Here is a 55476-nt window from a genome sequence, read left to right on the forward strand (position 1 = left end):
CCCCGGCGGGGCCGGCCGCGGCCGGCCCCGCCCCAGGATCAGCAGTCGCGGAGCTCCGGCGACTGGTTGAGCAACTGGCCGCGCGGCGAGACGAACGCCTGGTACCGGGCACCGTCCACGGCGGACGGCCGGAACGCGGCGACCCGGTGGCAGTTCTGGAACGCCAGCTTCACGCCGAAGTGCCGCTCCAGGCCGCCCCGGATCGCGTCGGAGGCCAGGGCGCGCAGCAGCTGGCCGCGCTCCGCCTCGCTCGGCGGCGGGATCTCGTGGTCGGCCATCTCGGCCTCGCTCAGCCCGAGGTCGGCGACGACGCCGCTGACGATCTCCCACGCGTAGGGCAGGGAGACCCGGACACAGTCGACGAACTCCGCGTCGGTGACCGCGCCGGCCTCGGCGCGCTCGAGCAGGGCGGTGGGGACATCAAGGGACATAACGTGCTCCTTATCGTTCGTTGACGGTGAAACCCAGGACGAAGTCCGGGTCGATCTGGTGTGCCAGGTCCTCGCCGGTCTTCGCGTTGGCCCAGGCCGAGGCGTTGCGCAGGTGGAACTCGGCGGCCTGGTCGCTGTAGCGCACCCAGTCCTTCTCCGTCGCGTCCACCGCGCCCTTGAGCCGGGCGAGGACGGCGCGGTTGACCTCCTCCAGGGACTCGATGGGCTGGGGGTGGCCGCGTTCGGCGGACTTGACGTACGGGGAGCGGCCGAGCCAGCCGAGCAGGTCCCCGCCGACGTTCTCGCGGAGGAACTCGACGTCCGAGGCGTCCTCGACCTTGTTGCCGACGACGTCGACGCGCACGCCGTACTCGCGGGCGTAGCCGGCGTACTGCCGGTACACCCCGACACTGCGCTGGGTCGGTTCGCAGACCAGGAAGGTCCGGTCGAACCGGGTGAACAGCCCCGACGCGAAGGAGTCCGCCCCGGCGGTCATGTCGACGACCACGTACTCCCCGGCCCCGTCGACGAGGTGGTTGAGCACGAGTTCGACGGCGCCGACCTTCGAGTGGTAGCAGGCCACCCCGAGGTCCTCCGTCGCGAACGGCCCCGTGACCATGAGCCGTACGCCCCCGACAGCGCGGGCGAGCTGGTCATAGACCGGGTTGTCCTCGGAGATCCGCAGGAGTCGCGAGCCACGCCCGGGCGGAGTGGTCTTGACCATGGCGGCGGCGGAGCTGATCCGGGGGTTGTCCCCCCGCAGGTACTCCTTGATGTCGGGTAGCGCGTCGCCCATCGCCGGGAGCATCACGGCCTCCTCCTCCGTGGACCCGAGGGCCGCGGCGAGGTGCTGGTTGATGTCGGCGTCGATGGCGAGGGTCGGTGCTCCGGTGTGGGCGAGGTAGCGGGAAAAGAGCGCGGCCAGGGTGGTCTTGCCGCTGCCGCCCTTCCCCACGAAGGCGATCTTCATTGTGTACTCCGGTAGTGATACCCATTTTCAATAAGGAACGTACCAGCCGGACAAAAGTTACGCAGCACTCCTCTCCGGGTCACGTCGACGGCACCTGTGTGCCACCACCCGCCGACGCTCTCCTGCCCCCGGTCCGGGTCAGGCAGTCATGCATGTAAATGTACAAGCATGCCCCCCGGGACGGAACGGTTAGACGTGCCGAGTTGTACAGATAATGGACTGCCGGTGGCGCGCGATAGGCTTCGTCCGTGACACAGACAGCGCCGATAACCGTGGTCCGCGCCGGGGTCGTGGACTACATGACCGCGTGGGACGAACAGCGCCGGATCCACGACGCCGTGGTCGCGGGCTCGACCCCCGACACGATCCTGCTGCTGGAGCACCCGAGCGTGTACACGGCGGGCAAGCGCACCGAGCCCTGGGACCGCCCCGTGGACGGCACCCCGGTGATCGACGTGGACCGGGGCGGCAAGATCACCTGGCACGGCCCCGGCCAGCTCGTGGGGTACCCGATCATGAAGCTCGACACCCGGCTCGACGTGATCGCGTACGTACACCGGGTCGAGGCCATGCTCGTCGCCGTGTTCGCCGAGTTCGGCGTCGCCACCGCGACCATCTCCGAGCGCAAGGAACGCCGGGGCGCCGTCTGGGTGCTCGAGGACGAGCGCGGCCCCGACCGCAAGCTCGCCGCGATCGGGATCCGGGTTGCCTCCGGGGTCACCCAGCACGGGTTCTCGATCAACTGCGACCCGGACATGACGGCCTTCGACAAGATCGTGCCGTGCGGTATCCGCGACGCGGGCGTCACCTCCCTCACCCAGGAACTGGGGCGGGACGTGACAGTTTCCGAAGTGTTGCCCGTCGTGGAACGCCATCTGGGCATGCTCCTGCCCTAGATTCTCAAAGAATGCGGCGCGCACGGATCCTGGCGGTCACCGAGACGGTCCTCATCGTCCTCGGTCTAGCAGGGTTCCTGTTCGTCCTGCCGCACAACATCGGCGGCGACGCCTCCAAGCGGTACGAGGCGCTGACCGCCCTGGTGCTGCGCGGCGACCTGATCGGCAACGAGTACTCGCTGGTCGGCCCCCTGTTCGCCGGCCAGCTGTTCCTCATCGGCCACCTGCTGGGGCACGCGGCGGCGTGGACCCAGGTGTACAACACGCTGCTGTTCGCCCTGGGGCTGCTCGCCGCGTGGCTGCTGCTCCGCGACCACCTGCCCGGGGCGCTGCTCCGCCGGTTCTTCCTGGTCCTGATCGCCGGCTCGATGTACTCGGCGCACGTCACCGGCTTCAACGCCGAGGTGTACACGTCGATGGGCGTCGGGATCGGCCTGGTCGCGGTGGCCGTGCGCGCCGGGATCGCCTTCGGCTGGACGGCGGCGGTGCTCGGCGTCGTCAACACCCCGGCGGCGGCCCTCGGGCTCGGCCTGGTCCTGGCCCGGCGCGGCCTGGAGACCAGACGGCTGCGCTACGCCCTGGTGCTGGTCGCCGCCGGCGCGCTGATGCTGGCCGAGAGCTGGGCGCGGCGCGGCTCCCCGTTCGCCAGCGGCTACGAGGGCAACGCCGGCTACCGGACGATCATGCCGTACTCCGGACTGCCCGGGTTCAGCTATCCGTTCTTCCTCGGCCTGCTCTCCCTGCTGCTCTCGTTCGGCAAGGGCCTCGTGTTCTTCGCCCCGGGCCTGCTGCTGCCGGTCCGCTCCGCCATGCGCCGCTTCACCCTGTCCCCCGACACGACCCTGTTCCGGTTGTACGGCTGGTGGCTGCTCTTCCTCGCCGGCCTGATCCTGGTGTACGCGCCCTGGTGGGCCTGGTACGGCGGCCTCACCTGGGGCCCGAGGTTCCTGCTGTTCGCCTCGCTGCCCGCGTCCCTGGCGCTGGCCGTGCGGCTCTGGGACCTCGGCGCCGCGTTGTGGGTGCGGCTCCTGACGCTGGGCGCGTGGGCGCTGTCGTGCTGGGTGGCGGTGTGCGGGGCGGCGTTCACCTCGGCGGCGTACCCGGAACAGTGCTCGCGGGACACGATGGCGTACGAGGCCTTCTGCCACTACACGCCCGAGTTCTCCGCGCTGTGGTACCCGCTCGTGTTCCACCAGGGGCCGGACTGGCGGGGCTGGGTGGCGATCGTCTACATCGCCGCGATCTTCGGTTACCTGGCCGTCCCCCTGGTCCGCTCGATCGCCACCGACCTGACCGGCCCGGTGCGCACCGGCCTGCGGTCGGTCACGCACGGCTGGCGGTTCTGACCCGGCCACCGGCGTGGTGGCGACCCGTGGAAGGTCGCCACCACCGTCCGGCTACGGGGTCACGCGGTGCAGGTCCCTCGGGAAGAGGGTGACCTCGCGGATGTTGGACGCGCCGATCAGCTGCATCACGAACCGTTCGAGCCCGATCGCGAACCCGCCGTGCGGGGGCATCCCGAGGCGGAACACCTCCAGGTAGCTCTCGTACGGGGCCGGGTCCTCGCCGCGGGCGGTCAGGGTGGCGACGTAGTCGGCGTACCTGTGCAGGCGCTGGGCGCCGCTGACCAGTTCGAGGCCGCGGAAGAGCAGGTCGAAGCCCCGGGAGTACGGGGCGCGGTCCGGGTCCGGGTGGGTGTAGAAGGCGCGCTTGAGGGTCGGGTAGCCCTCGACGAACACGAAGTCCGAACCGTGTTCGCGCAGGCCCCACTCCCCCACGGCGCGTTCGTCGGCCGGGGACAGGTCCTGCTCGGACGGGTCCGCGCCCGCGATGGCCAGGGCCTCCGAGAAGTGCAGGACCGGGATCTCGGCGGGCACCTTCGGCAGGTCGAAGCCCAGCCCGTCGGCCTCGGCGACCATGCCGGCGACGACGTCGCGGAGCACGGCCATCACCTCGCGATGGTCGGAGATGAAGCCCAGTTCGACGTCGAGCGAGACGTACTCGGCCAGGTGGCGGGACGTGTCGTGCGGTTCGGCGCGGAAGACCGGGCCGATCTCGTAGACGCGTTCGAACACGCCGACCATCGTCTGCTTGTAGAACTGGGGCGACTGGGCGAGGTAGGCCGTACCCCCGAAGTAGTCGATCTTGAAAACGCTCGCGCCGGACTCGGTCGCCGAGCCGACGATCTTGGGCGTGCAGACCTCGGTGTAGCCCTGGGCGTCCAGCACCCGCCGGAAACCCCGGATCGCGGCCGCCGACAGCTCGAAGATCCGTTGCCGGCTGGGATGACGGAGGGTGACGGCGGCATGGTCGAGAAGCGTCGGGAGGGTGACGCCCAACTCGGGCCGGAACAGCTCCACCGGCAGCTCGCGGACGGGCTCCGACAGCAGCTCGATCTCGGGCTCGGTGAGCTCCACCCCGCCCGGGGCGGACGGGTTCGCGGTGACCGTGCCGACGACCCCGACCACGGTCTCCTCGCCGAACCCGTCGAGCGCGCCCGGGGTGGTCACGACCACCTGGGCGAGGCCCTCACGGTCCCGAACAATGAGGAAAGCGACCGATTTGAGTACTCTGCGGCGATGGGTCCAGCCGGCGATCCTGACCCGCTGGCCCACGTGGGCGGCGAGTTGGGACGAGAGAACGCGTTGCATGACACCTCCTGTGGGAACTACTCCCCGGAGGTGTGGGCGATGGGGCGCTTCGCGGTACCACCACACCTTCGCCGCCTCGTGGCGGCCTCAGTCGGCCCGTGCGTGGGCCGGACGGCAGGGCCAGAGGCGGTTGTCAGTCGCTGGCACCCTGCGACACAGAGAGTAGCGAACGGACGCGGAGTGTTGTCAAGGACATAAGACACGCCGTGGTGAGCCCGGTAACACGCCCGTTCAGGTGGGGGTTGGCCGGGCGTAGGCTGACCGACGTGACTGTGGTGAGCCCAGAAGGACGACGCCTTTTGAGGGTCGAGGCCCGTAACGCCGAGACCCCGATCGAGCGCAAGCCTCCGTGGATCAAGATCAAGGCGAAGATGGGTCCCGAATACACCCAGATTCGCAATCTTGTCACGCGTGAGGGCCTGCACACAGTCTGCCAGGAGGCCGGCTGTCCCAACATCTACGAGTGCTGGGAGGACCGGGAGGCCACGTTCCTCATCGGTGGCGACCAGTGCACCCGGCGATGTGACTTCTGTCAGATCGACACCGGGAAGCCGGCCGACTTCGACGCCGACGAGCCCCGTCGGGTGGCCGAGTCGGTCGCCCAGATGGAGCTCAAGTACGCGACGATCACCGGCGTGGCCCGCGACGACCTGCCCGACGGCGGCGCCTGGCTGTACGCGGAGACCGTCCGCCAGATCCACCAGCTCCTGCCCGGCTGCGGCGTCGAGCTGCTCATCCCCGACTTCAACGCGAAGCCCGACCAGCTGGCCGAGGTCTTCGACAGCCGGCCCGAGGTGCTCGCGCACAACCTCGAGACCGTGCCCCGGATCTTCAAGCGGATCCGCCCCGCGTTCCGGTACGACCGCTCGCTGAGCGTCATCACCGAGGCGCGCAAGGCCGGCCTGGTCACCAAGTCCAACCTGATCCTGGGCATGGGCGAGGAGCGCGAGGAGATCACCCAGGCGCTCCGCGACCTCGTGGACGCCGGGTGCGAGCTGATCACGATCACGCAGTACCTGCGGCCCTCGCCGAAGCACCACCCGGTCAGCCGGTGGGTGAAGCCGGAGGAGTTCGTCGAGCTCCAGGAGGAGGCCCTGCAGATGGGCTTCGCCGGGGTCATGTCCGGGCCGCTGGTCCGGTCGAGCTACCGCGCGGGCCGGCTGTTCCAGCAGGCGCTGGACGCGCGCGTCGCGTCCTGATCCACCTAGCGACACGAGAGCCGGAGCGCATGCGCTCCGGCTCTCGTCTTTGATCTGACGCCTTGGCCCGCTGAGGGCGGGGAGGCGAAGGCGCGGAGGTTTCGGCATACCGGTGTTGTATGCCGGGACCTCCGCAACGCGCGCATCGTCGCCCTCAGCGGGCCCCACCCACTAGGCGTAGTAGTACTTCGGGCCGCTGAAGGCGCCGATCGCGCACAGGAGCCAGCCCAGGGCCGGCAGGAACGCCCACGGGTACGGGTCCGCCGAGCCGTCCGCGTACAGGTCCGTGATGGCCAGGGCGGCGAACAACGCGTACCCCAGCAGCATCAGGCCGCCGATGATCCGCAGCGCCAGCCCCCGGATGAACGCGAACCCGAGCAGCAGCAGGAACCACACGATCGTGACCCCGGCGATGATCCCGGTGACCGCGCCGTTGGTCGAGTACTCGCTGCCGCTGGAGGCCACCACCGCCTCGCCCACGCCCGAGACGAACATGGCCAGGCCGCCGAACCCGCAGACGATGACCGCGCCGATGCCGAAGTTCAGCCAGCGGAGCACCGCCGAGTCCAGGTTCGCGGCGAAGGCGAGCATCGCGCCGAAGAACAGCGACGGGATGGCGAACGCGACCGCGTACGACACGCCGACGCCGGGGCGGGTCTCCTTGCCGACCTCGCCGATGATGTCGTAGATCCAGACGCCCTCGCTCCACGGCAGGGCGAGCACGCCGAGGGCCGCCAGGCTGACGCCGAGGATGGGCAGCAGCACGCTACCGCTGGCCCGGGACCGGCGGCGCGGCGGCCGGCCCGGATAAACCGGGTACGGAGGCGGATATCCATAGGGCGGTGGCGGGTGATTCACGCCCGAGACTGTAGCGGCCCCGGGCCACCTCACCCGCTCCGTGATCGGGAACTAGACTCTCGGCATGGCCAAGGCCCCACAAACCCAAAAAGTTTCCCTCCGCGACCGGTTGAAGCAGATCGGGATGGTCTTCGCGTTCACCGCGAAGCGCGACAAGCTGTTCGTTCCGCTCGTCGCCGTCGCGGTGCTCGTCCCCGTACTCATCGCGGGTCTGCTCGTGTGGCTGTTGGACTCGTGGCTGTGGGCGCCGACGGGCGTCCTGCTCGCGCTGCTGGGCGTGATGCTCGTGCTGAACCTGCGGTCCAACACGGCGATGATGGCCGAGGCCGAGGGCCAGCCCGGGGCGGCCGCCCAGATCCTGGAGATGATGCGCGGCGACTGGCGGGTGACCCCGGCCGTGCAGCTCACCACGCAGAACGACTTCGTGCACCGGGTGATCGGCCGGCCCGGCGTGATCCTGGTCGCCGAGGGCGCCCCGGCGCGGCTGAAGAGCATGCTCGCCCAGGAGAAGAAGAAGCTGGGCCGGGTCGTCGGCGACACCCCCGTCTACGACTTCATCGTCGGCAACGAGGCGGACACCGTCCCGCTGCGCAAGCTGCGGATGTCGATGATGAAGCTGCCCCGCAACATCACGGGCAAGCAGGTCAACGCCCTGGAGACCCGACTGACGGCGCTCGGCGCGGGCCGGCCGGCGATGCCGAAGGGTCCGATCCCGAAGAACATGAAGCCGCCGCGCGGGGCCACCCGGGGCCGGTAGCAGGACACGGAGAAGGGGCCGCCCGGCGATCGGGCGGCCCCTTTTTCCAACCCTTTCGACGGGTACGCGGCGCGGGTACCCGGCTAGGCCTTGATCATGATGGAGCCGACCCAGCGGTCGTGCAGGCCGCGGCCGTAGTCGTCCATGATCACGGCGGGGATCAGCAGCGCGAGGAGCACGCCCCGGGCCAGCGCCCGCGGGATGCCGATCGGGCCGCCGTCGGGTACCAGCGCGCACTGGATCCGCAGCACCCGCATCCCGGGGGTCTGACCGAACAGACCCACGAAGAAGGTGTACTCCGCGACCAGCACCAACAGCGCCCACGTACCCATCCAGCCCGGCTGGCTGAACGGCCAGACGATGAGCAGACACAGCAGCCAGTCGATCAACAGGGCACCGAACCGCTGGTTCATCGAGGCGAGTTCGACGGGGGTATCTTCGGCCATGATTCCGCAGCGTACCCGCCGGGCGCGGGGCCGCCCCAGGCGCACGTCGCCCGTGTAACACGCCCGAAACATTTGGGACATGGCGGGGCAACGAGCAGGTCATACTGTCACAGGCAGTCAAGCCCCCTGGCTCGTAAACGGAGGACTGCTGTGTTCGCCAACCCGGAAGAACTGCTGAGTTACCTCAAGGACGAGGACGTAAAGTTTGTCGATGTCCGGTTCTGCGACCTTCCGGGCACGATGCAGCACTTCAACGTGCCCACCGCCTCCTTCGACGAGTCGGTGTTCACCGACGGCCTCGCGTTCGACGGTTCGTCCGTCCGCGGCTTCCAGTCGATCCACGAGTCGGACATGCTCCTGCTCCCGGACGTGACGACGGCGTTCATCGACACGTTCCGCTCGCAGAAGACCCTCGCGCTGAACTTCTTCGTGCACGACCCGTTCACCCGCGAGGCGTACAGCCGCGACCCGCGCAACGTCGCGAAGAAGGCCGAGGCGTACCTGGCCTCCTCCGGCATCGCCGACACCGCGTTCTTCGGGGCGGAGGCCGAGTTCTACATCTTCGACTCGATCCGCCACGACACGAACGCGCACTCCGGGTACTACCACATCGACGCCGAAGAGGGCGCGTGGAACTCGGGTCGCGAGGAGGAGGGTGGCAACCTCGGCTACAAGACCAAGTACAAGGGCGGCTACTTCCCGGTGCCCCCGGTCGACCACCAGGCCGACCTGCGCGACGCGATGTCGACGAACCTGATCGACGCCGGCTTCGTCATCGAGCGGGCGCACCACGAGGTCGGCACCGGCGGCCAGGCCGAGATCAACTACCGGTTCTCGACGCTGCTGAACGCGGGCGACCAGGTCCAGCTGTTCAAGTACATCATCAAGAACACCGCGTGGCAGGCCAACAAGACCGTCACGTTCATGCCGAAGCCGCTGTTCGGCGACAACGGCTCGGGCATGCACACCCACCAGAGCCTGTGGCTCGGCGGCGAGCCGCTGTTCTACGACGAGGCCGGCTACGGCGGCCTGTCCGACCTGGCCCGCTGGTACATCGGCGGCCTGCTGCACCACGCGCCCTCGCTGCTGGCGTTCACCAACCCGACCATCAACTCCTACCGGCGCCTCGTGCCCGGCTACGAGGCCCCGGTCAACCTGGTCTACTCGCAGCGCAACCGCTCCGCGTGCACCCGGATCCCGGTCACCGGCACGAACCCGAAGGCCAAGCGCGTCGAGTTCCGGGTGCCGGACCCGTCGGCGAACCCGTACCTGGCGTTCGCGGCCATGATGATGGCCGGCCTCGACGGCATCAAGAACAAGATCGAGCCCCCGGCCCCGATCGACAAGGACCTCTACGAGCTGCCGCCGGAGGAGCACGCGCAGGTCAAGCAGGTCCCCGGTTCGCTGGAGGAGGTGCTCGCGGCGCTGGAGGCGGACCACGAGTACCTGCTCGAGGGTGGCGTGTTCACGCCGGACCTGATCGAGACGTGGATCGAGTACAAGAAGGCCCACGAGATCGACCCGGTTCGCCTGCGGCCTACCCCGCACGAGTTCGCCATGTACTACGACTGCTGACGCAGTCGAACGTCGGAGTGGGGCTCCCCGGTGACCAGGGAGCCCCACTTTCGCGTCCCGGTCAGGTCGGGTTCAGGTTGCACCCGGCGTAGAGCTGCGCGCTGTTGACCTTCGCGCCGGTGACGTCGGTGACGGTCACCCGCCACGACGGCTGCACGGAGCGCGGCTGGCAGGTGTAGCTGAACTGGGTCAGCCCGTCCAGCCCCGGCTGGTACTGGGAGTTGCGGTCCCACCGGACGGCGTAGGGCCCGGTGCCGCCGGAGACGTACACGTAACAGGTGTTGTAGTAGTTGGCGCCGTCCTCGCAGTTGGCGTAGATGGACAGCGGGCCGGCCGCCTGGGCCGGAGCCGCGCCGAGGCCGACGGCGGCCACGAGCGCGGCACCGGCGACGCCGAGCCGGGCAAGGGTGGAACTCATGGATGTCCTCCTGAAGGGTCGAAGACGACCACCCCAGGATGCGGCGGACGGGGGCCGGTCGACCCCCGCCCGCGCCTTCACCTACTGGACTTGTCCACTACTTCCCACGCCGGCCCCGGTCCCCCCGGTGGTCGTGGCCGCCCGGTCCCACGGCCCGCGCGCGAGCCGTTCCTGCACGATCCGCCGGTCCTCGGGGTCGGCCAGTTCCGCGGCCAGCTTCTCCGCCTCGCCCCGCAGCGCCGCCGCGTCCCGGGCACCGGACCGGGCCGCCACCCGGGCCAGCCCCTCGGCCGCGAACGCCCGGTCCCAGTCCGCGAAGGCCGCCGGGTGCGCGGCGATCAGTTCGGCGTACCGGGCCGCGTGCCGGGCGGCGACGTCCACCAGCCCGACGGCGGCGGCGACACTGGCGATCATGTACTCGCCCCGGCCCTGGTTGGCGACCGTCCCGATCTGCATCCAGTGGTAGGTGGAGGCGTAGGCGGCGTAGAGGGCCTGTTCGCGGTCGCCGACGGGGCTGTGCTCGGACAGTCCGCTGTCGAGGACGTCCCAGGTGCCGTTGTTGAGTTCGACCCCGAACCAGCGGTGCAGGTCCTTGCCGCCGCTCTGCTGGGCGACCACGGCCGCGGCGAGCTCGCGCCACCCGGGCAGCCCGTACTCGCGGGCGACCGTGAACTGGGCGTCGCGCAGGGACAGGTCGGGGCCGGCCCCCGGCAGTACGGCGCGGATCCGGGCCAGCGCCGCCGGGTTGCCGTTGCCGGCCGCGCGGCGCAGCTCCTTGGCCTGGGCCCGGAGCTGCCCGAGGTCGGCGTTGTCGGGAATGGTCCTGGTCATGCGTCCTCCAGTCGTCACCCGGGCCCGCTGCGGCCGGGCGCGACATGGACAGGCGCGCGTAGCTACGCACAGTGAGAGGAATCCAGGTGCACTCGGTGCTTGCCGCGGGCGGGTGGCGTCCTGGTACGCGCTGGCCCCACGATAACCCATGGGGGCTGAACAGGGGAGATGACCGGGCGGGGGAAGTCAACTAGCATGGATCCCCACGACGGGCAGGGGAGGTTGGGCGGTGACAGAAGTGTCGACGCTGGCAGAGAAGATCGATCGGCTCTTCGACATCGTCCGGAGGCCGAACCGTGAGCAGTACAGCCACGAGGAGGTCGCGCGGGCGTGCCGGGAGGCGACCGGGGAGACATTCTCAGCGACGTATCTCTGGCAGCTGCGCACCGGCCGGCGCGACAACCCGACCAAGCGGCACCTGGAGGCCCTGGCGCAGTTCTTCCAGGTCCCCCCGGCGTACTTCTTCGACGACCAGCAGGGCGCCCGGATCGCCGAGGAGCTGGCCCTGCTGGGGGCGCTCCGCGACGCGGCGGTCCGCGAGGTCGCGTTACGCGCTGTCACCCTGTCTCCCGAGGGGCTCGGCACGATCAGTGACATGATCGAGGCCATCGGGCGGCGCGAGGCCAGCCGGCACCCCGGTGCGGCGTAACCGCGCCCTGTGGCGTAGCTGCCGGGACACCGTCTCCGACCTGGCGATCCCCGACCCGTTCGACGTCGGCGAGTTCCTCGACGGACTCGCGGCGCAACGCGGCCGGCCGATCGAACTGGTGCCCGTCCGCGCGCCCACGGGCTCGGCCTGCGGGCTGCTGGTGAGCACGGACCACACCGACTACATCTGCTACCCGGAGGACACCACCCCCCTGCACCGGGAGCACATCCTGCTGCACGAGGTGGGCCACCTGGTCCGGGGCCATGTCGGCACCACGGCGCTGGACGGCGTCGGCGCGCTGCTGCCCAGCCTGTCGGCCGAGCTGGTCCGCCGGGTACTGGGCCGGGGCGGGTACACGGAGACCCAGGAGCAGGAGGCGGAGCTGATCGCGTCGCTGATCGCCCGGCGGGTGCACCGGCGCCGGACCGACGAACCCGCCGAGCCGCGGGACGTCACGGTCGCCGACGGGCTGGCCCGGCTGCGGTCGGTGTTCGAGTCCCGGGAGCACCGATGATCGTGGCCGTGCCGTACGTGGCGTTCGTGGTGTCGCTGCTGGCGTCCGGGTACAAGCTGGTGCGCGGTGGCGGGGTGGCCGGGCTGCGGTACCTGTGCGGGGCGATCGTCTGCTCCGGGGCCGCCGCGGCCGTGCTGGCCCCGAACACCGTCGTGCTGACCACCCGCTACGAGGTCGTCCCGCACACGAGCCTGATGGTCGGCAACGGGCTGATCATGGGCGCGAGCCTGTGCCTGGCGCTGCTGTCGCGCACGGTGCAGCACTCGCGCCGGGCCGGCTCGGGGCAGCCGCTGGTGCCGCTGCTGGCGTTCCTCGTCTCGTACACCGTGATGATCGTGCTCGTGTACTCGGAGACGACGGAGTCGACGACGCACTTCAGCGACCTCTACGGCGACCGGCCCGCGATCGCGATCGCCACCGTCATCTGCCTGAGCTACATCGGCTGGGGCATGTCCACGTTCTTCCTGCTCATCGGGCACTACCTCCGGCACGCCGAGGAACCGGTGCTGCGGTTCGGGCTGCGGGTGGTGGCGTCGGGCACCCTGTTCGGCCTGGCGTGGGTCGCGTGGACGGCCGCGCGGGCCGTGGGCCGGATGCTGCAGTACCACCCGCAGATCGCGCACCCGCCGCCGGTGTCGACGCTGCTGGGCGCGATGGCCGTGCTGCTGTGGGCGCTGGGTGCGACCCTGAGCGCGTGGGGCACCACCCTGGTCCGGCCGTACCGGTGGCTGCGGGCCCTGCACCGGTACCGGGCGCTCGGTCCACTGTGGTCGGCCCTGCACGCGGCGTTCCCGGAGATCGCGCTGGAACGGTCCACCTCCCGGCTGCCGTGGGACGCCGGGTTCGCGCTGTACCGCAGGGTGATCGAGATCCGCGACGCGCACCTGGCCCTGCGCGGCTACTTCCATCCCGACGTGTCCGCCTGGGTCCGCGGCCAGGACCCGACCGTCGCCGAGGCCGCCCGGGTCGCCGCCGCGCTCGTCGCGCACGCGGCCGGGCACCGCTACCTCGCCTCGCCCGCGCCCCCGCACGAGGTCGGGCCCACCGTGGAGTCCGAGGCGGCGTGGCTGATCGGCGTGACCCGGGCGTTCACCGACTCGCGCACCGTCGCCGACATCCGCCGGCGCGTCCAGGCGGAACTGGGTGTGACCGCCGTTCCCGCCAACCGATAGGGTTTCCGCACCCCACTTTCTAGGAGACGTCCGTGGCTCTCGAGTTCGTCCAGGTGTCGACCACGGTCGCCTCCCAGCAGGCCGCCGCCGAGCTGGCCCGCAGCGCCGTCGAGGGCCGGCTCGCCGCGTGCGCCCAGATCGTCGGGCCCATCACGAGCATCTACTGGTGGCTGGACAGCGTGGAGTCCGCGCCGGAGTACGTGATCTGGTTCAAGACCACTGTCGAGCGCTACCAGGATCTCGAGGACCACATCCGGTCCGGGCACACGTACGACGTGCCCGAGGTGATCTGCGTGCCGATCGTGGCCGGGAACCCGGACTACCTGTCCTGGGTGCGCGACGAGTCGACGGCCGTCGAAACCCCACAGGACTGAAACCATCATCTGATTACGGTGGGATCCGGCCCGGCTGCGGAGGCACTCGGGTTCGGGGCGCGTTCCGGCGTGGGTTCCGGCGCGGACGGTCGGCGGCCCAGGAAGGCGTAGCGGAAGGTCGGGGGCAGGAACAGTCCGATCAGCCCGGCCACCGCCAGGCCTTCGGTCACCAGCGCGAACACCGTCATGGCCGGGCGCAGACCGCTCACTCCGCCCACCATCCCGCAGCACAGCGCCAGGAAGCCGTTCGACCCCGTGGCGAGCACATGGCCCGCGGCGTGCCCCCGCAACAACAGCGGGACGGACACCAGCCCGGCGAGTGCGACCACCAGCAGCAGCACCAACATCGCGCCGAAACCCGCGGGCCCGTCCTCGACGAACCCGTCGGGCGACGGTTGCGCGCGGTACGTGGTCGCGTCGGAGCACACCTCCGCGAGAACCGGCATGAGGACGGCGGCACCGGTCAGGGCCGCGGTCACGACGACAGTCAGGGGCACAGTTTTATTGAACACGTTCAAGACGTTACCTTGAACGTGTTCAAAATTGAAGTCCACTGTGTGCCGACCCACGTGGGGGCCGGTCAGGCAAGCGCACCTAGGCCGGGTGGCCGGCTTTCCGTGCGCGCCACAGCCGTAGCGCGCGCCACAGCAGGAACAGGCTCAGCGCGAGCATCAGGAGCGCGCCGGGGAGCTTCGTGACCCGGGCGAGGTTGAAGCCGTCCGGGAGGACGAGGAGCGCCAACGCGGTGGTGACCCAGCCGAGCCAGCGGCGCCAGTCCGCGACGGCGAGCAGGGCGAGCGGCCAGAGGGCGTACCAGGGGTGGAAGACCGGGGCCAGGAGCACCGTGCAGCCCAGGGCCCAGCCCGCCGCCGCCACGATCCGGCGGGTGCGGTCGGGGCCCTCAGGCGCCACGATCCGGCGGGTGCGGTCGGAGCCCTCGGGCGCCAGCAGGTCGACGCCCTCGATTCCCCGCCGGTTCCGGTCGACGCCCTCGGGTCCCCGGCGCGGGAGCCAGTTCGCGGTGCGCAGGAACAGGACCACGAGGACCACGGCGAGTACCGCGACGCCGATCGCCCGGGTGACCGGGACCGAGGTGTGGCCCGGGGGCAGGAACAGGTAGTCCACCGCGAAGCCGACGCCGGTGGGCAGGGAGGTCCACTGCCGGGAGTCGCCGCTGCTCGCCAGGCCGTCGACCCAGCCGAAGCCGAGCGTGGTGGCGAGCGAGACGAGCCCGAGCACGGCGGCGGCCACGACGGCCAGGCCGGCCGCGACGGTGAGCACCCGGGCGACGGTTCCGGACGGTCTGCGGAGCGGGCCCGCGAGGAGCAGGGCCGCGAACGGGAGCACCACCACGGCGGTCACCTTGACCGCGAGGGCCAGCCCCAGCAACGCCCCGACCACGAGGACCCCCCGCCATCCCCCGACCCCGAAACGCCCGGCTCCCGATGCCCGCGCCCCCGCCGCTAGCCCCGCCACCACCAGCCCGATCATCAACCCGTCGTTGTGTGCCCCGGACACGAGATGGATCCCGACGAGCGGTGCGACCAGACCCAGCCACAGCGCCCGCCCGGGGTCGGTGCCGCAGGCCCGGGCCAGGGCGGGCACCCGCCACGCGATCAGCACCGCCCCCGCGAGCGCCACGAGCCGCAGCCAGCCGATCGCCGCGAACAAGCTCCCCCCGGCCAGCGCCGCCGCCGCGCCGGCGAGCACCACGAACCCGGGTCCGTACGGGGCCGGCGTGTCCCGCCAGATGAACGACACCGTGTCCACCCACGGACACGGCAGCGCGGCGACCCCCTCGGCGTACGGACTGCGCCCGGCCGCGTACGTCGCACCCTGGCACGCGTAGGCGTAGGCGTCCCGGCTGGCCAGCGGCGGGGCCAGCAGCAGCGGCAGCGCCCACAGCCCGGCGGTGACCAGCACCCACCGCACGGACAACGCGGCCCGCGCCGTCAGGTCCCGGGCGTCCGCGCCGGCCCGGGTCGTCGGCGCGAGCCGGAGCCAGGACCAGGACAACAGGGCGACCCCCGCCACGAACAGCCCGACGGCGCCGGCCGTCCGGGGCTGCCCGAGGATCGACGGCACGGTCGAGCGCAGGTCGGCGTGCGGCAACGCCCCGCCGAGGTACCCGGCCACGGCCAGCGCCACGGCCCCCAGCATTCCGGTGTATCGGCTGATCCGCACGGGCATCATGCTGTCACGACCCGAAACGGCGGACACCGGGCGCGCCGGTCTGGGCATACTCGGAAGGGAGGTGGTCGTCATGCACGCCGCAGTGGGTGACAGGCTCCAGGTGCACGGCGCGACGGTCGGGTCCAGGGACCGGGTCGGCGAGATCATCGAGGTCCGGGGAGCCGACGGCACGCCGCCCTACATGGTCCGGTTCGAGGACGGCCACGAGTCCCTGGTCTTCCCGGGCCCGGACAGCCAGGTCGTGCACCACCCCGCCCGGTAACCGAACAGGTCGCGCACTCCCCCTGGCACGCCGTGCGTCCCCCCGGACCGGCGGCGGGCAGACTGGGGGCCATGAACGCACGTTGGCGGCCCGTGCTGCCCGCCGTGGGAGTGGCGGCCGCGCTGTCGGTGGCGTACCTGCTCGCCCCGCCCCTGGGGACCGACCTGTCCGCGCAGGTGGCCCGGGCCGACTTCTTCGCCGCGCACGGTCTGACCCCGATCGACCTGCGCTGGTACGGCGGCATCGACCAGTTCGGCTACAGCCTCGTGTCGCCGGCGCTGATGGGGACGCTGGGCACCGGTACCGTCGCGGTCCTGTCCCTCCTCACGGCGGCACTGGCCTTCGCCGCCCTCCTGGTCCGGGTGGATGTCCGGCGGCCGGCGCTCGGGGGCGTGGTCGGCGCGGTGTGCGTCGCGGGCAACCTGGCCTCGGGCCGGGTCACCTACGGCCTCGGCGTCGCGTTCGGGCTACTCGCCCTCCTGGCGCTGACCGCGAAGAACCCCTTCCTCCGGTACGGCGGTGCCGCCACCGCCGGCCTCCTCGCCGGCCTGACCAGCCCGGTCGCCGGCCTGTTCGTCGGCCTGGCCGGCACGGCCCTGCTCGTGACCCGGCACCGCGCCGGGGCGGTGCTCGCGGGGGTCGGCGCGCTCGGCCTGGGCCTGACGGGCCTGCTGTTCGGCGAGGGCGGCGTGATGAACATCAGCGCCCGCGACACCCGGGGGGCCGTGATCGCGTCCCTGCTGGTGGCCGTGTTCGCGGTGCACCGCCCGGTCCGGGTGGGCGCGGTGCTGTCGGCGGCGGGCGTCCTGGCGGCGTTCCTGATCGACACCCCGGTGGGCCTGAACGCGACCCGCCTCGCGGTGATGTTCGCCCTCCCGATCCTGGCCGCGACCGGCGACCTCCCCTTCCGGCGACGCGCCACCGCCCCCACGGGGCCCTGGACCACGGACCGGCTCCGGTGGGGCGTACTCCTCGTGACAGCTGCCGTCGCCTTCTGGCTCGCGCCGCCCGTGGTCGTCGCCGACCTGCGCGACGCCGGCAACCCCGCCAACGGGAAGTCCTTCTACACCCCCCTCACCGAGGCCCTCCGAACCCACCGCGCCACCCGCACCGAGGTCGTCCCGACCCGGAACTACTGGGAGGCCGCGTACGTCGCCCCGCTCGCCCGGGGCTGGCTCCGGCAACTCGACCTGGAACGCAACCCGCTGCTGTACGAGAACCTCCCCGGCGGCACGAAGCTCACCCCGGACGACTACCGGGCCTGGCTGCGCGAGAACGCGGTGAGCCACGTGGCCGTGTCCGACGCGGAGCCGTCCTGGCTGGCCCGCCCCGAGGCCGCCCTGGTCAGGTCGGGTCTGCCGTACCTGACGGAGGTGTGGCGCGACGCGCACTGGCGGCTGTACGCGGTCGCGAACCCCGAGCCGGTCGTCGCCGGGTTCATCGAGGCGGACGCGGTCAGTGTCACCTTCGCGGCCGAGGCGGCGGGCAGCCGCGTGATCCGGGTGCGGTACTCGCGCTGGTTGCGGATGCCGGGCGGGACGTTGACGCCCGGGCCGGGCGGCTGGACCACCGCGGAGGTACCCGGCCCGGGCCTCTTCAGGGTCTCCAGCTAGCCCGAAAGAGGACAACCGCAGCACAGTTACTGATAAAACAGCCGCTCGACGACGGCGCGCGCGTGCCGGGCGGTGCGCAGGTACTCCTCGACGAACTCCTGCGGGTCCCCCGACCGGCCGAGGACCCGGACGATGCCGGCCAGTTCCACCCCGTGCCGGGGCAGCTGGTCCCCGGGCCTGCCCCGGATCAGCATCAGCGCGTCGCGGACCCTGCTGGCGAGCAGCCAGGACTCGCGCAGCGCCTCCTCGTCGGCCGCGTCCAGGCCGAGCGCGGCCAGGGCCGCCAGGGTGGACGTGCCCCGGACGCCGTGCCGGAGCTGGAGCAGCTGCACGGTCCACTCGATGTCGGCGAGCCCGCCCCGGCCGAGCTTGACGTGCGTGGCCGGGTCCGCGCCCCGGGGCAGCCGTTCGCCGTCGACCCGGGCCTTGATCCGGCGGATCTCGGTGACCTGGGCCGGGGTGAGCCCCTGCGCCGGGTAGCGCACCTTGTCGGCCAGCGCGACGAACTCCGCGCCCAGCTCCGGGTCGCCTGCCACCGGTCGGGCGCGCAGCAGGGCCTGTACCTCCCAGACCTGGGCCCACTTGGCGTAGTACTGCCGGTAGGCCGTCAGGCTGCGCACCAGCGGCCCCTGCCGGCCCTCGGGGCGCAACCCGGCGTCGATGATCAGCGGCGGGTCGGCCGAGGGCGCGCCGAGCAGCTTGCGGACCTGTTCGGCGACCCACATGCCCTGCTGTTCCTCGCCGTCATCGCAGACGAACAGCACGTCCACGTCGGAGCCGAAGCTCTGTTCCGCGCCGCCGAGCCGGCCCATGCCGATGATCGCGAACCGGCCGGGCGGCCCGGCGACCCGGACCGTGGCGTCGAGCACCGCGTCGGTGACATCCGACAGCGCCCGGCCGACGGCGGCCGGGTCGAGCTTGCCGAGCATGTCCGCGCACGCGATCCGCAGCAGTTCCCGGCGGCGCTGCGCGCGGATCGCCAGCACCGCCGACTCGGCCGAGGTGTGCCGGGCGACCGCGGCCTCGAGTCCCCGCCGCAGGGTTTCGGGGGTACTGGGCACCAGCTCGCGGTCGTCCGCCAGCAGCCGGAGCGCCTCGGGGTCGCGGGCCAGCAGGTCGGTGACGTAGCGGGACAGGCCCAGCAGCCGGGCCAGCCGGAGCGCGACCGGGCCCTCGTCGCGGAGCAGCCGCAGATACCAGGGCGTGGAGCCGAGCTTCTCGGACACCTGGCGGTAGGCGAGCAGGCCCTGATCCGGGGAGGGCGCGTCGGCCCACTCCGCGAGGAGTACCGGCAGCAGGGTCTTCTGAATGGCCGCGGTGCGGGTCACGCCACCGGTCAGGGACTCGATGTGCCTCAGCGCGCCGGCCGGGTCGGCGAACCCGAGGATGCCCAGCCGGTCGCCGGCCGCCTTCGCGGTGAGCCGCAGCCCCTCCGTCGGCACCTTGGCGACGGCCTCCAGCAGCGGCCGGTACAGCAGCTTCTCGTGCAGCCGGCGCACCTCGCGCGCGTGCCGGCGCCACTCGACGTCGAACGCCTCGACCGTGCAGTCCAGCGAACCGGCGAGCCAGCGCAGCCCGTGCGCGTCGGACGGCACGGTGTGCGTGCGGCGCAGGCGTTGCAGCTGGAGCCGGTGCTCGACGGTCCGCAGGAACAGGTACGCCTGCTCCAGGATCTCGCCGTCGGCCCGGCCCACGTAACCGCCGGCCGTCAGCGCGCGCAGCGCCGGCAGGGTGCCCGCCGAGCGCAGCGACTCGTCGGCCCGGCCGTGCACGAGCTGCAACAGCTGCACCGTGAACTCGATGTCGCGCAGCCCGCCCGGCCCGAGTTTGATCTCCCGTTCGCCGGCCCGGTTGTGCGCCTCGACCCGGCGGCGCATCGCGCGCACGTCCTCGACGATGTTCGGCCGGTCGCCGGCCCGCCAGACCAGCGGGGTGACGTCGTCGAGCCATTCCCGGCCGAGCGCGGGGTCGCCGGCTGCGTGCCGGGCCTTGAGCAGGGCCTGGAACTCCCAGGTGTGCGCCCACTTGCGGTAGTACGCGGCGTGGCTGGCCAGGCTGCGCACCAGGGGCCCGCTGCGGCCCTCGGGGCGCAGGCCCGCGTCGACCGGCCAGGCGGCGGTCCCGCACCGGGTCATCATCTCGGCGGCGGCGGCCGTCGCGGCGGTCAGGTCGCCCTCCGCGACGAAGATGACGTCCACGTCGCTGACGTAGTTGAGCTCGTTCGCCCCGCACTTGCCCATCGCGATGACGGCCAGCTGGAACATGGGCGTCACGAGGGCGGGTTCCGCCGGTGTCGCGAACCGGGGATCGAGCACCGGGGCGTCGGCGAACCCGGCCGGCACAGTCGGGGTCTCGGGCTGCGCGGCTTCGGCGCCCGGCGTCGTCCCCGGGGGCAGCGCGTCGGACAGCGTCCGGTCCGCCAGGCCCGCCAGCGCGCCCATCGTCGCCTCGGTGTCCGCCGCGCCCACCAGGTCGTCGGCCGCGATCCGCAGCAGCGAGCGCCGGTAGTCGCGCTTGAGGTCCCCGAGCACCGGTACGGGACCGTCGAGGGCGGCGATGTCCTCCGGGTACGCGATCAGGTGGTCCCCGAGCGCCGACGACGCCCCCAGCACCGCCAGGAGGCGCGGGGCGGGCACGCCGGGCACACCCGCCTCGGCGAGGCGCTGGAGCTGCCGGGCGGCGAGCTCGGGGTCCGCGGGGCGCATTACCGGGGCGGCAGGTCGATCAGGGTCAGCGGCCCCGGGCTCTTCCCCTGGGCCAGCTTCGCGAACCGCTCGGCGAACGGCTGCCACGTCTCCCGGACGTCGTCCATGACGGCGGCGCACCCGGCGATGACGGTCTCCGCGTCCGTACCCAGCTCCTGGAGGGTTTCCGCGTCGTTGGTCGCCCAGACCCGGATCATGTCGACGTCGCACTCGATGTGGAACTGGAGCCCCCACGCCCGGTCGCCGACCCGGAACGCCTGGTTCGGCCAGCGCGGCGAGGCGGCCAGCAGGGTCGCGTTCAACGGCAGCTCGGTGATCTCGTCGAAGTGCCACTGCAACGCGTCCGGCCCGAGCGGGATCTCGGCGAACAGCGCGTCGCGTTCGGCGGCGTCGCGGCGCGCCACGAACCGGGCCCCGATGTTCGGCCCGTTGTGCGCGCGCTCGACCGTGCCGCCCATCGCCTGGGCGAGGATCTGCGCGCCCAGGCACACGCCCAGGGTCGGCACCCGGTCCTTGACGGCCTTGCGGAACAGCCGCTCCAGCGCGGGGAACCACGGGGCGCCCGGGGTGCCGTCCGGGGCCTCGTACGCGTCCTGCGCGCCGCCCATCACCACGAACGCGGCGTAGCCCTCCAGGGTCTCCGGCAGGGCGTCGCCGGCGTGCGGGCGCAGCACCTCCAGCTCCAGCCCCCCGCCGGTCAGCCAGTCGCCGAGCCTGCGCAGGTCGTCCTTCGGGTCGTTCTCGATCACCAGCGTCCGCGTCACGCTGCCAGCCTAGCCAGCGCGCCGGCCGGCGGGACCCCCGGCCGCGAGGTAAGGGCCGGGGGGCGCCGTACCCGTCTAGACGTCCTTGCCGTTCTGGGGGCTGTACACGGCGATGTGGTTGCCGGTCGGGTCGGACAGGTGCGCGAAGACCAGCCCGTTGTCGCCGTCCTGGGCCGGGACCAGGACCTTGCCGCCCGCCGCCTCCGCCGCCGCGCACGTGGCGGGCACGTCGTCGACCACGATGTAGAACGTCGCGTAGTTGGGCGTGTGGCCCCCGGTCGCGAACACCCCGCCCTCGATCGACCGCTTGGCCGGCGTGCTGACCTTGCGGTACGGCGCCTGCTCGGAGAACCGCCAGCCGAACACCGAGCCGTAGAACGCCTCCGTGCCGCCGACGTCGTCGGTGCCGATCTCGAACCAGCCGATCCCGTTCTGCCACTCGGACATGGCTTCCTCCCGCTGTAGTTCCGCGATCGGGGGTGATCGCGGTCGTGCAATGGGGCAAGCCTCGACGGCGTCCGCGACAACGTCCTGTCGGAGATTGATTTGACATCCACCCCGCCTACCGGGCGGGGATCCCTGCCACGCATCGCGTGAAGCTCGCGATGTCGTCTCGGCGGGTTCCTGTTTCACCAGTGGCTGCCCGGCCAAGGCCAGGTCTTCTGCCACCTCCACAGGCGTTTAGCCTCTCCGCCTGTCCAGCGGCGAGGATGTTCCTCGCTGCGTTGCGATCACGGTCGTGATGGGCATCACAGTGCTGGCAGATCCAGGAGCGCACGGACAGCGGCTTCTTGTCCCCGACGACCCCGCAGGTCGAGCAGCGGCGGGTGGTCGGTTCGAACCGGCCGATGACACCGACATGTCGACCATGCTTTGCGGCCTTGTACTCAAGGAACCGCCGGAACATGCCCCACCCGGCGTCGTACACGCTCTTGGCCATTCGTGTGCGTGCGAGGCCGGACACCGCCAGGTCTTCCAGGTACACCGCTTGGTTCTCACGGACCAGCCTGGTCGTCTCTTTGTGCATCCAGTCTCGCCGACAATCCCGCACCCTTGCGTGGGCACGAGCGAGCTTGACACGGGCCTTGGCCCGGTTGTTCGACCCCTTCACCTTGCGCGAGACTTCCCGCTGCGCTCGGCGCAATCGCCGTTCGTGATTCCGGAGAAAACGTGGATTCCGAATGACCTGCCCCCTGGAGGTCACCGCGTAGGAGGACAGTCCCAGATCGATCCCGATCTCCGTCTCTGACCCCGGCAGAATCGTCGGTTCGACATCCACGACGAACGACGCGAAATATCGCCCCGTCACATCACGGACGACTGTGACCGACGATGGCGCTGACGGCAGTTCCCGAGACCAGCGCACCGCGATGTTGCCAACCTTGGCGACGTACAACGTGCCGTTCGGGCGCACGGTGAACCCGTTGCGGGTGAGCCGGAACGACTGGCGATGGTCGCGGCGGCTGCGAAACCGTGGAGGCCCGAGCCTCCGACCACGACGGCCCCCGGTGACCGAATCCATGAAGTTCTTGTGGGCGGCATGAGCGTCCCCGACAGCCTGGATCAGCGCCACCGAGGAAACCTCACCAAGCCACGCCCGCTGGGGAGACTTCTTAGCCGCCGTAATCACCCGGCGCTGGATCTCGGTGTCCGACAACCTCTCGCCTCGACAATGGGACGATCGGCGGAGGGCCACGGCGTCATTGAACACAACACGGACGCACCCGAACACCCGCGCCAACTTGGCGACCTGGCTGGGGCTCGGGTAGAGCCGAAAGTTGTACCGAAGGCGCACGACAGCCAACCTAGCGCGAGGGTGTGACATTTCCGTTGTGAGCGGGCAACCGCGCTGGCGTCCCTCCTGGCGGTTCATGCGTGTCCGGCACACTGTCACACCCCGCCGGTACGGTGCCGGCATGAACCGCACCGACCGGCTCTACGCGCTCGTCGAGGAGCTCCGCGCCGTCGCGCCCCGCCCCCGCAGCGCGCGCTGGCTGGCGGCCCGGTTCGAGGTGTCCACCCGGACCGTGGAGCGCGACCTGTCGGCGTTGCAGCAGTCCGGGGTGCCGATCTACGCGGAACCGGGCCGCACCGGGGGCTACGCGCTCGACCGCAGCCACACCCTGCCGCCGGTGAACGTGACCCCCGGCGAGGCGATCGCGATGGCCGTGGCGCTGCACAAGCTCGGCGGCACGCCGTTCGAGGAGGCCGCGCGGGCCGCCCTGCACAAGCTGCTGGCCGTGATGCCCCCGGCTGAGGTGTCCGCGACCCGGGACCTGGCCGAACGGGTGCACATGGTCGGCCCGCCGTCGACGCCGGTGCCCCGGGCCATCGCCGAGGCGCTCACCGCCGGCCGGGCGCTCCGCCTGGTCTACCTGGACAAACAGGGCGTGCAGTCGAAGCGGGTCGTCGAGCCGATCGGGTACGTGGGCGGGGTCTGCTGGTATCTGCTCGCCTGGTGCCGGCTGCGCGACGCCGCCCGGGTGTTCCGGCTGGACCGGATCGTCGACGTCGACCAGCTGGACGATCCGGTCCAGCCCCGCAAGTTCGGACGTGACCAACTAGACATCCCCTTGGACCTGCTCAAGGGGGTGCCGGTCGTGGGATCGTAGACGGATGTCTCCCGGGCTCTGGGTCGTGGTGGCCGTGCTCGGCGCGACCACTGTCCTCGGCCTGCTGTGGCAACGGTCGAACGGCCGGATGCGCGACGCGGCCGCCCCGGCTCCCGGCCATCCCGCGCTCGCCGGCCTCGAACTCGACCTCAGCCTGCCGGTCACGCTCGTGCAGTTCTCGTCGGCGTTCTGCGCGCCCTGCCGGGCCACCCGCGCGCTCTGCGCGGACGTGGCGTCGCGCACCCCGGGCGTCGGGCACGTCGAGCTCGACGCGGAACACCACCTCGACACCGTCCGGGCGCTGGACATCCGGCGCACCCCGACCGTGCTCGTGGTCGACGGCGCGGGCCGGATCGTGCGGCGCGCCAGCGGGCTGCCGACCAGGTCACAGCTGATGACGGCTATCGCCGACCTGGTCTGATCTGCGAGAATGTCCGGGCGCCGCCGCGTCCGAGAAGGCTGTTACGTATGCTGCTCGATCCCCGTGGGCCCCGGTTCTCCGCCGCGGTCACCACCGTCGTCCTCGTACTCGTCCTGATCACCGGTTCCGGGTGGCTGGCGCTGGCCCAGGCCGTCGTGTTCGCCCTCAGCGCGTTCCGCCCGGCGCTGTCCCCCTACGGCCTCGTCTACAGGGCCCTGCTCGCGCCCCGGCTCGGCCGGCCCGAGGAGCTGGAGCCCGCCGCGCCGTTCCGGTTCGCCCAGACCGTGGGCTTCGGGTTCGCGGCGGTCGCCACCGTCGGATACCTGGCCGGAGCGCCCGTCGTCGGTACCGTGGCCGCCGGGTTCGCCCTGGCCGCAGCCTTCCTGAACGCGGCCTTCGGCCTGTGCCTGGGGTGCGAGGCGTTCCTGCTGTTCCGCAGGGCCACGCACCGCCCGGTCCAGTCCCGGGTGCCCAACCCGTCGGCCCACTGACGAACGGAGCCGCGCTGCCGAAGTCGGCAGCGCGGCTCGTTCACGTTCTCAGTACCGTGGGGGCCCGAAGGCCCGGCTAGACCAGCAACGCCTCCGCGCGCGACAACTCGTTCCGCTCCGCCTCGGTCAGGTTCCCGTCGGCCGCCCGGAACGCCATCGCCTCCCGGACATGGCTCAACGGCTCCCCCAACGCCTCCCGGTACGCCGCGAGCAGCGCCCGCGCGGGTGCCGCCAGGATGCTGTCCCCGGCCGCGACGTGCGCCAGGATCACCCCGGTCACGGCCCGGTCCAGCCCCGGTTCGCCGGTGCGGCTGTTGCGCCAGTCGATGACGACCGGCCCCTTGGACGTGATGATCACGTTGCCGGGGTGCAGGTCCAGGTGCAGTATCCGGTGATCGGGCTTGTTGGGGACCGGCGCGGGGAGCTTGTGCAGCCGCTGGTGCAGTTCGGCGAGCATGAGCCCGGCGCGCTCGGCCTCCAGGTCACCGGAGACGAGGGCCTCGACCATGGAGGGGCCGTAGAGGCGTTCCATGATGAGGTCGCGCTGCCGGGCCGAGTAGACCCGGGGTACGGGGAAGCCGAGGGTGTGCAACCTGGCCATGATGGTCTTTTCGCCCGCCGAGTTGTGCGGGCCCTTGTAGCGGCGCAGCACACGGTCACGGTCGATGGCGTAGACGTCGGCGTCCCTGCCGGACGCGAGGAGTTCCACTAGAGCATCCCGAGGTAGCGCTGGCGTTCGTAGGGGGTGACCTGTCGTCGGTACTCCTCCCACTCCGCCCGCTTGTTGGCGAGGAAGAAGTCGAACACGTGCTCGCCGAGGGTCTCGGCGACGAACTCCGAACCGGCCATGACCTCGATGGCCTCGGCCAGGTTCTGCGGCAGCGCAGCGTAGCCCATGGCGCGACGCTCCGCGTCGGACAGGCCCCACACGTCGTCCTCGGCGCCCGGGGGGAGCTCGTAGCCCTCCTCGATGCCGCGCAGGCCGGCGGACAGCAGGACGGCGAAGGCGAGGTACGGGTTGCAGGCGGTGTCGGGCGAGCGGATCTCGACGCGCGCCGAGTTGGGCTTGCCGTACGCGGGCACCCGGACCAGCGCGGACCGGTTCGAGTGGCCCCAGCAGACATAGGCGGGCGACTCGGTGATCCGGTTCTCCACGTGCTGCGGGAACAGCCGCTTGTAGGAGTTGACCCACTGGTTCGTCACGGCGGTGAACTCGCGCGCGTGCACGAGCAGCCCGGCGATGAAGGAGCGCGCCGTCTTGGACAGCTTCATCGGGTCGGACGGGTCGTGGAAGACGTTGCGCTCGCCCTCGAACAGCGACAGGTGGGTGTGCATGCCGCTGCCCGGCTGGTCGCTGAACGGCTTCGGCATGAACGAGGCGTGCACGCCCTGGCCGAGCGCGACCTCCTTCACCACGTGCCGGAACGTCATCACGTTGTCGGCGGTGGTCAGCGCGTCCGCGTACCGCAGGTCGATCTCCTGCTGGCCGGGGGCGACCTCGTGGTGGCTGAACTCGACGGAGATCCCGATCCGTTCGAGCGCGAGGACGGCCTGGCGGCGGAAGTCGCGGGCGGCGGCGTGGGTGGTGTTGTCGAAGTATCCGCCGGCGTCGACGGGGCTCGGGGCCGAGCCGTCGTCGGGCAGGTCGTTGAACAGGAAGAACTCGATCTCGGGGTGGGTGTAGAAGGTGAAGCCCTTCTCCGCCGCCCGCGACAGCACCCGGCGGAGCACGTGCCGGGGGTCGGCCCAGGACGGCGAGCCGTCGGGCATCAGGATGTCGCAGAACATCCGGGCGCTCTCGCCGGACGCGCCGCCCTCGAAGGGGAACACCTGGAACGTGGTGGGATCGGGCATGGCGACCATGTCCGACTCGTACACCCGCGCGAAGCCCTCGATCGCGGAGCCGTCGAACCCGATGCCCTCCTCGAACGCGGCCTCCAGCTCGGCCGGCGCGACGGACACGCTCTTGAGCGTGCCGAGCACATCCGTGAACCACAATCGGACAAACCGGATATCCCGTTCTTCCAGCGTTCGCAGCACGAACTGCTGTTGCCGATCCACCGTTACGCCCCCTCAGATGACCTGTCAGGACTACCGTACGGCCTCCGGGGCAAGATAGGAGCCATGCCGACACTGCGCCTCGCTCTCGCCCAGGTGAACACCACTGTCGGGGACGTCCCCGGCAACGCCGCGCTGATCCGCGACTGGACCCTCCGGGCCCGGGAGGCGGGCGCGCAGATCGTGGCGTTCCCCGAGATGACCCTGACCGGATATCCGGTGGAGGACCTGACGTTCCGGGAGAGTTTCGTCGCCGCCTCCCGGGCCGCCGTGGACCAGCTCGCCACGGAGGTTCCGCCCGAGCTGGCCGTCATCGTCGGCTACCTCGACGCCGACGGCCCCGCCCGCACCGGCTCGGACTCCGCGCGCGACCGGGGCCCCCGCGACGCGCTCGCGCTCCTGCACGGCGGCAGGGTCGTCGCCCGGTACTTCAAGCACCACCTGCCGAACTACGGCGTGTTCGACGAGGACCGGTACTTCGTGCCCGGCGACACCCTGACCGTGGTCCGGATCAACGGGGTGGACGTCGCGATGACCGTGTGCGAGGACATCTGGCAGCCGGGCGGCCCGTTCGCGGTGGCCGGGCGCGCGGAGGTGGGCCTGGTGGTGAACATCAACGCGTCGCCGTACGAGCTGAACAAGGACGACGTGCGGCTGCCGCTGGTGGCCCGCCGGGCGCGCGAGGCCAACGCGGCGGTCGCGTACGTGAACCTGGTCGGCGGCCAGGACGAGCTGGTCTTCGACGGGGACTCCCTGGTCGTGTCGGCCGACGGCGAGCTGCTGGCGCGCGGCGGGCAGTTCACCGAGGAGCTCCTCGTCGTGGACCTGCACCTGCCGCTGGCCACCTCCGACGACACCGGCGACTTCGGCGAGATGCTCGTCGCGCGCACCGCCCTGCCGGCGCTGCCCGAGCTGACCGGCCCGGCGGTCGCGCCCCGGATCGAGCCCCGGCTCGGCGACGAGGCGGAGGTGTGGGGCGCGCTCGTGACGGGCCTGCGCGACTACGTACGCAAGAATGGGTTCCGCTCCGTGATCCTCGCGGTGTCCGGCGGGATCGACTCGGCCGTGGTCGCCGCGATCGCCGTGGACGCGGTCGGCGGGGACAACGTCTACGGTGTGGCCATGCCCAGCGGCTACTCCAGCGGGCACTCCCTCGACGACGCGGAGGAGTCGGCCAAGCTCGGCGGGTTCCACTTCAGCGTGCAGCCCATCGCGCCGATGTTCGACGCGTTCATGGCCAACATGACCCTGAGCGGCCTGGCGGCGGAGAACCTCCAGGCCCGGATCCGGGGCATGGTCTCGATGAGCCTGTCCAACCAGCACGGCCACCTGGTGCTGTCCACCGGCAACAAGAGCGAACTCGCCGTCGGGTACGCCACGCTCTACGGCGACATGGCCGGCGGTTTCAACCCGCTGAAGGACGTGCCGAAGCTGCTGGTCTGGCGGCTGGCCCGGTGGCGCAACACGGTCTCGCCGCTGATCCCGGAGAACTCGATCTCCAAGCCGCCGAGCGCCGAACTGCGCCCCGACCAGCTCGACACGGACTCCCTGCCGCCGTACGAGATCCTCGACCCGCTGCTGCACGGCTACATCGACCTGGACATGGGCAGCGCGGAACTGAAGGCCGCCGGGCACGATCCGGCGCTCGTGGACCGGGTGCTGCGGATGGTGGACATCGCCGAGTACAAGCGGCGGCAGTCCGCGCCCGGCACGAAGATCTCGATCAAGGCGTTCGGGCGGGACCGCCGGCTGCCGATGACGAACCGGTTCCGCGAAGGGCTGTAATCACCGGCCCTCCCGCGACACATACCGGAGCATGAGGGAACCCAACGAGGTCTGGTTCCGCGCCGTGTACGCCGAGTGCTACCCGGCCGTGGTGCGCTACGGCCTGCGCCGGCTCGGCGCGCTCGGCCCCGCCGAGGAACTCGCCCAGGAGGTCTTCCTGACCGCCTGGCGGCGCAGGACCGACGTGCCCGGTCACGAACTCCCGTGGCTGTACGGGGTGGCACGTCGCCTGCTGGCCAACGAGTGGCGGCGGGCCCGGCCCGCGTTCGTGGAGCTCGTCGACGCCCCGGCCCCGGTCGGTGGCGTCGACGAGCTGCTCGACGTCCGCGCGGCGCTCGGCACGCTGTCCGAGGACGACCGGGAGCTGCTGCGCCTCGTCGGCTGGGAACAGCTGTCGGTGAGCGAGGCCGCCGCCGTGCTGGGCTGCGGCCGGGCGGTGTGCGCGGTCCGGTTGCACAGGGCCCGCAAACGGCTCGTCGCGGCCCTGGACCGCGTTCCCCCGCAGCACGACGCCACCCCGGTCAAGGGAGCGACCCGATGAACACCGTGCACCGCGTCCGCGCACTCCTGGGTCCCGCGGACCCGGCCGCCGGCCTCGACCCGTCGGTGCCGGACCCGACGGACCTGCTCGCCCGGGCGCGCGGGGACATCACGGCCGAACCCGGGGCCCGGTCCGCGCGGCCCGCCCGGTGGCCGAAGCTGGCGGTGGCCGGCGTGTTCGTGGCGGTGCTGGTCACGACCGGCGTCGCGGTGCTGCGGCCGGGGCCGGTGCCCGGGCCCGCGTACCACGGCACCCCGCCGGCCCTGACGGACCTGCCGGCCCCGACCGGCCCCGCGGCCACCTGCCTGAACCCGCTGGCCGACCGCGTGGCCGAGACGGCCTACGACACGGCGACCGGCAGGTACGCCCGGGTGGCGACGTTCGGGGACCAGGTGGCGTACGGCGGGGACAAGCGGCGGGCGTACCAGGTGACCGACTCCCGGAGCTGGCTCGCGGCCGACGGCGCGGGCCGGGTCCGGCGGATCATCCAGCCGGCGCGGTTCCCGACCGAGGAGGCCCGGTCCTGGTTCGCCGACCACCGCTCGGAGATCCTGAGCGGCTCGACCGTCGACATGGAGCTCGACGCCGGGGACGGCAGGCCCCGGCCCCTGCTGACCGACCCGGCCGAGGTGGCCCGCCGCTACGCCGCCGCGCCGAAGTGGTCAGGGCCGTCGAACGCGCTCAACATGGTCAGCGAGGCCCAGATGCAGCTGCCGAACCGGGCCCAGCGGACCGCCCTGCTCCGCTTCCTCGCCCAGGCCCCGTATGTGAACTGCCTCGGGGCGGTCACCGACCCGCTCGGCCGGCAGGGCGTCGCGGTCAGCGCCGACGACTCGAAGTTCCCCACCAGCGCCGGTGGGGGGTCCCGCCGGCACCTGGTGCTGATCTTCGCCCCCGACACCGGTGAGCTGCTGGCCGAGCTGGACTTCCTCCCCGACGAGCAGGACACCTACGACGGCTACACGGTCTGGGTCGGCCGGGACCGGGTCTCCGACACGGGCTGAGCTGTGAGATTGTCCACCCGACCCTGCCGAAAGGGCCGGGTCGGGTGGGACGATCGATCGAGAACCTCTCAACACCCGGGGACCCGCGAGGGCCTCGAGGGACAAGGAGACCGATCATGTCTTTGTATGGCGGCCCCAGCACCAGGCGCGTCCGCACCCGCGACCTCCAGCTCGCGAAGGACAACGGCGAGCGCTGGGCGATGCTGACGAGCTACGACCAGTACACGGCGGGGATCTTCGACGCGGCCGGCATCCCGGTCCTGCTCGTCGGCGACTCCGCGTCCAACAACGTCTTCGGCCACTCGACGACCCTGCCCGTGACCGTGGACGAACTGATCCCGCTCACCCGCGCCGTCGTCACCGCCACCCAGCGCGCGCTGGTCGTGGCGGACCTGCCGTTCGGCTCCTACGAGCTCAACGCGGAGCAGGCGTTCCACACCTCCGTGCGGTTCATGAAGGAGGCCGGGGCGCACGCGGTGAAGCTGGAGGGCGGCCGCAAGCGCGCCGACCAGATCCGGACCCTCGTCGACGCGGGCATCCCCGTGATGGCGCACATCGGGTTCACCCCCCAGAGCGAACACACCATGGGCGGGTACCGGGTACAGGGCCGCGGTGACGCCGGTGCCGACATCCTCGCCGACGCGCACGCGGTCCAGGAGGCCGGCGCGTTCGCCGTGGTGATGGAGATGGTGCCCGGTGACGTGGCCGCGCGGGTGACCAAGGAGCTGACCATCCCGACGGTCGGCATCGGCGCGGGCGCGGACTGCGACGCGCAGGTGCTGGTCTGGCAGGACCTGGTCGGCCTGCGCACCGGCCCGATGCCGCGGTTCGTGAAGCGGTACGCGGACATGGCCGGGGTGCTGGAGAACGCGGCGAAGACCTACGCCGACGAGGTCCGCGGCGGCCAGTTCCCGACGATCGACCACACCTTCTAGGTACGCGGCGGAGCGCGTCGAGGACCCGTCCCCGGCGCGCTTACCCGTGGGTAGGATGGCGCGCATGGACCTGCCTGACGTTTCCGCACTGACCGTCGCCATCCTCGGCGGTACCGGCGAGCAGGGTCGGGGCCTCGCGGTCCGCCTGGTGAAGGCCGGACAGCGGGTGCTGATCGGCTCCCGGACGGCCGAGCGCGGCCAGGCCGCCGGGGCGGAGATCGGCGCGGAGGGCGGGGACAACGCCACGGTCGCCGCGGCCGCCGACGTCGTGATCGTGGCCGTGCCGTGGGCCGGGCACGGCGAGCTGCTGGCGTCCCTGCGCGCCGAGCTGGCCGGCAGGATCGTGGTCGACTGCGTGAACCCGCTGGGCTTCGACAAGCAGGGCCCGTACGCGCTCGCCGTCGAGGAGGGCAGTGCCGCCCAGCAGGCCGCCGCGCTGCTCCCCGACTCCCGGGTGACGGCAGCGTTCCACCACGTCAGCGCGCCGCTGCTGCTGGACCCCGCGGTCGCCAGCATCGACATCGACGTGCTGGTGCTCGGGGACGACCGGGAGGCCGCCGCCGTCGTGCAGGCGCTGGCGGCGCGGATCCCGGGGATGCGCGGGATCTGGGCGGGCCGGTTGCGCAACGCGCACCAGGTGGAGGCGCTGACCGCGAACCTGATCGCGATCAACAAGCGGTACAAGGCGCACGCGGGGGTCCGCGTCACCGATGTCTGACCCGGGCCGGGTCGTCTCGCTCGTCCCGTCGCTGACCGAGGCCGTCGCCGCCACCGCGCCCGGCGCCCTGGTCGGCGCGACCGACTGGTGCACCCACCCGGCCGACCTGGACGTGGCCCGGATCGGCGGCACCAAGTGGCCCGACGTGGCCGCCGTCCTCGCGCTGCGGCCGGATCTGGTGCTCGCCAACCAGGAGGAGAACCGCGAGGAGGACGTGCTCGCGCTGCGCGCCGCCGGCCTGCGGGTGCACGTCACCTATCCGCGCACGGTGCCCGAGGCCCTCGACGCGCTCGCCGACATCTGCGTCCTGCTCGACCGTCCGGATCCGGAATGGCTGCGACAGGCGCGGACCGCGTGGGACTTCTCCCCGCCGCCCGCGCGCCGGGTCGCGGTGCCGATCTGGAAGAAGCCGTGGATGTGGGTCGGCGAGGACACGTTCGCGGCCGACGTACTCGCCAGACTGGGTTTCCCGACGGTCCATTCCGGGCGGTACCCGAAAAAGTCGGTGAAGGAAACAACCGCCCTGGAACCGGACATCATTGTCTTTCCCGACGAGCCCTACGCTTTTCATCCGGGCGACGGTCCGGAAGCGTTTCCGGAGTTTCGCAGCGCCTTTGTCTCCGGCCGCCATCTGACCTGGTATGGCCCCTCTCTGGCCGAGGCGCCAACCGTTCTGACATACCAACTGAGCTGAATGGGTCATTGCCCTTTGGTGTTACCGATGTCACCCTTCCGTGGTGCTGAATGTCGTTGAGGAGTACTGGAATCGGGCGCTCGGCCGGGACACCACCCCGGGCGTGCACCTCGTGGCCGACAGCAGGGGTGGACACGGGGTCTACGTGCTCGGCACCCCGGGCTGCGTCCGGGTCACGGTCCCCACGGAACAGCTCACCGACGCCGTCATGGCCGTGCACGGGATCGGTCCGGAGTCGCTCCTGACCGCCGAGTTCTGGTCGGGGGTCTTCCCGCAGGCCGCCGTACTCGGGCCCAGCCAGCACCACTACCTGACCAGCGCCGACCGGCTCCCCGAGCACTCGACCATCCGCCGCCTCAACCCGGGTGACCACCTCGCGCTCGCCGAGCTGCGCTCCGCCTGCCCCGAGGAGGACTGGGAGGAGGGCGGCTTCGCCGACGAGCCGGGCGCGCTGTTCGGGGCGTTCGACGAGGGCAAGCTGCTGGCGGCGGCGAACCTGACCAACTGGAACGGCCAGCCCACCGACGTCGGGCTGCTGACCCGGCCCGAGGCGCGCCGGCGGGGCCTGGCGACCCGGACGGCGGCGGCGGCCAGTTCGCACGCGCTCCGACTGCACGGGATCGCCCGGTTCCGGGCCCTGGTGGACAGCCCGGCGGCCATGCGGATCGCCCAGCGTCTCGGGTACACCCCGTACGGCCTGAACGTCTACGTGCGCCTCTGAGGCCCACCGCGCGCCCCAGGCGACCCGCCTCCAGGCCGGGAGCGGCCCCGCGCCTCTAGGCCCGGAACAGCACCCGCCGCTTCTTCGGGTCGGCCTCCACCAGGGTCACCTGCACCCGCTCCCCCAGCGGCAGCGCCCCCTCGCAGCGCGCCACCACGGCGAGCTCCTCGACCGCGACCATGCCGCCCTTGACCCCGCGCCGGTCGTCGAGGTCGAGCACCCCGGCCTCGAAGCGTTCGCCCACCCGGTCGGCGAGCAGCACCGCCTCGACCAGGTCGACGGCGCCGCGCTCGGCCGCGTTGGCCCGCCGGTCGGTCTTCGACATCACCTCGGGCAGCCCCGGGAGCGCCGCCCGCACCCAGTCGGGCACCGGCTGGCCGGCGTGCAGGGCGAGGCAGACCTCGGTCGCGTACCGGTCGGCGAGCCGGCGCAGCGGGGCGGTCACGTGCGCGTACGCCGTGGCCATGCCCGCGTGCTGGGACTGCTCGGGCACCGCCCCGTCGAACGGCGTGTACCCGGCGCCGCGCATCAGCTCGGCCGCCGCGTCCAGGAACGCCGCCCCGCGCGGTTCGCCCGGCGACACGGTGGCGATCACCTCGCCGACCTTCGCGCCGGCCGGCCACGCGATGCCCAGGGCCTTCGCGCACGTCTTCAGCCGGTTGACGGCGCCCTGCTCCGGCGGGGGCATGGTGCGCAGCAGCCCGACCTTGCCGGCGAGCATCATCGCGCCCGCGGCGGCCCCGGTGAGCAGGGAGATCTGCGCGTTGTACTGCTCCAGCGGGGTCTGCTGGCGCAGGTGCAGCGCCCAGCCGTCGCCGTCCGGGGAGATCTCCTGCTCCGGGATGGGCAGGTTGATCGCGCCCCGGGCCAGGCCGAGGGCGACGAGCAGCGGGCCGATCACGGGCAGCAGGGCGATCGACTCGGGCAGGGTGGCCGGGTCCATGTCGTAGCTGAGCTTGGCGCGGCTGCGGACGAGCGCGCGTTCGACGTCGACGTGCGTGGTCGTACCGTCGGCGGCCAGGTCGATCGTCCACAGCACGGCCGGGGTGTCCTGGTCGGGCAGCAGGCTCGCGCCGCCCTCGCTCATCACCTTCGGGTGCAGCGGCACCTTGCCGTCGGGCAGGTACACGGTCTGGCCGCGCAGCCAGGTCTCGGCGTCCAGCGCGCCGCCGGGGTTGACGAACGCGGCGACGTCGGCGATGGCGTAGTACACCCGGTAGCCGTCCTCGTGCCGGGTGAGGAGCATGGCCTGGTCGAGGTCCATGGAGGTCGGCGGGTCGATGGTGACGAAGGCGAGGTCGGTGCGGTCGGTCCGGGGCAGGTCGCGCGGGCCGGCGGCGGCCTCGGCGAGCGCCGGGGCGGGAAACTCCCCGGGCAGGTCCAGCTCGCGGCGCAGGTCTGAGAAGTCGATCCTGGGGGCACTCGAGATCCGGGTCACGCGGTCTTTCTACCAGGTCCCGCCGGCAAAACGTCCGGACGCGCTGGGGCGGGGCCCGTCCCCGGACCCCGCCCCGCGTGATGCACTACTTTTTGGTCGTACCAGTAGATTTGCGGGCTGTTGTCTTTTTCGCGGCGGCCTTCTTGACCGCCTTCTTGACCGTCGCCTTCTTCGCCGGGGCCTTCTTGGCCGCCGTCGTCTTCGTCGGCGCGGTCTTCGTCGCCTTCTTCGCGGCCACCTTCTTGGCGGGCGCCTTCTTCGCCGTCGTCTTCTTGGCGGCCGTGGTCGCCTTGCGGACGGTGCTGGCCTTCTTGGCGGCGACCTTCTTCACGGCGGTCTTGGCCGTGCTCTTGGTCGCGGCCTTCTTCGCCGGCGCGGTCTTCTTCGCAGCGACCTTCTTGGCCACCACCTTCTTCGCCGGGGCCTTCTTCGCCGCCGTGGTCGTCTTCTTCGCGACGGCCTTCTTCACCGCCGCCTTCTTGGTGGCGACCTTCTTGGCCGGGGCCTTCTTGGCGGCCGCCTTCGTCGCGGGCGCGGTCTTCTTCGCGACCGTCTTCTTGGCGACGGTCTTCTTCGCCGCCGTCTTCTTGACCGCCTTGGTCGCCGTCTTCTTGGCGGCGGCCTTCACGGCGGTGGTCTTCTTCGCGGCCTTCTTGGCCGGCGCCTTCTTAGCCATCGTGGCCATGGTTTCCTCCTTGAGAGCTAGCACTGATTTGTATGCAAAAATCGCACCGGATCAGGCCGTTTCTCCTTTCCAGCGGGCGTCTTCGGCATCCAGTCGCGCCTCGCGTTCCGCCACCTTCTGTAGTGCGTGGCTCGCGTCCTGCGCGGTCGCGTACGGACCGAGGCGATCCACCCCGGCGCACGCGTTGCCTTCGGTCTCCACACGGTTGTGTCGCAGACACCAGTAGAACTGGGCCGGTTCGCCGCTCGCTGAGACACCGCTAGTCATGTGATAAGAGTGCACTCACAAATCTGCACATGTGATGTATTCGTGTAAATACGCCTACCAACTGCTATGTGGAGCAGCGGGGCAGCCCGGCAACGCGAATGCCGAAAACCCTTGTATGCCAAGGAAAAAAGCGCGCGCACACCTGTCGATCGGTGTGCGCGCGGCGTACCAAAAAAATTTGGGGTCAGGGGCGGTTTTTGCCCTTCGAGACGAACAGGACCACGCCGATCACGGCCGCGACCGCCAGGACGATCGGGCAGAGGATGAAGGCGAGGTGCACCGGTTGCAAGGCTCCCATGGCCCACAGACTAGGCGCCGGGGCACCGGATCCGCTGCCCCGGGGACCGTCCGTTAAGGCGTGAGGAGGGTCTTCGCCAGCCGGGGCAGGAAGAACGCCCAGCCCGCGATGTGCGCGGTGCGCTCGTCGGCGTCCGCGGGCGTGTACGGCCCGTGGGTCAGCTCCAGCCGCCTGCCGTCCGCGCGCACGTCGACCCGGAACGCCCTGCCCTCCCCGTCCCACTGCCAGGAGAACGCCAGATGCCCGGGCTCGTGCGCCAGTACCCGGCCGGTGAGCACCCGGCCCAGGTGCGCGAAATTCACCACATACAACCCGTCGGCCATGAACAGCTCCCCGCCCCACCAGGCGCGCAGCACGTCCGGGTCGGTGAAAGCGGCCAGCGCGCGTTCCGCCGGCACCCCGGGCACGTCGACCCCCGTGCGCAGCTCGCTCATGCGTCCGCCAGCGCGAGGAGCTTGGTGACCGTGTTCCAGTTGCGGGCGGTGCCGACGACGCCGAGACGCCGCTCCAGCAGGTCGTTGGTGAGCTTGGAACGGCCGGAACCGTTCGCGTACCACAGGTAGGCCTCCGTGCCGTCGACCCGGAACTCGTCCGGCTCCAGCGCGGCCGGGTCCAGCGTCGCGATCTTCGCCGCCGTGGGGACCGCCGACAGGAAGTCCACGTGCACCGACGTCGGGTCACTCACCCGGTCCGGCCACGGGTTGCGCGCGATTACGGCGGCCAGCTCGTCGCGGGTCCGGGTCAGCACCGAGACCGTGAGCCCGAGGTCGGCGGTGATCCGGCGCTCGATGTCGCCCGCGAGGTCCTCTCCCGCGCCGGTGAACACGACGTTGCCGCTCTGCACGACCGTGGCCACGTCGGTGAACCCCATCCCGACCATGGCCTCCTTCAGCCAGGACATCGCCACCTTGTTCCGCCCGCCGACGTTGATCGCCCGCAACAGCGCGATATGCCTCATGGCGGCCACGCTACCCTCCGGTCATGACAACGGGTCTCGTCCTCATCGACCTCATGCCGCGCATCGTCGCGCTACCGGTCGCCCCGCACACCGGTCCCGAGGTGCTCGACCGGTGCCTCCAGCTCGCTTCGGCGTTCCGCGCGGCGGGCCGGCCGGTGTTCCTCGTCCGGGTCGACCGGCCCAACGTCGCCGAACAGCCGCCCGGCAGCGGGTTCGTCGAGGGCCTCGTGCACGACGGTGACACGCTGATCGTGAAGAACACGGTCGGAGCCTTCTCCGGTACGACGCTGGAGGCCGACCTGCGGGCCCGCGGCGTGGACACGGTGGTGTTCGGCGGGCTGGTGACGACGATGGGCGTGGAGTCCACGGCGCGCGCCGCCTCCGACGCCGGGTTCGAGGTGGAGTTCGTCGAGGACGCGATGTCCGGGCTGACGGCCGAGGAGCACGCGATGGCGGTGGGGACGGTGTTCCCCCGGTTCGGCAAGGTCACGAAGACCGCGGACTACTGACCTCCAGCTCGGGCGCGGCCGGTGCGGGGCGGGAGCCGGTGCGGGCCGCGCCGAACGACGCGAGGGTGACCAGCAGGATCCCCGCCCCCTGGAGCACCCCGGGGATCTGGTGCAGCATCACCGCCCCCACCACCAACGCGAACGCCGGCTCCAGGCTCATCAGCGTCCCGAACGCCGACGTGGTCAGCTCGCGCAGCGCCAGCAGCTCCAGCGTGTAGGGCAGCACGGGGATCAGCAGCGCGAGCCCCACCCCGACGAGGAGCAGCGACCAGTCGAGGTGCGGCCACGCGGCCGGGGCGCCGAAGAACGTCGCCACCAGGGCCGCCGCCGGCATCGACACGGCCAGCCCGTCGAGCCCGGAGAACCGGTCGGCGACCCGCTGGGTGAGCAGGATGTACGCCCCCCAGCACGCGGCCGCCCCGAGCGCGAAGGCGATCCCGACCAGGTCCGCGGTCCCCGTCCAGGGCTGCGTGACGAGCAGTACCCCGCCGAACGCGAGCGCCGGCCAGGTCCGGCCGCCCGGGCGGAGCAGACCCACGGCGAGCGGCCCGAGGAACTCGACGGCCACGGCGGTGGCCAGCGGCAGCCGGGCGACCGCCTCGAAGAACAGCAGCGTGATCCCGGCGCTGACCACCCCGAGCACGGCGGCCGTCCCGAGGTCGGCCGGGCGCATCCGCCACACCTTCGGCCGGGCGATCGCGACGAAGATGACGGCCGCCCAGGACAGGCGCAGCCACGACGCGCCGGCCGGTCCGATCGTGGTGAACAGCGAGGTGGACACCGCCGCGCCGACCTGGATGATCAGCATCGAGGCGAGGGCGTAGCCGACGGCGGGGGCGGAGGTCGCGGGGGTCATGGGTCCATCGCACCCCGGCCGTACCGTTCATGTCTATCGCAGGATCATGGACTAACCGTTCATGAATCATGGACAATCGAGAACATGGACACCCATCGACTCCGGGTACTCGTCGAGCTGCACCGCAGGGGCACGATGCGGGCCGTGGCCGACGCCACCGGGTACGGCACGTCGACCGTCTCCATGCACCTCGCCACCCTGGAGCGCGAGGTCGGCGCGATCCTGCTCGAACGTACCGGGCGCACGGTCCGGTTCACCCCCGCCGGCCGGCGGCTCGTCGAGCACGCGGAGGGCATCCTCGCCGCGATCGACGCCGCGCACGCCGCCCTGGGCCCCGACGGACCACCCAGCGGGGTGCTGCGGGTGGCCGCCTACACCAGCGCGTTGACCAGCTTCGTGCTGCCCGTGGTGCGCCCGCTCGCCGCCAGCCACCCCGACCTGCGCGTCGAACTCCAGGAACGCGAACCCCCCGAGGTGGCGGCCCTGCTCGCCGACGACGAGATCGACCTCGGCTTCGTCTACGACTACAACCTGGTGCCCCGGTTCGCCGACGACGAGACCGCCCGGTACGTGTGCTCGACCCCGATGGTGCTCGTCGTCCCGGCCGGCCCGGTCCCGACCCGGCTGGAGGACCTGGCCGGCGAGCCCTGGGTGGCGAACTCCCGCAGCGAGGACGACACCGAGCTGGCGGAGCGGTGCTGCGCGCTGGCCGGGTTCGCGCCCCGGGTCACGCACCGGGCCGACAGCCTCGAACTGGTGATGGACATCGTGGCCGCCGGGCTGGGCGTGGCCCTCGTGCCGGACTTCCTCACGCCCCGGGCCGGGGTGGTGCTGACGCCGATCCCGGGGGTGGAGGCGGTCCGCCGGATGTACGCGGTGACCCGGCCGGGGCGGCAGGCGTGGCCGGCGGCGGCCCTGCTGACCCGCCTGGTGACCGAGTACTCGCGGGCGAACCCGTGACCGCGGCGGAGGGCTCGGCTGGCAACCGTAAGGTGCGGCACGGGGACGGGGCCGCCGCCGGGGTGCCCGCGCTGGTCGCGTTCGACCTGGACGGGACGCTCACCCGGGGGCCGAGCTGCCTGGAGAGCATCGCCGCCGCGAACGGTTTCGCCGAGCGGATGGCCGTCTGGGAGACGTCGCGGACCGAGGCGGAGATCCGCGCCGCCCGGACCGGGGTGTGGCCGATCCTCACCGGGCTGGCCCCCGACCGGATCACCGGGCCGCTCGGGGACATCCCGCTCGCGCCCGGGGTGTTCGAGGGGCTGGCGGCGTTGCGTGCGGCGGGCGTACCCGTCGTGATCGTGTCCCTGACCTTCACGCTGACCGTGCGGTGGTTCGCGGAACGCTTCGGGGTCGCCGACTTCATCGGCACCCGGCCGCACGGGCGCGGCTTCCGGCACGTGTTCCCGTGGACGAAGCCGGTGCTGCTGGCCGAGTTCGCGGCCCGGCGGGGCATCGCGATGGCCGACGTGGCGGCCGTCGGGGACAGCCGGGGCGACGTGCCGATGCTGCGCGCCGTGGGCCGGTCGGTGTTCGTCGGGCCCACCCTGCCCGAGGACCTGACCCCGACCTGGCACCTGCCGGACGCGTCGATCGCGACGATCACGTCCCTCCTGCTCCCGAACCAGAACCCCTAGCCGGGTACCGGGAGCCGCCGCACCCCGGCTCGGACCGGACCGCCGCACCGCCAGGCCCGGGTCACGCCGGGCCCACGTCCGCGTAGTCCAGGTTGGGGCCGCCGTCGGCCGTGGTGGCGACCGCCTCGATCGTGTTCGGGCCCGCCGCCAGGGTCACGGTGAGCGATGTGTTGGCCCAGGTGTCCCAGTTCGCGGTCGGCCCGAACGCGCGGCCGGCCGCGACCACGACCCCGTTGACCTTCACGTCCATCGGGCGGTTGACCGTGGTCCCGTTGGCGTAGCGCAGGGTCAGCGTCGCGGGGCCGGCGGCCGGTGCCTGCACCGTGAACCGGACCGCGCCGCCCACCACGTTGTCGTAGTTGACGAAGCCGGTGCCGGAGTACCCGGCGTGGTTGGACTCCACCGCACCCCGGGTGACCACGGCACTCTCGGCCTCATAGCGAGGAGAGCCCGCGTAGTCGGCCCCCACCCACGCCTCGTCGACCCGCAGCCGCCTGTACCGGGTCGGATCGCTCGACGCCGCGTGCGTGGAGACCACTTCGAGCCGGACGTGCCGTGCCGTGGTCGCGGGCAGGTCCACGAACTGCACGCCCCGACGGCTCGGCAGGCTGCCCGTCCGCACCGGGGAGCCCCAGGTGGTGCCGTCGGCGGACACGTACACCCGGAAGTCCTTGATTCTGGCGGACTGTTCGGTGGCCGAACGCGGGTAGCTGACGGAGTCCTCGCGCTGGTTGATCCCGAGGTACTGGACCTTCTTCGCGGCGCCCAGGTCGAAGTGCAGCGACACCGGGGTGGTCCGGTCGCTGTCCCAGTAGGTGCGGTGGTCGCCGTCCCCGGCGGCCGAGGCGGCGTGCCCGCTGGCCGACGCGGTGGCGGTCTCCGTGACCGAGGCGGGCGGGTAGATGCCCTGCCGCCCTGCCGTCTCGACCTTGAACACCGTGTCGTACGGATCCCAACCGGTCAGCCCGGTCAGCCGCAGGCTCCCGCCGCCCTGGGTGAAGGCCACGGCCGCGCCGGTGCGCAGGTCCGACACCCGGCTGACCTGGTACCCGTTGTCCCGCACCGTCAGGGTGCCCGTCGACGGCCTGGTCAGCACGTGGACGTAGTGCAGGTCCGGGTTCGTCCGGCTGACCGTGGTCACCCCGTGCGCGCCGTCGTTCCAGGAGCCGGGTTGCAGGCCGCCGAAGCCGTAGCCGCCGCCCTCGGTGCCGCCGACGGACTCCCAGATCCGGTCGAGGTAGCCGGCCGCGAAGTCGTTGAACGCCTCCTGCTTCGGCGGGAACCGGCCGTCGACCATCGCCGTCTCGGCCATCAGGGACTTGATCGAGGAACCGGTGTTGGTGAGCAGCCGGCCGAGGGTGAGCTGGTAGTCGACGGCGGAGTCCGTGCCGCCGTACCACCACGCGCCGGTCGACGGGAGTTTGAAGTCGGCCTCGATCAGGCGGGGCGCGGCGGTGTACACGGCCTGCGGGTAGTCGTACGCCGGCGTCATGCCCGTCTTCTGCTCGTTGCTGATCATGTCCATGATCGGCGTGTCCTCGTTGTTGTTGCTCAGGGTGAAGCTCGGCCGGTCGGCGCGGATCTGCTGGTACAGCCCGTGCGACTCCCAGTAGGCGTTGTCGTTGTCGATCCAGAACCCCGACAGCTTCGGGTACCGCGCCATCACCTCGACGAAGTTCTCCTGACTGAACTCGCCGAACCCCTCGCGCCCGGTCAGGTCGACGTCGCGGCCCTTGTGCGCGGAGTAGGCGGCGGAGTCCAGCCACTCGTGGCCACCCTCGGCGTGCCACTGTGGATCGTCGGTCATGTACAGGATGACCTTCAGCCCGTCCGCGTTGGCGGCCGTGATCAGCTCGCCGAGGAAGTCCCGCCGGGTGCTGCAACTCCCCGGGATCGCCGACGGCCACGGCCGGGCGTACCCGAGGCGGCTGTGGAACGTGGCCAGCACCAGGTACCGGGTGTGCAGCTTCTTCGCCTCGGCCACCCAGTAGCCGGGGTCCCAGCCGCCGCTCGTGACCGCGTTCTCCCAGGCGGTGCAGCTGGTGTAGCCCGGGGACGTGCGCATGCCCCAGTGCAGGAACAGTCCGCCGGTGGCGTCGCGGAGGTAGGCCTGGCGCGGGTGTTCGAGCTCCGCGTGGGCCGGGGGCGCGCCGAGCGCGACGAGCAGGAGAGTGGCGAGGACGGCGATCAGGCCGGTGCGGCGGAACAGGCGCATGACTACCTCACAGTTCCCTCTGGGCAGCAATCACACAGGAAACATCACTGCCAAACACAACGAAACATATGAGTACGCCGATGCCGGGTCAACCGGACGCACCGCCCACCGGAAACCTACGTGAACGGCACCGGGGGCGGGACCGTGGCCAGGAGGTGGCGGGTGGTGTCCAGGCCCCAGCCGTCGAGGTCCGCGATCCGGTCGGAGCACGACCGCAGGCCGCCGTACCGGGCCACGACCTCCGCCCACTCCTCGCGGCGCTCCACGGCCGGGCGGACGATCAGACAGTCCGGGTCGTTGACCCAGAACCGGCCGTGCTGGAACGCCCTGCCCACCGTGGACAGCGCCGCGCCGGCCTGGGAGGGCTGGGACAGGTCGCCGTCGTGCGGGGCGTAGGACGGGTCCACGTCGGCGGACACGCGCATCGCGTCGACCAGGCCCACGCTGGGCAGGATCGGGGCCCCGCAGCCGAGGAGGTAGGAGTCGCCGATCGCCTCCCGGATGGCGCGCATGCCGGCGGTGTAGGCCTCCAGGGGCGTCGCGCCGGACCGGCGGGGGCCGGGGAGGGCGCCGGCGTACAGGAAATCGATCTTGAAGTAGTCGAAGCCGGCCGCCACCAGGCCGGTGAAGACCGTGCGGAGGTGGTCGGTCACGGCCGGGTTGGTCAGGTCGAGGCCGGACAGGTCCTGGTCCCAGTTGTGGCCGGCGTCGCCGAGCAGCCAGTCGGGGTGCTCGCGGGCCAGGTCGCTGCGAGCGCCGACCAGGAACGGCGCGACCCAGATCCCGGAGCGCCGGCCGGTGTCGCGGACCTTCGCGGTCAGCTCGGTGAGGGAGGCGAACCGGTCGGACAGGGTGAGCCAGTCGCCGATCCCGGACTGCCAGCCGTCGTCGATCTGGACGACGTCCACGGGGAGGGCCGTACGGTGGATGGCGTCCAGGTTCTCCAGGATGTCGGCCTCGGTGACCCGGGTGTAGTAGTGGTACCAGGAGCACCAGGCGGTGGGGGCCGGCCGGATCGGGCCGACACCGGCCGCCTTCGCGAAATCGTCGGCCCAGACCGCCAACGGGTCGGGGCCGGCCGCGTCGTGCCCGGTCGTGGTCACGGGGCCGTCCGCCGCGATCAGGAGCCGACCGTCGGTGAGGGTGGCGCGGATCGACGGGATGTCGCCGCCGCCCGCGTAGACCCGGACCGGTCCCCCGTCGCCCGGGTCGACCGCCAGCAGCCCCTCCCCCTGGAAACCCTGGTCGGGGGCCGGTCTGCCCGGGCGGTAGCTCATCACCCGCGTCGGCGGGCGCACGGGACGCGGCGAGGTCGCCGTCACGGGGTACCACCCGCTCGGGCTCCAGCTCTGCCAGCCGTGCTCGTAGACCCTGGCCCGGGCGGGATCCACGGTGAACTCATCGACAGGTCGCACGGCTCACTCCTTGTTGGCGCCGAGCGTCAGCCCGGCCACGAACTGCTTCTGCAGCAGCGAGAAGACGAACACGGTGGGCAGCGCGACGAGGACCGCGCCGGCCGCCAGCAGGTTGTAGTCGGTGAAGAACTGGCCGCGCAGGTTCTGCAACGCCGTGGTCACGGGCATCTTGTCCCCGGTGGAGATCAGGACCAGCGCCCAGAGGAAGTCGTTGTAGATCCAGGTGAACTCCAGCGTCGCCAGCGCGCCCAACGCGGGCCGGCACAGGGGCAGCACCACCTGCCAGTACTGCCGCCAGACGCCCGCGCCGTCCATCACCGCGGCCTCGGTCAGCTCGTGCGGGATGGTGCGCATGTAGTTGGACAGGACGAACACACAGAACCCGGTCTGGAACGCGACGTGGATGAGGATGACTCCCCAGTACGAGTCGTAGAGCAGTTCGGAGTCCGACAACTCGTAGGGCAGCGGGACCTTGTTGAACAGGGTGTACAGCGGGATCAGCAGCGCCTGGGGCGGCAGCAGGTTGCCGGCGGTGAACATGACGAGCAGCACCTTGCCGCCGGGGATCCTCTGCCGGGTGATCGCGAACGCCACGAACGAGGCGAGGAACAGGGTGAGCAGGACGCCGGGGACCGCGATGAGCAGCGAGTTGAGGTAGTAGTGCGGCAGTTCGGCGTCCTGCCAGGCCTGGGCGTAGTAGTCGAGGGTGAGGTGCCGGGGCCAGGACAGGTACCCGTACTCGGCGGTCTCCTGGTACGGGCGCAGGGAGGCGTAGACGGAGAGCAGGACCGGGGACAGCCAGCCCAGGGAGACCAGGATCAGGAAGGCGTGCAGGACGACCCGGGCGGGCCGGACCCGGGGGCGGCGGGTGGGCGGCTCGGCGGGGGGAGCCAGCACGGGTGCCCCGCTCGGCGCGACGGTGGTCATCTGGTGTCCTCCCGGAAGACCTGGACCAGGTAGAGCACGACGAACCCGAGCGAGATCGTCAGCAGGACGACGGCGAGCGCCGAGCCGAACCCGATCCGGCTGGCCTCCCCGACGATGTTGGCGCTGACCAGCACGGACAGCAGTTCGAGCCCGTTGCGGCCCTTGTTGACGACGTACACGATGTCGAAGGCCCGCAGCGCCTCGATCACGGTGATGACCAGCACGATCACGTTGATGGGCCGCATCGCGGGGAACACGACCCGGGCGAAGGTCTGCGCCTCGTTGGCGCCGTCGATGGCCGCGGCCTCCTTGAGGGTCGGGTCCACGGCCTTGAGCCCGGCGAGGTACAGGATCATCACGTAGCCGGTGTGTTTCCACGCGACGAGGGCGAGCACGGCCCACAGGTTGATGTCCGGGTCGCCGATCCAGTCGACCTCGAGCCCGCTGACCGCGTTGAGCACCCCGTCCCGGGAGTAGATCAGCTGGGCGATGAAGCCGACGACGGCCAGGGACAGGACGACCGGCAGGTACAGGGCGCTCTGGTAGAAGCGGCTGCCCCGGACGCCCTTGTCGAGGAGGACCGCGAAGAACAGGCCCAGCGGGGTGGCGACCAGCCCGAGGAACGCCAGCCAGAGCACGTTGTGCCGGATGGCGGGCCAGAAGGGCGGATAGTCGCCCACGATCTGGGTGTAGTTGTCGCCCCCGATCCAGCGCAGCGGGGACACCCCGTCCCACCGGCTGAACGACAGCGCGACCGACGCGAGGGTGGGACCCCAGATCAACACCACCTCGAGAAGTACGGGGATGCCGACGAGCAGTCCCAGCACCGCCAGGTCCCGGCGCGAGAACCGCCGGCGGCGACCCGGCGCGGCGGAGGCGGTCGGGCCGGTCGGCGTCGGCGCGCGGGTCGGCGTTTCCGGGAGGTCGGCGGAAGGGAGCTGTGCCACGGCGTACCCCTCTAGTCCTGGAAGATGTTCTTCTTCTGGCTCTCGATGTTCTTGCAGATCCCGGCGATGTCCTTCGGGTTCTTCAGGAACTCCTGGAGGCTCGGGATCATCACGGTCGTCGCGAAGTCGGGCCGGGTGTCGCGGTCCATGAACTGCGAGATGTACCGCGCCCCGCCGATCAGCTCCACGGCCTTCTTCTGCAACGGCGTGTACGCAGCCGTGTCCGCCCCCTTGTGCGTGGCCACGTTGTTGGGGTCGCTCCCGAGGTAGGCGCCCTGCGCTTCGGGTGTCGCGAAGTACTTCAACAGCTCCTTGGCGCCCGCGACGTTCTTGGCCTTCTTCGTGATCATCCAGCCGTCGATCGGCGCCTCCACCGCCTGCTGCCCGTTGGCCGGGTCCAGCTCGGGGAACGCGAAGAAGTCGAGGTCCCTGCGTTCCTCGTCGGAGAACTGGTTGCCCACGAACAGCCCGAGGACGTGCATGCCGGCCTGCTTCTTCTGCAACGCCTGCGCGCCCTCCTGCCAGGTCAGCCCGAGCGCGCCGGCCTGGGTGTGCGGCAGGACCGAGGCCCAGTTGTCGAACACGGCCAGGACCCGCCTGTCCTCCCAGGACTCCTTGCCGGCCATCAGGGCGACGTGGAAGTCGTACCCGTTGAGGCGCATGTTGAGGTAGTCGAACGTGCCCATCGCCGGCCAGCCCTCCTTGGCGGCGAACGCGATCGGGGTCAGCCCGTCGGCCTTCATCCTCGTGGCCAGCGCGCGGTACTCGTCCCAGGTCCTCGGGACCGTGTACCCCTTCTCCTTCCACACGCTCGGCCGGTAGAACACGGCCCACGGGTACAGGTAGTAGGGCACGAAGTACTGCTTGCCGTCCTGGCCGGTGGACGCCTTCCTGAACGCGTCGGTGTAGCCCCCGCCGATCTCCTTCCACACGTCGGACACGTCGGTGGCGAGGCCCTGCTGGGCGAAGAACTGCATCCGGTACCCGGCGAACCACGAGAAGACATCGTCCGGACTGCCTTTGAGGTACTGGTTGATCTGCTCCTGGAACGTCGTGTGCTCCACGGTATTGATCTTCAGCGTCTTCCCGCTCTTCTTCTCGAACCCCGCGCCCGCGTCGGCGAGGGCCTTCTTCGGCAGCGCGTCGGAGAAGTTCGAGCCGAGAGTGACGGTCGTGCCACCGGCGTCCCTGGGGCCGCCGCCGCAGGCCGTCAGCGCCGCCACTCCGGCGGCGGCCACCCCGCCGCGCAGGGCGGTGCGCCGGGAAAACGGGTGGCCGGTGAGTCGTGACATGACCCCTCCAGGGGTGAAGGATGGCGGAATCAAACGTGAACCTTCATAGATGAACAACGATTACGCCATCGACCATCGCTTGTCAACAGACTCATCCGAGCAGTATGAGCAATCGACCCTCTACAAGAGAATAAAAGCCGCGCATTGGATGCTAGACCACAGTGGTCCTCCGATGTGTGGGCACTTTTGCGCCCCGGATCGGGGTGGGCAACCCTGGACACAACGGCCCCGGGCACGCCGGAAGAGCCCAGCTATCCATCGACCGCCATGAGGTCGCAAGGGTGCTCGGTCAACGCCGGCTACCGCCAGACGGAATGCACTGCCCGCCGCTCCGACAGAGGCCAGCGCCGGGAACGGCCTCGCCAGGACCGGGCCGCGGGCGGTCAGCCCTCGCGTGCCGCCAGGATCGTGCGGACCAGGCGGGCCGGCTCCTCCAGGTGCACGTCGTGGCCCGCCGGCAGGGACGCCGTCTCCAGGAGGGGCACGTCGCTGGCGAGTTCGTTCAGCACCCGGAGAATGGTCGTCCTGCGGGCCGCCATGGCGCCGACCAGGGGCTCCGGCAGATGCTGGTCGTAGACGCAGCGGTCCCCGGCGACGGTCAGCAGGGGGCTACGGGTGGCGCGGAGCGTGTCCCACACGTCCAGTTCCGCGATGGCGTCGAGGAGGCGGGCGAACTCCGGGTCGCCGTCCGCCGCCAGCTCGGCCTTGAAGGCGGTCACCGCCGCGTGCGCCGCCCGGGCCTCGTCCTCCGGGAGGTCGAAGTCCGCCGGGCCGCGGGGCGCGCCGAAGCCCTCGACGTTCACGGCCAGGGGGCACTCGGGGTGCCGGGACGCCCAGAGGGTCGCGAGCATGCCGCCGAGGGAATGCCCGACGACGGTGGGCCGGTCGAGTTCCAGCTGGTCGACCACCGCGGCCAGGTCCGCGTACGCGCCGTCCCAGGTCCACGGGGCCCGGCCCGAGCGGCCGTGTCCGCGCAGGTCCATGGCGATGACCCGGCGGCCGGCGTTCTGGAGGTGGGGCACGACCCAGCGCCAGTCCTCGAGGGCGCGGCCGCCGCCGTGCAGGAGCACCACGTCGGGGCCGTCGCCGCGGAAGTCCCGGACCGCGATCGGCACCTCGGCCGCGACGGCGGTGTCACGGAAAAGCTCAGCCATCGAGTCATGTTCACACCCGGAACGGGCCGAGAGCCAATTGTTATCAACCATTGCACTTTTACGGTGGGCAATTTCACCCGCCGTCCACTCTGGAGCAACCCGGGTCAGGCGGCGTGCTGGATGAGGTCCCAGCGGTTGCCGTACAGGTCCTCGAACACGGCGACCGTGCCGTACCCCTCGCGGCGTGGTTCTTCGAGGAAACTCACGCCCGCGGCGGTCATCCGGGCGTGGTCGGCGTCGAAGTCGTCGGAGAAGAGGAACAGGCCGACCCGGCCGCCGGTCTGGTCGCCGACCCTCGCGGACTGTTCGGGGGTGGCGGCCTCGGCGAGGAGGAGCCCCGTCTGGGCGCCCGGCGGGGTGACGACGACCCAGCGCTTGCCGTCGGGGAGGGCGAAGTCGGCGGTGAGGTCGAAGCCGACGGAGTCCACGTAGAAGGTGATGGCCTCGTCGTAGGCGCGCACGACGAGGGTCACGAGTCCGAGATGAGCCACTCCACGATCATGCCGGGTCCGGTCGGTGGCCCGCAGCCCGGTCGGGGAGACCGGAGCGCCCGGGCGCGCGTGCTCAGCGGAGCAGGAAGTCCGGCACGTGGTAGCGGTTCCTCACCAGCCGGGAGGCCATCCCCCGCCGGTCCGCGTCGCTCCCCCACCGGAAGTCCAACGCGTTGGCCAGCCGGTTCACCGTGTTGAACAGGAATCCGACATACAGCCCGTCGAGGATCGCGGTGTCCGAGACACCCGCCGCCCGCACCACCCGCACGTCCTGCGGCCGCACCGCGTCCGGCTCCAGGGTCACCTTCTCCAGCAGCCCGAACATCGCGGTCACCTTCGGCGGGAACCCGCCGTCCCGCCACTGCCCCAGCCGGTCGACCCCGGCGTCCCCGCCGAGGATCATCTCGCTGGTCCTCTCGTGCACACCGACGCAGAACCCGCACAGGTTGAGCCGGGACACGAACGCCCCGAACAGCTCCCGCTCCCCCTCGCTCCACTCCGACGGCCCACGCATCGCCGACTCCACGAACCGCAGCCAGGGGCGGCCGAACAGCTCGGGCCGGTACAGCGTCACCTTCGCCACCGGGTCCACCTGGGTACGGGACACGAGCCGCATCACCCGCAGCGCCAGGCGTTGGCGCGGCCGGTGCCCCTGGTCGAGGACCCTGAGGCGCACGTCAGTCCGCTTCCCGCACCGCACGCAGGCCGGCGTCGAGCCGCTGGGTGGCCGCCCCGACCGCGGCGGCGAGGGTCATCTCGAAGATCGCGTCCTCGGTGCACCCGGCGGCCAACAGCTCCTCGACATCGAGATCCGTCATCTGGTACGACTCCTCGCGCACCCGGGCCACGTACGCCGCCCACAGCTCGGGCAGCCGCATGCCGTAGTGCGCCGCGTCGCGGACGGCGGGGTCGGTGGCGCCGGGCGACTCCAGCACCGCGTACCGCAGGTCCATGACCTCCAGGGCATGCTGATCCATCGGACCCCCCATCGCCACCTGTGACGTTACGCTCGGTGACTCCGGGGTGGGGCTAGATCCGCTGGTAACTCCACGAGACCATCTCCCCGTCCGCGTACGGCATCACGCCGTGGAACTGGCGCGGGTCCTCGTCGAAGACCATGGGCAGCCATTCGTGGTCGCTGTCCCACATGGGGACGTCGCGGAGCCGGGTCAGCGGCACCCATTCGAGGGTGCCTTCCTCGTTGCCGCCGTGGTGCGTGCCGGTGAAGGTGTCCGCGCGGAAGATGTAGCAGAGTTCGGCCTGGCCGTCCGGGCGGAAGTTGGGCCAGAGGATGGTGCCCCGGAGGGTGAGATCTCCGATAGTGAGGCCGGATTCCTCGGTGGTTTCGCGGCGGATGCAGGTGACGGGGTCCTCGTTGGGTTCGAGGTGGCCGCCGATGCCTACGTACTTGCCTCCGTGGGTGTCCTGGTCGAGTTTGTCGCGGTGCATGAGGAGGACGGACCGGGCGTCCGGGGAGAGGATGTAGACGGTGGTCACGAGGACGGCTGTTTGCATTCCCGAGTCTGGCATGTTGGGGGCTGTTCTCGTCGGGCCCGGGTCAACCTGGTGCCGCCGGCCCGGATCGCGCCGACCGCACGGATGCCGCCCGGGTGGCGCGAATGTGGTCGGTGTGGGCGGCATCCCGGTGGTGGGACCGGGCCGGGATGCCGGTGTGCGCGTGTCAGCAGGGGGACTCGCGGAAGGTCATGTAGCTGGTGCGGGTGCCCGAGATGTACACGGACCCGTCGCACTCCTCGTACATGCTGCCGACTCTGACGGTGCGGGAGGCGTCGCTGTACCAGATGGTGGTGCAGAAGTGGTCGTAGCGACAGGCGCGGGCCTGGGCCGGGGACGCGGGGGCCACCAGGGTGAGGGTGGCGGTGGCGGCGATGAGGCCGGCGATGACGGTGCGTCGGATCATGATCAGCTCCTTACGCGGGAAACATTGACAAGACTCTATGCACTCCGATCGCGGCGCGGCATCGTCGCAATGTCTACTGAGGACTGTGTGGTTCGCCGGTGGCTCTTGATCTCCGGGGCGGGGACACTGTCCGCGCCGGGCGTCGTGCTGAACCGGTCCGCCGGTCCCGGGCTTCCGGACGTCCCGGTCGGGGGTCGGTGGCACGATGGGTTCTTCGAGGGAAGGGGGACCAGTGCGGGTCAGTTTTGCCAGTGAGTCCGGGCGGCTGGATGGGCGCAACGAGGACTGGGCGGGGGCTACTTCCCGGGTCGCGGTCGTGCTGGACGGGCTGACCGAGGCCGCCGAGACCGGCTGTGTGCACGGGACGCCGTGGTTCGTGGCGCAGCTGGGGTGGCGGTTGTCGGGGGCCGGGGAGTCGGTACCCCTCGATGAGGTTCTCCGGGTGGCGATTCGGGATGTCGCGCTCCTGCACCGGGACACGTGTGAGTTGGGGCATCCCGGGTCGCCCGGCTGCACGGTGGCGATGGTGCGGGAGCGGGGGGACGAGGTCGACTACCTGGTGTTGTCGGACGCGACCGTCGTGCTGGATGTCGGTGATGAGCCGCTGGTGGTGTGTGACAAGAGTGTCGAGAACTTCTTTCGAGACAAGGCCGCTGTCGCTGGGCAGGCCCGGGGTGGGCAGCCGCTGTATGACCTGATTCAGGCGCAGCAGAAGATCCGCAACCAACCAGGCGGGTACTGGATCGCGCAGACTGATCCTTCCGCCGCGTCCCATGCCCGGGTGGGGACGGTGAGTGGGGTTCGGGGGGCTTTGTTGATGTCGGACGGGGCTGCTTTGTTGGCGGCCGAGTTCGGGGTGTTGACGTGGGCCGAGTTGGTGGAGGTCGGGTATTCGCAGGGGCCTTCCGCGTTGATCGCTCTGACGCGGGAGTGGGAGGACCGGGATCCGGAGGGGGTGCGGTGGCCGCGGTACAAGCGGCGGGATGACGCCACGGCGGTGGTGTGCAGGTTCTGACCGGGCCCGGGGTCGGTCTCGTCCCGGCCTACGGAGTCGCCGTCAGGTTCGCCTCGGGGTTCCGCTGCTCGTCGTAGAGCCGCCACGCGGGAAGGCGCAGTGCCCGCGTGCCGTTGTCCGGGTCCCGGAGGCGATGGGTACGCAGGAGCTGGATTCGCAGGTGCTTCGCTGGATCCAGGTGCCCGTGGCCGGCGTCCAGCAGAACCGCCGTCGACCCCGTGGCCGAGGTGATGAGCGCGTCCGCGACGTACCCGTCCAGGAGTTTCGACAGTTCGACCTCGGTCCCGGGGATGCCGGACGCGTCACGGTGCAGGCGCAGGAGTTCCCGGCTCGGTTCTTCGTGTGGGGCGAGGTTCGCGCTGGTCGCGGCCCCTCGAAGGTGTCCGCCGAGACCGCCCCGTCGCAGCCAGTGGTCGTCGTCGCCGAGAACGATGAGATGCCCCTTGGCCCGGGTGATCGCCACATTCCACAGGTTGGCCTGATTCTCCAGCCAACTCACCGCCCCGGGGTTCATGCCTTCCGCGGCCACGAGCGAGAAGATCATCGCATCGCGTTCCCCGCCCTGGAAGGTGTGGACCGTGCCCACCTTCACCCGGTCCGGCTCGCGCTCCGCCCAGTGGCCCGCGATCCTCTCCTGCTGGGCGGCGAACGGGGTGACGATGCCGATCGTGCCGTCCGGCGGCAGGCTCTTCAACAGGTACTCGACGCACCTGTGCACATGCTCCACCTCGGCGGCGTTGACCCACGAGCCGCCGCTGTACGGCCTCGCGGCGTGGCCACCGACATGCCGCCAGACCAGGGGCGCCCGGTCGGTGCGGCGCAGGGCCCGGACGTCGGTCAGCACCGTCAACGCGCCGCCGTAGAAGAGCCGGTTGGAGACCTCGGCGATCTCCGGATGGCAGCGGTAGTGCTCGTCCAGGAGCAGGCTCGGCCGGCCGAACGCCCGCTCCGCCGCGTGGAAGGCGGCGTCGCGACAGAAGTTGAGGCGTCGCTCCTCCAGGAAGTCGGCACGCAGCCCGGCGTCCGCGGCGATGCTGGCTTCGTGGGCCGGCTTGAGTTTGGTGATGTGCCCCAGCTGCATCGCGTCGCCGATGATCAGCGCGCGCCGCGCCCGGAACAGCATCGGCAGGACCGAGGCGATCGAGCACTGGCTGGCCTCGTCGATGATCACGAGATCGAACAGGCCAGGATTGGGCGGGAACCTCCGGGCGGACAGCGTCGTGACGGCCCAGCCGCGCACGTGCTCCAGCAGCGCGCCGACCTTGCCCCAGTCCGAGCCCTTGCCCTGCTGCTCGACCAGAGCCCGGAGCGCCGCGCGACCCCGGAAGGCGGCGTCGCGCACCGTCTCCGCCACGAGCGCCCGGGAGGCTCCGGCGACCTGATGCTGACTCAGCCCGATTCGCTGCTCCAGTTCCCCGTCGGAGGGCGCCACCGCAGCCCGGGCCGTGTTCCACTCCAGGTCCGCGTCGGCGTACCGTGCCACGGTCTCGCACCGAGAACGTGAGGGCTCCGCGTCGAGCCCCAGCCTGCGGAGTACCCGCCTGCGTCGCCACGTTCCGAACAGCCTGGCCGCCGCCACCCGCCTCGCCCGGGACGGCCAGGTCCGCAGCTCCGGTGCGAGCCGCGCCGTCAGGTCTCCAGTCGAAAGGCCGAGTTCCGTGCTCAGCTGTTCCCTGGAACGCCCGATGACCAGAAGTCGCTGTTCGAGGTGGCCTTTGTCGGCGAGGGCCAACCGCACCTGTTCCTGACCGTCGACTGCCTGGGCGCATTCGGCCATCACCGTCGCGATCGTGCGGGTCGGCCGGGTCAGCTGGGTGAGAGCCTGGAGGGCCTCCGCCTCCCTCGTACGGTTCTCCCCGCTGCCCGTGCGGACCAGCAGTCCCGGGACCTCCCGCTCCGCGCGTTCCCAGACCTCGTCCACCGCCCGGTTGTTCGTGGAGCCGACGAGAACCTTGTCGCCGTTCGCGACCGCTGTCGCCACCAGGTTCGCGACGAGCTGACTCTTCCCGGTACCGGGTGGGCCGGTGGTCACCGTGAGCCGCTGGGTCATTGCCTCTTGCAGCACCGCGCGCTGGGCCTCGTTGGTCTGCCAGGGCGTCGCCAGGCGAAAGGGCCGAGCGGGCTGCGCCACCGGAGTGCCGAGCAGAGCCTCCAGAGCCGTGCCCTTGATCTGGCCGGGCTGTTTGAGCAGGTCGTCGAGGTCCTTGACCAGTTGCGCGGTCACCTTCTCCGCCGGCGCGGGAAACAACACCGCCACGTTGCGTGCCCCGGACACCCCGGTCAGGATGTCGATCTGCGGGTCCAGCGACTGCGGGTCGAGTTCCTGGACACAGTCCAGGCCGAAGTCGACGGCCAGCACGCCACGGGCATCGGCGGCCAGGCGGGCGTGCTGACCGGCGTGCCAGGTCTGCTGGTAGGTGGCGACCAACTCCTCCGCTTCCTCCGCTGACAGGCGCTCCCGCGCCAACTGGCGGTGCGGTTGAACCGGGCCGTAGGGCTCCAGTCGCAGCTCCCCGTCGACCTCGGTCACCGAGACCCGTCGGACCAGGAGGGGTGCGAAGCGCGGCGTGCGGGCCGGCATGCCGTCCGGGTTGGTGGTCAGGACGACCGCGGGATAGCCGCACAGCAGTTCCGAGTTGCTCTTCACCGCTGCCGCCGCGAGATCGGCGGCCTCGGGCGGTACGGGGATCGAGCCGGACTCGTCCAGGTCCCCCGACAACAGCCGCTCCGAGCCGGTCAGGCACACGTACTGCCCGGACTGGGCGTTCACCGGGAACAGCGGGGTGTCGGCGCCTTCCGCCAGGACGCAGTTCCGGTAGTAGGTGAGCAGCCGGGTCCAGTCCGCGGTGCCGTCCACCTGCTTCGTGGACGTTTCGCTCTCGCCGATCCTCGTGGGCGCCGACATCCGGGGCTTGCCGGTGTCCGCGAGCACGATCAGGTCATCGACCCCGACCGCGGACTTGACCGGCGTCTGCCGGGTCTCCTTCTCCCGATTGCGCAGCCTGGTGTTGACATGGTTGAACAGCTCGTCGACCCCCACCTTGCCGTCGCCGTCGTGGTCCGCCTGTCCAGACTCCAGCGCGGCCACGATCTCTGCGGTGAACACCGACATCGCCGGCCCGGTGGAGGTCATCCCCCCGCCGTAGGAGAGCTCACCCGGCCCGGAGGACGACAGCACGTAGACGCCCCGGCTGTTGAGCGGCGCGGCGGTGGCCGAGGCGGACTTGGTGTCCTGGGTCTGGAAACCGAGGGCGAACCCGCCACTCAGGCAGCAGTCGAGCAGTACGACCTTCTGCGGCGCGCGGCACTCCAGGAGCTGGTCGTTGACGAATCCGGCCGACACGCTGGTCTCGGCGATCCGGTCGAAGTCGGTGTCCGTGGCGATGAACTGGAACTCGCCCGTGGTCTGCGACAGGCGGGTCCCGTGTCCGCTGACGTACAGAACGGCGAGCTCGTCGGACTTCGCCTCGCCGAGGAACTCCGCGATCACCATGCGCATCTCGTCGGCGGTCAGATTGGGGGCGGTGCGCACGTACTGGAAGCCACCGATCCGCCGATCCTCCAGCACCCGGCGGACCTGCTCGATGTCCGTCAGCACACAGGCCAGTTCCGAGAATCGCGGGTCGGAGTAGACGGCGTTCCCGATCAGCAGCGCCCTACGACGCTCAGGCCGACTCATTGCCGGCCTCGGGTGGAAAGTGTGTCGTGGCTGGTCCGGGCTCCGGGGCGGTCACAGTCACTGCGGCTGGCCTGGCCACTGGGGCAGCTGCGCTCGTTGTCGGCTCGGCCACGAAACTCGTCGAGGCTTAGAGCCGCGCGCTCGTCGCCGACTCGGCGAGGGAGTGCCAGCCCCGCGTGCAGCGGGCTCTCCAGCGGAATTCTGCGCGACACTTCCCCGTCCGCCAGCGTCTCGACGATCACTGACGGCCTGCCGTTGGCCATATAGCTCCCTTGTGGATCTGCACCGATCGAATGATCCTAGCCGTTGCTTACCATCCCAAAACCGGCGCCAAGGATCGCACCTACTGTCCTACACCCGTCAGTCAAGCCGCCCGGGCCTGGCTCGACGCGAGGACGGGCACACCGGCGGTGTGCCCGTCCGCATACGTTGAGGCTTAGCCGGCGATGACCACCTGGTGGGAGGCCTCGTAGCAGGCCTCGTCGAACTGGGCCTGGGCCGCCGCACGGTAGCT

At 71.2% G+C, this 55476-nt stretch carries 58 protein-coding genes and 1 pseudogene (1 of these 59 only partly in view); 25 read left to right on the forward strand and 34 right to left on the reverse strand.

Features of this window, described 5'->3' with window-relative positions:
- Positions 1-38 precede the first annotated feature (38 nt).
- Both PT931_RS32610 and PT931_RS32615 read right to left on the reverse strand, forming a co-directional pair.
- Positions 39-431 carry an SCO5389 family protein gene (locus PT931_RS32610; RefSeq protein WP_456249565.1) on the reverse strand — a complete coding sequence of 131 codons (393 nt, stop codon included), beginning with the start codon at positions 429-431 and terminating at the stop codon, positions 39-41.
- Between the two features lie 10 nt (positions 432-441).
- The gene (locus PT931_RS32615; protein ID WP_456249566.1) at positions 442-1401 is read right to left on the reverse strand and encodes an ATP-binding protein; all 960 of its coding nucleotides are present in this window, start codon (positions 1399-1401) and stop codon (positions 442-444) included.
- Positions 1402-1649: 248 nt separating this feature from the next.
- Between PT931_RS32615 and lipB the strand changes: the two genes are divergently transcribed.
- Complete coding sequence (gene lipB, locus PT931_RS32620) at positions 1650-2297, forward strand: lipoyl(octanoyl) transferase LipB (RefSeq protein ID WP_363726758.1); 648 nt, start codon at positions 1650-1652, stop codon at positions 2295-2297.
- A gap of 11 nt (positions 2298-2308) precedes the next feature.
- The gene (locus PT931_RS32625; RefSeq protein ID WP_456249567.1) at positions 2309-3643 is read left to right on the forward strand and encodes a hypothetical protein; all 1335 of its coding nucleotides are present in this window, start codon (positions 2309-2311) and stop codon (positions 3641-3643) included.
- Positions 3644-3694: 51 nt separating this feature from the next.
- Here the strand turns inward: PT931_RS32625 and aspS are convergent, their stop codons facing one another.
- Positions 3695-4948, reverse strand: a complete 1254-nt coding sequence (gene aspS, locus PT931_RS32630; protein WP_456249568.1) for an aspartate--tRNA(Asn) ligase — start codon at positions 4946-4948, stop codon at positions 3695-3697.
- Positions 4949-5214: 266 nt separating this feature from the next.
- Between aspS and lipA the strand changes: the two genes are divergently transcribed.
- Positions 5215-6147 carry a lipoyl synthase gene (gene lipA / locus PT931_RS32635; protein WP_456249569.1) on the forward strand — a complete coding sequence of 311 codons (933 nt, stop codon included), beginning with the start codon at positions 5215-5217 and terminating at the stop codon, positions 6145-6147.
- Positions 6148-6318: 171 nt separating this feature from the next.
- Here the strand turns inward: lipA and PT931_RS32640 are convergent, their stop codons facing one another.
- Positions 6319-6912, reverse strand: coding sequence for a hypothetical protein (locus PT931_RS32640; RefSeq protein WP_456249570.1), 594 nt, complete (start codon positions 6910-6912; stop codon positions 6319-6321).
- A gap of 157 nt (positions 6913-7069) precedes the next feature.
- On the opposite strand from PT931_RS32640, the gene PT931_RS32645 reads away from it, so the two are divergent.
- Positions 7070-7762 (forward strand): DUF4191 domain-containing protein, encoded by a 693-nt coding sequence (locus PT931_RS32645; RefSeq protein WP_363726767.1) that lies wholly within the window; start codon positions 7070-7072, stop codon positions 7760-7762.
- A gap of 83 nt (positions 7763-7845) precedes the next feature.
- On the opposite strand, the gene PT931_RS32650 is transcribed toward PT931_RS32645, so the two are convergent.
- Positions 7846-8208: an RDD family protein gene (locus PT931_RS32650; RefSeq protein ID WP_363726769.1), complete on the reverse strand. Its 363-nt coding sequence runs from the start codon at positions 8206-8208 to the stop codon at positions 7846-7848.
- Between the two features lie 150 nt (positions 8209-8358).
- Between PT931_RS32650 and glnA (PT931_RS32655) the strand changes: the two genes are divergently transcribed.
- Complete coding sequence (gene glnA / locus PT931_RS32655) at positions 8359-9783, forward strand: type I glutamate--ammonia ligase (protein ID WP_456249571.1); 1425 nt, start codon at positions 8359-8361, stop codon at positions 9781-9783.
- A gap of 61 nt (positions 9784-9844) precedes the next feature.
- On the opposite strand, the gene PT931_RS32660 is transcribed toward glnA (PT931_RS32655), so the two are convergent.
- The gene (locus PT931_RS32660) at positions 9845-10201 is read right to left on the reverse strand and encodes a hypothetical protein (RefSeq protein WP_456249572.1); all 357 of its coding nucleotides are present in this window, start codon (positions 10199-10201) and stop codon (positions 9845-9847) included.
- Positions 10202-10282: 81 nt separating this feature from the next.
- Entirely contained in the window at positions 10283-11032 is a 750-nt protein-coding gene (locus PT931_RS32665) for a hypothetical protein (RefSeq protein ID WP_456249573.1), read from the reverse strand.
- Between the two features lie 238 nt (positions 11033-11270).
- Between PT931_RS32665 and PT931_RS32670 the strand changes: the two genes are divergently transcribed.
- From PT931_RS32670 to cutA, 4 genes are read left to right on the forward strand one after another with little or no spacing between them, the layout of a single operon-like run.
- Positions 11271-11681 (forward strand): XRE family transcriptional regulator, encoded by a 411-nt coding sequence (locus PT931_RS32670; RefSeq protein WP_456249574.1) that lies wholly within the window; start codon positions 11271-11273, stop codon positions 11679-11681.
- Entirely contained in the window at positions 11671-12195 is a 525-nt protein-coding gene (locus PT931_RS32675; RefSeq protein WP_456249575.1) for a hypothetical protein, read from the forward strand. The genes PT931_RS32670 and PT931_RS32675 overlap by 11 nt, the downstream gene beginning before the upstream one ends.
- The gene (locus PT931_RS32680) at positions 12192-13367 is read left to right on the forward strand and encodes an MAB_1171c family putative transporter (protein WP_456249576.1); all 1176 of its coding nucleotides are present in this window, start codon (positions 12192-12194) and stop codon (positions 13365-13367) included. The genes PT931_RS32675 and PT931_RS32680 overlap by 4 nt, the downstream gene beginning before the upstream one ends.
- A 32-nt stretch (positions 13368-13399) precedes the next feature.
- Positions 13400-13741, forward strand: coding sequence for a divalent-cation tolerance protein CutA (gene cutA, locus PT931_RS32685; RefSeq protein ID WP_363726781.1), 342 nt, complete (start codon positions 13400-13402; stop codon positions 13739-13741).
- A gap of 5 nt (positions 13742-13746) precedes the next feature.
- Here the strand turns inward: cutA and PT931_RS32690 are convergent, their stop codons facing one another.
- Together PT931_RS32690 and mptB are read right to left on the reverse strand one after the other, a co-directional pair.
- Positions 13747-14238 (reverse strand): hypothetical protein, encoded by a 492-nt coding sequence (locus PT931_RS32690; protein WP_456249577.1) that lies wholly within the window; start codon positions 14236-14238, stop codon positions 13747-13749.
- A 97-nt stretch (positions 14239-14335) separates the two neighbouring features.
- Positions 14336-15931: a polyprenol phosphomannose-dependent alpha 1,6 mannosyltransferase MptB gene (gene mptB / locus PT931_RS32695; protein ID WP_456249677.1), complete on the reverse strand. Its 1596-nt coding sequence runs from the start codon at positions 15929-15931 to the stop codon at positions 14336-14338.
- Positions 15932-16004: 73 nt separating this feature from the next.
- Between mptB and PT931_RS32700 the strand changes: the two genes are divergently transcribed.
- Positions 16005-16196: a DUF1918 domain-containing protein gene (locus PT931_RS32700; protein ID WP_456249578.1), complete on the forward strand. Its 192-nt coding sequence runs from the start codon at positions 16005-16007 to the stop codon at positions 16194-16196.
- A gap of 71 nt (positions 16197-16267) precedes the next feature.
- On the forward strand, positions 16268-17809 hold the full coding sequence (locus PT931_RS32705; protein ID WP_456249579.1) for a hypothetical protein: 1542 nt from the start codon (positions 16268-16270) through the stop codon (positions 17807-17809).
- Between the two features lie 26 nt (positions 17810-17835).
- Here PT931_RS32705 and PT931_RS32710 read toward each other — a convergent pair whose 3' ends face one another.
- The 4 genes and pseudogenes from PT931_RS32710 to PT931_RS32725 all read right to left on the reverse strand — a co-directional run bounded on the left by PT931_RS32710 (position 17836) and on the right by PT931_RS32725 (position 23196).
- Positions 17836-20634 carry a bifunctional [glutamine synthetase] adenylyltransferase/[glutamine synthetase]-adenylyl-L-tyrosine phosphorylase gene (locus tag PT931_RS32710; protein ID WP_456249580.1) on the reverse strand — a complete coding sequence of 933 codons (2799 nt, stop codon included), beginning with the start codon at positions 20632-20634 and terminating at the stop codon, positions 17836-17838.
- Positions 20556-21278, reverse strand: a pseudogene (locus PT931_RS32715) (type 1 glutamine amidotransferase); the annotation flags it as partial. The pseudogene PT931_RS32715 and the gene PT931_RS32710, both read right to left, overlap by 79 nt.
- A gap of 75 nt (positions 21279-21353) precedes the next feature.
- Entirely contained in the window at positions 21354-21725 is a 372-nt protein-coding gene (locus PT931_RS32720; RefSeq protein WP_363726789.1) for a VOC family protein, read from the reverse strand.
- A 115-nt stretch (positions 21726-21840) separates the two neighbouring features.
- Positions 21841-23196, reverse strand: coding sequence for an RNA-guided endonuclease InsQ/TnpB family protein (locus PT931_RS32725; protein WP_456249678.1), 1356 nt, complete (start codon positions 23194-23196; stop codon positions 21841-21843).
- Here PT931_RS32725 and PT931_RS32730 point away from each other — a divergent pair.
- Genes PT931_RS32730 through PT931_RS32740 form a run of 3 tightly spaced genes read left to right on the forward strand, consistent with a single transcriptional unit; the run spans position 23195 to position 24802 of the window.
- Positions 23195-23890 carry a helix-turn-helix transcriptional regulator gene (locus tag PT931_RS32730; protein ID WP_456249581.1) on the forward strand — a complete coding sequence of 232 codons (696 nt, stop codon included), beginning with the start codon at positions 23195-23197 and terminating at the stop codon, positions 23888-23890. The genes PT931_RS32725 and PT931_RS32730 overlap by 2 nt on opposite strands.
- A gap of 4 nt (positions 23891-23894) precedes the next feature.
- The gene (locus tag PT931_RS32735) at positions 23895-24311 is read left to right on the forward strand and encodes a thioredoxin family protein (RefSeq protein WP_456249582.1); all 417 of its coding nucleotides are present in this window, start codon (positions 23895-23897) and stop codon (positions 24309-24311) included.
- 47 nt (positions 24312-24358) lie between these two features.
- The gene (locus PT931_RS32740; RefSeq protein ID WP_456249583.1) at positions 24359-24802 is read left to right on the forward strand and encodes a DUF4395 domain-containing protein; all 444 of its coding nucleotides are present in this window, start codon (positions 24359-24361) and stop codon (positions 24800-24802) included.
- 76 nt (positions 24803-24878) lie between these two features.
- Here the strand turns inward: PT931_RS32740 and PT931_RS32745 are convergent, their stop codons facing one another.
- Together PT931_RS32745 and glnA (PT931_RS32750) are read right to left on the reverse strand one after the other, a co-directional pair.
- A complete protein-coding gene (locus tag PT931_RS32745) occupies positions 24879-25511 on the reverse strand; it encodes a phosphotransferase (protein ID WP_456249584.1) in 633 nt (210 codons plus the stop codon).
- Positions 25511-26863, reverse strand: coding sequence for a type I glutamate--ammonia ligase (glnA, locus tag PT931_RS32750; protein WP_363726799.1), 1353 nt, complete (start codon positions 26861-26863; stop codon positions 25511-25513). Before glnA (PT931_RS32750) ends, PT931_RS32745 begins: the two co-directional genes overlap by 1 nt.
- A 63-nt stretch (positions 26864-26926) precedes the next feature.
- Between glnA (PT931_RS32750) and PT931_RS32755 the strand changes: the two genes are divergently transcribed.
- From PT931_RS32755 to PT931_RS32785, 7 genes are all read left to right on the forward strand, one after another.
- The gene (locus PT931_RS32755) at positions 26927-28645 is read left to right on the forward strand and encodes an NAD+ synthase (RefSeq protein ID WP_456249585.1); all 1719 of its coding nucleotides are present in this window, start codon (positions 26927-26929) and stop codon (positions 28643-28645) included.
- 31 nt (positions 28646-28676) lie between these two features.
- Positions 28677-29186 (forward strand): RNA polymerase sigma factor, encoded by a 510-nt coding sequence (locus tag PT931_RS32760; protein ID WP_456249586.1) that lies wholly within the window; start codon positions 28677-28679, stop codon positions 29184-29186.
- A complete protein-coding gene (locus tag PT931_RS32765) occupies positions 29183-30190 on the forward strand; it encodes a hypothetical protein (protein WP_456249587.1) in 1008 nt (335 codons plus the stop codon). The genes PT931_RS32760 and PT931_RS32765 overlap by 4 nt, the downstream gene beginning before the upstream one ends.
- A 116-nt stretch (positions 30191-30306) precedes the next feature.
- Positions 30307-31125, forward strand: coding sequence for a 3-methyl-2-oxobutanoate hydroxymethyltransferase (gene panB / locus PT931_RS32770; protein WP_456249588.1), 819 nt, complete (start codon positions 30307-30309; stop codon positions 31123-31125).
- A 64-nt stretch (positions 31126-31189) separates the two neighbouring features.
- Positions 31190-31843, forward strand: coding sequence for an NADPH-dependent F420 reductase (gene npdG / locus PT931_RS32775; RefSeq protein WP_456249589.1), 654 nt, complete (start codon positions 31190-31192; stop codon positions 31841-31843).
- Entirely contained in the window at positions 31836-32537 is a 702-nt protein-coding gene (locus PT931_RS32780; protein ID WP_456249590.1) for a helical backbone metal receptor, read from the forward strand. The genes npdG and PT931_RS32780 overlap by 8 nt, the downstream gene beginning before the upstream one ends.
- A 43-nt stretch (positions 32538-32580) precedes the next feature.
- Positions 32581-33258, forward strand: a complete 678-nt coding sequence (locus PT931_RS32785; RefSeq protein ID WP_456249591.1) for a GNAT family N-acetyltransferase — start codon at positions 32581-32583, stop codon at positions 33256-33258.
- A 55-nt stretch (positions 33259-33313) separates the two neighbouring features.
- Here PT931_RS32785 and PT931_RS32790 read toward each other — a convergent pair whose 3' ends face one another.
- The 5 genes from PT931_RS32790 to PT931_RS32810 all read right to left on the reverse strand — a co-directional run bounded on the left by PT931_RS32790 (position 33314) and on the right by PT931_RS32810 (position 36904).
- The gene (locus PT931_RS32790) at positions 33314-34696 is read right to left on the reverse strand and encodes an RNB domain-containing ribonuclease (RefSeq protein ID WP_456249592.1); all 1383 of its coding nucleotides are present in this window, start codon (positions 34694-34696) and stop codon (positions 33314-33316) included.
- An 85-nt stretch (positions 34697-34781) separates the two neighbouring features.
- The gene (locus PT931_RS32795; protein WP_456249593.1) at positions 34782-35381 is read right to left on the reverse strand and encodes a histone H1-like repetitive region-containing protein; all 600 of its coding nucleotides are present in this window, start codon (positions 35379-35381) and stop codon (positions 34782-34784) included.
- Positions 35382-35432: 51 nt separating this feature from the next.
- A complete protein-coding gene (locus tag PT931_RS32800) occupies positions 35433-35648 on the reverse strand; it encodes a hypothetical protein (protein ID WP_456249594.1) in 216 nt (71 codons plus the stop codon).
- Positions 35649-35999: 351 nt separating this feature from the next.
- The gene (locus PT931_RS32805) at positions 36000-36380 is read right to left on the reverse strand and encodes a hypothetical protein (RefSeq protein WP_456249595.1); all 381 of its coding nucleotides are present in this window, start codon (positions 36378-36380) and stop codon (positions 36000-36002) included.
- Positions 36377-36904, reverse strand: a complete 528-nt coding sequence (locus tag PT931_RS32810) for a DUF1697 domain-containing protein (protein WP_456249596.1) — start codon at positions 36902-36904, stop codon at positions 36377-36379. Before PT931_RS32810 ends, PT931_RS32805 begins: the two co-directional genes overlap by 4 nt.
- A gap of 23 nt (positions 36905-36927) precedes the next feature.
- On the opposite strand from PT931_RS32810, the gene PT931_RS32815 reads away from it, so the two are divergent.
- Positions 36928-37413 (forward strand): isochorismatase family protein, encoded by a 486-nt coding sequence (locus tag PT931_RS32815; protein ID WP_456249597.1) that lies wholly within the window; start codon positions 36928-36930, stop codon positions 37411-37413.
- Here PT931_RS32815 and PT931_RS32820 read toward each other — a convergent pair.
- Positions 37391-38269 carry an EamA family transporter gene (locus PT931_RS32820; protein ID WP_456249598.1) on the reverse strand — a complete coding sequence of 293 codons (879 nt, stop codon included), beginning with the start codon at positions 38267-38269 and terminating at the stop codon, positions 37391-37393. The genes PT931_RS32815 and PT931_RS32820 overlap by 23 nt on opposite strands.
- A gap of 84 nt (positions 38270-38353) precedes the next feature.
- On the opposite strand from PT931_RS32820, the gene PT931_RS32825 reads away from it, so the two are divergent.
- Both PT931_RS32825 and PT931_RS32830 read left to right on the forward strand, forming a co-directional pair.
- Positions 38354-39229 carry a LysR family transcriptional regulator gene (locus tag PT931_RS32825; protein ID WP_456249599.1) on the forward strand — a complete coding sequence of 292 codons (876 nt, stop codon included), beginning with the start codon at positions 38354-38356 and terminating at the stop codon, positions 39227-39229.
- Positions 39226-39906 (forward strand): HAD family hydrolase, encoded by a 681-nt coding sequence (locus PT931_RS32830; RefSeq protein WP_456249600.1) that lies wholly within the window; start codon positions 39226-39228, stop codon positions 39904-39906. The genes PT931_RS32825 and PT931_RS32830 overlap by 4 nt, the downstream gene beginning before the upstream one ends.
- Before the next feature lie 61 nt (positions 39907-39967).
- On the opposite strand, the gene PT931_RS32835 is transcribed toward PT931_RS32830, so the two are convergent.
- From PT931_RS32835 to PT931_RS32885, 11 genes are all read right to left on the reverse strand, one after another.
- Entirely contained in the window at positions 39968-42121 is a 2154-nt protein-coding gene (locus tag PT931_RS32835) for a discoidin domain-containing protein (RefSeq protein ID WP_456249601.1), read from the reverse strand.
- A 116-nt stretch (positions 42122-42237) separates the two neighbouring features.
- On the reverse strand, positions 42238-43536 hold the full coding sequence (locus tag PT931_RS32840; RefSeq protein WP_456249602.1) for a glycoside hydrolase family 36 protein: 1299 nt from the start codon (positions 43534-43536) through the stop codon (positions 42238-42240).
- A 3-nt stretch (positions 43537-43539) separates the two neighbouring features.
- Entirely contained in the window at positions 43540-44463 is a 924-nt protein-coding gene (locus PT931_RS32845) for a carbohydrate ABC transporter permease (protein ID WP_456249603.1), read from the reverse strand.
- Positions 44460-45410, reverse strand: coding sequence for a carbohydrate ABC transporter permease (locus PT931_RS32850; RefSeq protein WP_456249604.1), 951 nt, complete (start codon positions 45408-45410; stop codon positions 44460-44462). The genes PT931_RS32845 and PT931_RS32850 overlap by 4 nt, the downstream gene beginning before the upstream one ends.
- 11 nt (positions 45411-45421) lie before the next feature.
- Entirely contained in the window at positions 45422-46702 is a 1281-nt protein-coding gene (locus PT931_RS32855) for an ABC transporter substrate-binding protein (RefSeq protein ID WP_456249605.1), read from the reverse strand.
- Between the two features lie 383 nt (positions 46703-47085).
- Complete coding sequence (locus PT931_RS32860) at positions 47086-47856, reverse strand: alpha/beta fold hydrolase (protein ID WP_456249606.1); 771 nt, start codon at positions 47854-47856, stop codon at positions 47086-47088.
- 104 nt (positions 47857-47960) lie between these two features.
- Entirely contained in the window at positions 47961-48347 is a 387-nt protein-coding gene (locus PT931_RS32865) for a VOC family protein (RefSeq protein WP_456249607.1), read from the reverse strand.
- Positions 48348-48420: 73 nt separating this feature from the next.
- Positions 48421-49023 carry an alkylhydroperoxidase AhpD family core domain-containing protein gene (locus tag PT931_RS32870; protein ID WP_456249608.1) on the reverse strand — a complete coding sequence of 201 codons (603 nt, stop codon included), beginning with the start codon at positions 49021-49023 and terminating at the stop codon, positions 48421-48423.
- 1 nt (position 49024) lies between these two features.
- Positions 49025-49324 carry a hypothetical protein gene (locus PT931_RS32875; RefSeq protein WP_456249609.1) on the reverse strand — a complete coding sequence of 100 codons (300 nt, stop codon included), beginning with the start codon at positions 49322-49324 and terminating at the stop codon, positions 49025-49027.
- Positions 49325-49376: 52 nt separating this feature from the next.
- Positions 49377-49862 (reverse strand): NUDIX hydrolase, encoded by a 486-nt coding sequence (locus PT931_RS32880; RefSeq protein WP_456249610.1) that lies wholly within the window; start codon positions 49860-49862, stop codon positions 49377-49379.
- A gap of 166 nt (positions 49863-50028) precedes the next feature.
- Positions 50029-50268 carry a DUF6289 family protein gene (locus PT931_RS32885; protein ID WP_456249611.1) on the reverse strand — a complete coding sequence of 80 codons (240 nt, stop codon included), beginning with the start codon at positions 50266-50268 and terminating at the stop codon, positions 50029-50031.
- 232 nt (positions 50269-50500) lie between these two features.
- On the opposite strand from PT931_RS32885, the gene PT931_RS32890 reads away from it, so the two are divergent.
- Complete coding sequence (locus PT931_RS32890; RefSeq protein WP_456249612.1) at positions 50501-51283, forward strand: hypothetical protein; 783 nt, start codon at positions 50501-50503, stop codon at positions 51281-51283.
- 28 nt (positions 51284-51311) lie between these two features.
- Here PT931_RS32890 and PT931_RS32895 read toward each other — a convergent pair whose 3' ends face one another.
- Together PT931_RS32895 and PT931_RS32900 are read right to left on the reverse strand one after the other, a co-directional pair.
- Positions 51312-54962, reverse strand: coding sequence for a caspase, EACC1-associated type (locus tag PT931_RS32895; protein WP_456249613.1), 3651 nt, complete (start codon positions 54960-54962; stop codon positions 51312-51314).
- A gap of 436 nt (positions 54963-55398) precedes the next feature.
- Positions 55399-55476: the 3' portion of a hypothetical protein gene (locus tag PT931_RS32900; RefSeq protein ID WP_456249614.1), read on the reverse strand. 513 nt of this gene lie beyond the right edge of the window; 78 of the gene's 591 nt are visible here — the last part of the coding sequence; the start codon falls outside the window, past its right edge — the gene reads right to left on this strand; its stop codon occupies positions 55399-55401.

The sequence above is a fragment of the Longispora urticae genome, from assembly GCF_053902585.1.

Coding starts and splice junctions, on each gene's coding strand:
- PT931_RS32610 (WP_456249565.1), bottom strand. CDS start 431: ATGTCCCTTGATGTCCCCACCGCCCTGCTCGAGCGCGCCGAGGCCGGC.
- PT931_RS32615 (WP_456249566.1), bottom strand. CDS start 1,401: ATGAAGATCGCCTTCGTGGGGAAGGGCGGCAGCGGCAAGACCACCCTG.
- PT931_RS32625 (WP_456249567.1), top strand. CDS start 2,309: ATGCGGCGCGCACGGATCCTGGCGGTCACCGAGACGGTCCTCATCGTC.
- aspS (WP_456249568.1), bottom strand. CDS start 4,948: ATGCAACGCGTTCTCTCGTCCCAACTCGCCGCCCACGTGGGCCAGCGG.
- PT931_RS32645 (WP_363726767.1), top strand. CDS start 7,070: ATGGCCAAGGCCCCACAAACCCAAAAAGTTTCCCTCCGCGACCGGTTG.
- PT931_RS32650 (WP_363726769.1), bottom strand. CDS start 8,208: ATGGCCGAAGATACCCCCGTCGAACTCGCCTCGATGAACCAGCGGTTC.
- PT931_RS32660 (WP_456249572.1), bottom strand. CDS start 10,201: ATGAGTTCCACCCTTGCCCGGCTCGGCGTCGCCGGTGCCGCGCTCGTG.
- PT931_RS32665 (WP_456249573.1), bottom strand. CDS start 11,032: ATGACCAGGACCATTCCCGACAACGCCGACCTCGGGCAGCTCCGGGCC.
- PT931_RS32680 (WP_456249576.1), top strand. CDS start 12,192: ATGATCGTGGCCGTGCCGTACGTGGCGTTCGTGGTGTCGCTGCTGGCG.
- mptB (WP_456249677.1), bottom strand. CDS start 15,931: ATGCCCGTGCGGATCAGCCGATACACCGGAATGCTGGGGGCCGTGGCG.
- PT931_RS32700 (WP_456249578.1), top strand. CDS start 16,005: ATGCACGCCGCAGTGGGTGACAGGCTCCAGGTGCACGGCGCGACGGTC.
- PT931_RS32705 (WP_456249579.1), top strand. CDS start 16,268: ATGAACGCACGTTGGCGGCCCGTGCTGCCCGCCGTGGGAGTGGCGGCC.
- PT931_RS32720 (WP_363726789.1), bottom strand. CDS start 21,725: ATGTCCGAGTGGCAGAACGGGATCGGCTGGTTCGAGATCGGCACCGAC.
- PT931_RS32730 (WP_456249581.1), top strand. CDS start 23,195: ATGAACCGCACCGACCGGCTCTACGCGCTCGTCGAGGAGCTCCGCGCC.
- PT931_RS32725 (WP_456249678.1), bottom strand. CDS start 23,196: ATGCCGGCACCGTACCGGCGGGGTGTGACAGTGTGCCGGACACGCATG.
- PT931_RS32735 (WP_456249582.1), top strand. CDS start 23,895: ATGTCTCCCGGGCTCTGGGTCGTGGTGGCCGTGCTCGGCGCGACCACT.
- PT931_RS32740 (WP_456249583.1), top strand. CDS start 24,359: ATGCTGCTCGATCCCCGTGGGCCCCGGTTCTCCGCCGCGGTCACCACC.
- PT931_RS32755 (WP_456249585.1), top strand. CDS start 26,927: ATGCCGACACTGCGCCTCGCTCTCGCCCAGGTGAACACCACTGTCGGG.
- PT931_RS32760 (WP_456249586.1), top strand. CDS start 28,677: ATGAGGGAACCCAACGAGGTCTGGTTCCGCGCCGTGTACGCCGAGTGC.
- PT931_RS32765 (WP_456249587.1), top strand. CDS start 29,183: ATGAACACCGTGCACCGCGTCCGCGCACTCCTGGGTCCCGCGGACCCG.
- panB (WP_456249588.1), top strand. CDS start 30,307: ATGTCTTTGTATGGCGGCCCCAGCACCAGGCGCGTCCGCACCCGCGAC.
- npdG (WP_456249589.1), top strand. CDS start 31,190: ATGGACCTGCCTGACGTTTCCGCACTGACCGTCGCCATCCTCGGCGGT.
- PT931_RS32780 (WP_456249590.1), top strand. CDS start 31,836: ATGTCTGACCCGGGCCGGGTCGTCTCGCTCGTCCCGTCGCTGACCGAG.
- PT931_RS32795 (WP_456249593.1), bottom strand. CDS start 35,381: ATGGCCACGATGGCTAAGAAGGCGCCGGCCAAGAAGGCCGCGAAGAAG.
- PT931_RS32800 (WP_456249594.1), bottom strand. CDS start 35,648: ATGACTAGCGGTGTCTCAGCGAGCGGCGAACCGGCCCAGTTCTACTGG.
- PT931_RS32805 (WP_456249595.1), bottom strand. CDS start 36,380: ATGAGCGAGCTGCGCACGGGGGTCGACGTGCCCGGGGTGCCGGCGGAA.
- PT931_RS32810 (WP_456249596.1), bottom strand. CDS start 36,904: ATGAGGCATATCGCGCTGTTGCGGGCGATCAACGTCGGCGGGCGGAAC.
- PT931_RS32815 (WP_456249597.1), top strand. CDS start 36,928: ATGACAACGGGTCTCGTCCTCATCGACCTCATGCCGCGCATCGTCGCG.
- PT931_RS32820 (WP_456249598.1), bottom strand. CDS start 38,269: ATGACCCCCGCGACCTCCGCCCCCGCCGTCGGCTACGCCCTCGCCTCG.
- PT931_RS32825 (WP_456249599.1), top strand. CDS start 38,354: ATGGACACCCATCGACTCCGGGTACTCGTCGAGCTGCACCGCAGGGGC.
- PT931_RS32835 (WP_456249601.1), bottom strand. CDS start 42,121: ATGCGCCTGTTCCGCCGCACCGGCCTGATCGCCGTCCTCGCCACTCTC.
- PT931_RS32845 (WP_456249603.1), bottom strand. CDS start 44,463: ATGACCACCGTCGCGCCGAGCGGGGCACCCGTGCTGGCTCCCCCCGCC.
- PT931_RS32855 (WP_456249605.1), bottom strand. CDS start 46,702: ATGTCACGACTCACCGGCCACCCGTTTTCCCGGCGCACCGCCCTGCGC.
- PT931_RS32860 (WP_456249606.1), bottom strand. CDS start 47,856: ATGGCTGAGCTTTTCCGTGACACCGCCGTCGCGGCCGAGGTGCCGATC.
- PT931_RS32875 (WP_456249609.1), bottom strand. CDS start 49,324: ATGGATCAGCATGCCCTGGAGGTCATGGACCTGCGGTACGCGGTGCTG.
- PT931_RS32880 (WP_456249610.1), bottom strand. CDS start 49,862: ATGCAAACAGCCGTCCTCGTGACCACCGTCTACATCCTCTCCCCGGAC.
- PT931_RS32885 (WP_456249611.1), bottom strand. CDS start 50,268: ATGATCCGACGCACCGTCATCGCCGGCCTCATCGCCGCCACCGCCACC.
- PT931_RS32895 (WP_456249613.1), bottom strand. CDS start 54,962: ATGAGTCGGCCTGAGCGTCGTAGGGCGCTGCTGATCGGGAACGCCGTC.